Source organism: Vibrio sp. 1167 (genome assembly GCF_033340375.1).
Classification (GTDB): domain Bacteria; phylum Pseudomonadota; class Gammaproteobacteria; order Enterobacterales; family Vibrionaceae; genus Vibrio; species Vibrio alginolyticus.
This window is the reverse complement of record NZ_JAWOWK010000009.1, coordinates 1-57,671: the sequence shown is the minus strand read 5'-3', so window position 1 is coordinate 57,671 and position 57,671 is coordinate 1. Positions and strand designations below refer to the sequence as shown.

49 protein-coding genes (1 of these 49 running past the window's edge) are annotated in these 57,671 nt (G+C 43.7%); 16 read left to right on the top strand and 33 right to left on the bottom strand.

The features are described from left to right. Positions 1-1,834 carry the 3' portion of an acyltransferase family protein gene (locus R7Z78_RS18005; RefSeq protein WP_104976131.1) on the top strand. Its footprint begins 65 nt before the window's first position, so the window shows 1,834 of its 1,899 coding nt (coding positions 66-1,899); its start codon lies beyond the left edge, outside the window; the stop codon is at positions 1,832-1,834. A gap of 29 nt (positions 1,835-1,863) precedes the next feature. On the opposite strand, the gene R7Z78_RS18000 is transcribed toward R7Z78_RS18005, so the two are convergent. The 4 genes from R7Z78_RS18000 to R7Z78_RS17985 all read right to left on the bottom strand — a co-directional run bounded on the left by R7Z78_RS18000 (position 1,864) and on the right by R7Z78_RS17985 (position 6,856). Then, positions 1,864-2,334 (bottom strand): RES family NAD+ phosphorylase, encoded by a 471-nt coding sequence (locus R7Z78_RS18000; protein WP_005376497.1) that lies wholly within the window; start codon positions 2,332-2,334, stop codon positions 1,864-1,866. A 1-nt stretch (position 2,335) separates the two neighbouring features. After that, positions 2,336-2,788, bottom strand: a complete 453-nt coding sequence (locus tag R7Z78_RS17995) for an antitoxin Xre/MbcA/ParS toxin-binding domain-containing protein (protein ID WP_017820987.1) — start codon at positions 2,786-2,788, stop codon at positions 2,336-2,338. A 165-nt stretch (positions 2,789-2,953) separates the two neighbouring features. Further along, positions 2,954-5,128 carry a catalase/peroxidase HPI gene (gene katG, locus R7Z78_RS17990; RefSeq protein WP_104976132.1) on the bottom strand — a complete coding sequence of 725 codons (2,175 nt, stop codon included), beginning with the start codon at positions 5,126-5,128 and terminating at the stop codon, positions 2,954-2,956. Positions 5,129-5,314: 186 nt separating this feature from the next. Beyond that, complete coding sequence (locus R7Z78_RS17985; RefSeq protein ID WP_104976133.1) at positions 5,315-6,856, bottom strand: glutamate synthase-related protein; 1,542 nt, start codon at positions 6,854-6,856, stop codon at positions 5,315-5,317. 156 nt (positions 6,857-7,012) lie between these two features. On the opposite strand from R7Z78_RS17985, the gene R7Z78_RS17980 reads away from it, so the two are divergent. Next, the gene (locus R7Z78_RS17980; protein ID WP_005376501.1) at positions 7,013-7,492 is read left to right on the top strand and encodes an aminoacyl-tRNA deacylase; all 480 of its coding nucleotides are present in this window, start codon (positions 7,013-7,015) and stop codon (positions 7,490-7,492) included. 175 nt (positions 7,493-7,667) lie between these two features. Here the strand turns inward: R7Z78_RS17980 and R7Z78_RS17975 are convergent, their stop codons facing one another. The 3 genes from R7Z78_RS17975 to R7Z78_RS17965 form a co-directional block, all read right to left on the bottom strand. After that, positions 7,668-9,080, bottom strand: a complete 1,413-nt coding sequence (locus R7Z78_RS17975; protein ID WP_017820990.1) for a coniferyl aldehyde dehydrogenase — start codon at positions 9,078-9,080, stop codon at positions 7,668-7,670. A 125-nt stretch (positions 9,081-9,205) separates the two neighbouring features. Continuing rightward, the gene (locus R7Z78_RS17970) at positions 9,206-9,778 is read right to left on the bottom strand and encodes a GNAT family N-acetyltransferase (RefSeq protein WP_047101443.1); all 573 of its coding nucleotides are present in this window, start codon (positions 9,776-9,778) and stop codon (positions 9,206-9,208) included. Positions 9,779-9,882: 104 nt separating this feature from the next. After that, positions 9,883-10,341 carry an NUDIX hydrolase gene (locus tag R7Z78_RS17965; RefSeq protein WP_053303530.1) on the bottom strand — a complete coding sequence of 153 codons (459 nt, stop codon included), beginning with the start codon at positions 10,339-10,341 and terminating at the stop codon, positions 9,883-9,885. Between the two features lie 168 nt (positions 10,342-10,509). On the opposite strand from R7Z78_RS17965, the gene R7Z78_RS17960 reads away from it, so the two are divergent. Then, a complete protein-coding gene (locus tag R7Z78_RS17960; protein WP_169644068.1) occupies positions 10,510-11,415 on the top strand; it encodes a DMT family transporter in 906 nt (301 codons plus the stop codon). Positions 11,416-11,494: 79 nt separating this feature from the next. Here the strand turns inward: R7Z78_RS17960 and R7Z78_RS17955 are convergent, their stop codons facing one another. Next, a complete protein-coding gene (locus R7Z78_RS17955; protein ID WP_005376506.1) occupies positions 11,495-11,809 on the bottom strand; it encodes a DMT family transporter in 315 nt (104 codons plus the stop codon). Between the two features lie 394 nt (positions 11,810-12,203). On the opposite strand from R7Z78_RS17955, the gene R7Z78_RS17950 reads away from it, so the two are divergent. After that, entirely contained in the window at positions 12,204-13,568 is a 1,365-nt protein-coding gene (locus tag R7Z78_RS17950) for an endonuclease/exonuclease/phosphatase family protein (protein WP_104976134.1), read from the top strand. A gap of 284 nt (positions 13,569-13,852) precedes the next feature. On the opposite strand, the gene R7Z78_RS17945 is transcribed toward R7Z78_RS17950, so the two are convergent. The 4 genes from R7Z78_RS17945 to R7Z78_RS17930 form a co-directional block, all read right to left on the bottom strand. Further along, complete coding sequence (locus tag R7Z78_RS17945) at positions 13,853-14,386, bottom strand: DNA mismatch repair protein (protein ID WP_104976135.1); 534 nt, start codon at positions 14,384-14,386, stop codon at positions 13,853-13,855. Beyond that, positions 14,380-14,766: an MAPEG family protein gene (locus R7Z78_RS17940; RefSeq protein ID WP_033906496.1), complete on the bottom strand. Its 387-nt coding sequence runs from the start codon at positions 14,764-14,766 to the stop codon at positions 14,380-14,382. The genes R7Z78_RS17945 and R7Z78_RS17940 overlap by 7 nt, the downstream gene beginning before the upstream one ends. 208 nt (positions 14,767-14,974) lie before the next feature. Beyond that, positions 14,975-15,880 carry an EamA family transporter RarD gene (gene rarD / locus R7Z78_RS17935; RefSeq protein ID WP_104976592.1) on the bottom strand — a complete coding sequence of 302 codons (906 nt, stop codon included), beginning with the start codon at positions 15,878-15,880 and terminating at the stop codon, positions 14,975-14,977. A gap of 102 nt (positions 15,881-15,982) precedes the next feature. Further along, on the bottom strand, positions 15,983-16,705 hold the full coding sequence (locus R7Z78_RS17930; protein WP_042520743.1) for a sulfite exporter TauE/SafE family protein: 723 nt from the start codon (positions 16,703-16,705) through the stop codon (positions 15,983-15,985). A gap of 444 nt (positions 16,706-17,149) precedes the next feature. On the opposite strand from R7Z78_RS17930, the gene R7Z78_RS17925 reads away from it, so the two are divergent. After that, complete coding sequence (locus tag R7Z78_RS17925) at positions 17,150-17,680, top strand: prepilin-type N-terminal cleavage/methylation domain-containing protein (RefSeq protein WP_005376513.1); 531 nt, start codon at positions 17,150-17,152, stop codon at positions 17,678-17,680. A gap of 49 nt (positions 17,681-17,729) precedes the next feature. On the opposite strand, the gene R7Z78_RS17920 is transcribed toward R7Z78_RS17925, so the two are convergent. Further along, complete coding sequence (locus R7Z78_RS17920; RefSeq protein WP_025998672.1) at positions 17,730-18,710, bottom strand: chemotaxis protein; 981 nt, start codon at positions 18,708-18,710, stop codon at positions 17,730-17,732. Positions 18,711-19,393: 683 nt separating this feature from the next. Here R7Z78_RS17920 and R7Z78_RS17915 point away from each other — a divergent pair. Next, the gene (locus R7Z78_RS17915; RefSeq protein ID WP_169644066.1) at positions 19,394-20,002 is read left to right on the top strand and encodes a response regulator transcription factor; all 609 of its coding nucleotides are present in this window, start codon (positions 19,394-19,396) and stop codon (positions 20,000-20,002) included. Between the two features lies 1 nt (position 20,003). Here R7Z78_RS17915 and R7Z78_RS17910 read toward each other — a convergent pair whose 3' ends face one another. From R7Z78_RS17910 to R7Z78_RS17890, 5 genes are all read right to left on the bottom strand, one after another. After that, positions 20,004-20,891 (bottom strand): LysR family transcriptional regulator, encoded by an 888-nt coding sequence (locus tag R7Z78_RS17910; RefSeq protein WP_104976137.1) that lies wholly within the window; start codon positions 20,889-20,891, stop codon positions 20,004-20,006. A gap of 157 nt (positions 20,892-21,048) precedes the next feature. Then, complete coding sequence (locus R7Z78_RS17905) at positions 21,049-22,419, bottom strand: GGDEF domain-containing protein (RefSeq protein WP_169644064.1); 1,371 nt, start codon at positions 22,417-22,419, stop codon at positions 21,049-21,051. 9 nt (positions 22,420-22,428) lie between these two features. Then, a complete protein-coding gene (locus R7Z78_RS17900) occupies positions 22,429-23,025 on the bottom strand; it encodes a response regulator transcription factor (RefSeq protein WP_017635347.1) in 597 nt (198 codons plus the stop codon). After that, positions 23,018-24,184 (bottom strand): EAL domain-containing protein, encoded by a 1,167-nt coding sequence (locus R7Z78_RS17895; RefSeq protein ID WP_017821555.1) that lies wholly within the window; start codon positions 24,182-24,184, stop codon positions 23,018-23,020. Before R7Z78_RS17895 ends, R7Z78_RS17900 begins: the two co-directional genes overlap by 8 nt. Further along, positions 24,168-27,833 (bottom strand): ATP-binding protein, encoded by a 3,666-nt coding sequence (locus R7Z78_RS17890; protein ID WP_104976139.1) that lies wholly within the window; start codon positions 27,831-27,833, stop codon positions 24,168-24,170. The genes R7Z78_RS17895 and R7Z78_RS17890 overlap by 17 nt, the downstream gene beginning before the upstream one ends. Positions 27,834-28,280: 447 nt before the next feature. Between R7Z78_RS17890 and ylqF the strand changes: the two genes are divergently transcribed. Together ylqF and cqsA are read left to right on the top strand one after the other, a co-directional pair. Beyond that, positions 28,281-29,225, top strand: coding sequence for a ribosome biogenesis GTPase YlqF (ylqF, locus tag R7Z78_RS17885; protein WP_005376521.1), 945 nt, complete (start codon positions 28,281-28,283; stop codon positions 29,223-29,225). Positions 29,226-29,561: 336 nt separating this feature from the next. Continuing rightward, entirely contained in the window at positions 29,562-30,743 is a 1,182-nt protein-coding gene (cqsA, locus tag R7Z78_RS17880) for an alpha-hydroxyketone-type quorum-sensing autoinducer synthase (RefSeq protein ID WP_104976140.1), read from the top strand. A gap of 103 nt (positions 30,744-30,846) precedes the next feature. Here the strand turns inward: cqsA and R7Z78_RS17875 are convergent, their stop codons facing one another. Beyond that, positions 30,847-32,892, bottom strand: a complete 2,046-nt coding sequence (locus R7Z78_RS17875) for a response regulator (RefSeq protein WP_064369289.1) — start codon at positions 32,890-32,892, stop codon at positions 30,847-30,849. A gap of 363 nt (positions 32,893-33,255) precedes the next feature. Between R7Z78_RS17875 and R7Z78_RS17870 the strand changes: the two genes are divergently transcribed. Beyond that, positions 33,256-33,873, top strand: coding sequence for an HAD family hydrolase (locus R7Z78_RS17870; protein WP_104976141.1), 618 nt, complete (start codon positions 33,256-33,258; stop codon positions 33,871-33,873). An 89-nt stretch (positions 33,874-33,962) separates the two neighbouring features. Here R7Z78_RS17870 and R7Z78_RS17865 read toward each other — a convergent pair whose 3' ends face one another. Continuing rightward, the gene (locus R7Z78_RS17865) at positions 33,963-34,511 is read right to left on the bottom strand and encodes a GNAT family N-acetyltransferase (protein ID WP_104976142.1); all 549 of its coding nucleotides are present in this window, start codon (positions 34,509-34,511) and stop codon (positions 33,963-33,965) included. 271 nt (positions 34,512-34,782) lie between these two features. Here R7Z78_RS17865 and R7Z78_RS17860 point away from each other — a divergent pair, with 271 nt between their 5' ends. Then, positions 34,783-35,907 (top strand): acyl-CoA desaturase, encoded by a 1,125-nt coding sequence (locus tag R7Z78_RS17860; RefSeq protein WP_169644062.1) that lies wholly within the window; start codon positions 34,783-34,785, stop codon positions 35,905-35,907. Between the two features lie 359 nt (positions 35,908-36,266). Then, entirely contained in the window at positions 36,267-37,634 is a 1,368-nt protein-coding gene (gene dcuC / locus R7Z78_RS17855) for an anaerobic C4-dicarboxylate transporter DcuC (protein WP_005376528.1), read from the top strand. A 103-nt stretch (positions 37,635-37,737) separates the two neighbouring features. Here dcuC and R7Z78_RS17850 read toward each other — a convergent pair whose 3' ends face one another. Beyond that, on the bottom strand, positions 37,738-38,094 hold the full coding sequence (locus R7Z78_RS17850) for a hypothetical protein (protein WP_005376535.1): 357 nt from the start codon (positions 38,092-38,094) through the stop codon (positions 37,738-37,740). Between the two features lie 576 nt (positions 38,095-38,670). Here R7Z78_RS17850 and R7Z78_RS17845 point away from each other — a divergent pair. From R7Z78_RS17845 to R7Z78_RS17830, 4 genes are all read left to right on the top strand, one after another. Continuing rightward, a complete protein-coding gene (locus tag R7Z78_RS17845) occupies positions 38,671-39,903 on the top strand; it encodes an OFA family MFS transporter (RefSeq protein ID WP_005388232.1) in 1,233 nt (410 codons plus the stop codon). Positions 39,904-39,970: 67 nt separating this feature from the next. Beyond that, positions 39,971-41,584 (top strand): VRR-NUC domain-containing protein, encoded by a 1,614-nt coding sequence (locus tag R7Z78_RS17840; protein ID WP_104976145.1) that lies wholly within the window; start codon positions 39,971-39,973, stop codon positions 41,582-41,584. Positions 41,585-41,747: 163 nt separating this feature from the next. Next, the gene (locus R7Z78_RS17835) at positions 41,748-42,395 is read left to right on the top strand and encodes an AcfA family outer membrane beta-barrel protein (protein WP_104976146.1); all 648 of its coding nucleotides are present in this window, start codon (positions 41,748-41,750) and stop codon (positions 42,393-42,395) included. Positions 42,396-42,410: 15 nt separating this feature from the next. After that, the gene (locus R7Z78_RS17830) at positions 42,411-42,746 is read left to right on the top strand and encodes a YgiW/YdeI family stress tolerance OB fold protein (protein WP_017635355.1); all 336 of its coding nucleotides are present in this window, start codon (positions 42,411-42,413) and stop codon (positions 42,744-42,746) included. A gap of 81 nt (positions 42,747-42,827) precedes the next feature. Here the strand turns inward: R7Z78_RS17830 and yegS are convergent, their stop codons facing one another. The 11 genes from yegS to R7Z78_RS17775 all read right to left on the bottom strand — a co-directional run bounded on the left by yegS (position 42,828) and on the right by R7Z78_RS17775 (position 54,933). Next, positions 42,828-43,730 (bottom strand): lipid kinase YegS, encoded by a 903-nt coding sequence (yegS, locus tag R7Z78_RS17825; RefSeq protein ID WP_104976147.1) that lies wholly within the window; start codon positions 43,728-43,730, stop codon positions 42,828-42,830. Positions 43,731-43,738: 8 nt separating this feature from the next. Continuing rightward, complete coding sequence (locus R7Z78_RS17820) at positions 43,739-44,644, bottom strand: LysR family transcriptional regulator (RefSeq protein ID WP_005376541.1); 906 nt, start codon at positions 44,642-44,644, stop codon at positions 43,739-43,741. A 172-nt stretch (positions 44,645-44,816) separates the two neighbouring features. Further along, positions 44,817-45,242 carry a bifunctional diaminohydroxyphosphoribosylaminopyrimidine deaminase/5-amino-6-(5-phosphoribosylamino)uracil reductase RibD gene (locus R7Z78_RS17815; protein ID WP_005376542.1) on the bottom strand — a complete coding sequence of 142 codons (426 nt, stop codon included), beginning with the start codon at positions 45,240-45,242 and terminating at the stop codon, positions 44,817-44,819. 49 nt (positions 45,243-45,291) lie between these two features. Next, the gene (locus R7Z78_RS17810) at positions 45,292-46,593 is read right to left on the bottom strand and encodes a BatD family protein (RefSeq protein ID WP_104976148.1); all 1,302 of its coding nucleotides are present in this window, start codon (positions 46,591-46,593) and stop codon (positions 45,292-45,294) included. Next, positions 46,590-48,320 (bottom strand): vWA domain-containing protein, encoded by a 1,731-nt coding sequence (locus tag R7Z78_RS17805; RefSeq protein ID WP_169644060.1) that lies wholly within the window; start codon positions 48,318-48,320, stop codon positions 46,590-46,592. The genes R7Z78_RS17810 and R7Z78_RS17805 overlap by 4 nt, the downstream gene beginning before the upstream one ends. Further along, complete coding sequence (locus R7Z78_RS17800) at positions 48,313-49,383, bottom strand: vWA domain-containing protein (RefSeq protein ID WP_169644058.1); 1,071 nt, start codon at positions 49,381-49,383, stop codon at positions 48,313-48,315. The genes R7Z78_RS17805 and R7Z78_RS17800 overlap by 8 nt, the downstream gene beginning before the upstream one ends. Further along, positions 49,376-49,954 carry a DUF4381 domain-containing protein gene (locus tag R7Z78_RS17795; protein ID WP_017635361.1) on the bottom strand — a complete coding sequence of 193 codons (579 nt, stop codon included), beginning with the start codon at positions 49,952-49,954 and terminating at the stop codon, positions 49,376-49,378. Before R7Z78_RS17795 ends, R7Z78_RS17800 begins: the two co-directional genes overlap by 8 nt. Next, positions 49,955-50,917, bottom strand: coding sequence for a DUF58 domain-containing protein (locus R7Z78_RS17790; RefSeq protein WP_053349173.1), 963 nt, complete (start codon positions 50,915-50,917; stop codon positions 49,955-49,957). It abuts the gene before it with no gap. 12 nt (positions 50,918-50,929) lie between these two features. Further along, positions 50,930-51,913: an AAA family ATPase gene (locus R7Z78_RS17785; protein ID WP_005376549.1), complete on the bottom strand. Its 984-nt coding sequence runs from the start codon at positions 51,911-51,913 to the stop codon at positions 50,930-50,932. A gap of 85 nt (positions 51,914-51,998) precedes the next feature. Next, entirely contained in the window at positions 51,999-53,300 is a 1,302-nt protein-coding gene (locus tag R7Z78_RS17780) for an anaerobic sulfatase maturase (RefSeq protein WP_033906479.1), read from the bottom strand. Positions 53,301-53,406: 106 nt separating this feature from the next. Further along, on the bottom strand, positions 53,407-54,933 hold the full coding sequence (locus R7Z78_RS17775; RefSeq protein ID WP_017635363.1) for an arylsulfatase: 1,527 nt from the start codon (positions 54,931-54,933) through the stop codon (positions 53,407-53,409). Positions 54,934-55,073: 140 nt separating this feature from the next. On the opposite strand from R7Z78_RS17775, the gene R7Z78_RS17770 reads away from it, so the two are divergent. After that, the gene (locus R7Z78_RS17770) at positions 55,074-55,931 is read left to right on the top strand and encodes a LysR family transcriptional regulator (RefSeq protein WP_169644056.1); all 858 of its coding nucleotides are present in this window, start codon (positions 55,074-55,076) and stop codon (positions 55,929-55,931) included. 135 nt (positions 55,932-56,066) lie between these two features. Here the strand turns inward: R7Z78_RS17770 and R7Z78_RS17765 are convergent, their stop codons facing one another. Then, positions 56,067-57,614 (bottom strand): arylsulfatase, encoded by a 1,548-nt coding sequence (locus R7Z78_RS17765; protein ID WP_005376560.1) that lies wholly within the window; start codon positions 57,612-57,614, stop codon positions 56,067-56,069. Between the last annotated feature and the right edge of the window lie 57 nt (positions 57,615-57,671).

The following is a 57,671-nucleotide window of genomic DNA, read 5'->3' as shown; positions in this document are numbered from 1 at the left end:
TGCAGGAGTTGAGCAATTCGCTGGTGGCTTTATTGGCGTCGACGTGTTCTTTGTGATCAGCGGCTATTTGATCACTACCATCGTGATTAACGACTTAGAAAACCAGAAGTTCAGCCTTGGTGATTTTTATGAGCGACGCATTCGTCGCATACTCCCCCTCTTACTGGTGGTGATCGCCGTCAGCTATTTGATGTCTTGGTGGCTATTTTTGCCGCAAGCACACAAAGACGTTGGTCAGTTCGCAGTGTCTTCCATTCTTTCCGCATCCAACATTCTTCTGTATTTGAAAGGCCACAATTACTTCGGTTTAGAAGATCAAGCCAACCCGCTGTTCCACACATGGAGCTTGGGCGTTGAAGAACAATACTACATTGTCATTCCTTTGCTACTCATGCTACTCGCTCGTGGAAAAAACGCGTTTTACCTAACTTTTTTCATCGTGGTATTTGCGCTGAGTTTGATGACTATTGTCTACGCGAGCAACGATCCTGATTTCACTTTTTACATGATCTTCTCTCGTGCTTGGGAACTGGCAACCGGTTCATTACTCGCATTAGTGATGAGAAAAGTCCAAGTTCAATCTAACGATACGCTAGCAACCATTGGCATCGTTTTGATATTGGCTTCCGCGCTTTTGTTTGAAAAATCGCAAGATGGCGCGGGCATTACGCTGCTGGTGCCGGTCATCGGTAGCGCGTTGGTGATTTTGTTTGCCTCTAAAGACAATGTCTGCGGTAGATTACTGAGCCTAAAGTGGGTCGTGTTCGTCGGCTTAATCAGCTACAGCTTATACTTGTGGCACATTCCATTATTTGTCTTTTACCGCTACGTGTTGGACACAACACAAGACATCAATATCCCACTTTACGTTGTCACTCTTTTTGTACTTTCTTACTTCACTTGGCGCTTTATTGAAAAGCCGTTCCGTAGCCGAAAAGCCATGAGCATGCGCACTGTGTCCGCGGTTATTGTGTTGTTGACGCTGCCCTTGCTAACGCTCGGCGTTATCGGTCATCAGAACGGTGGTTTTCCAGAAAGAAGCGCATTTTTCGAGGCCATGCGCGTTAACAACGGTTATGGTTTAGATTGCAACGGCAACACCAACGTTAACGATGTGTGTTCGTCTGCGCCGCAGCCCGCCATCGCTGTGTTAGGCAATAGTCACAGCATGGTTTACGTGAAGCGTCTATCCGAAGTAACACCAACTGGCGTGGTGCAACTTACTCAAGATTCCTGTGCGGTCGGTTATGTCGACATCCTAGAAGCTGCTGGCTCAATTTCTTGCCGACAGTTCTTCAATGAGGCTGTCGATACCATTCTAAGTACCCCTTCCATTCGTCGCGTTGTTATCTCTTCTAATTTCAATAAAGAGCTTTCACAAGCCGATTATGAAGCATCATTAACCAAATTATTGAATGAACTGAAAGGAAAGGAAGTGGTCGTTTTCGGTCCAACCCCTTCTGCACCGTTTGCGGTAGGAGAATGCCTTTGGAAAGCGCGTTTGTTTGGCGAGACAGAAGAGTCTGCCTGCGACTTTTCTCCCAAACAACATCACCCTCAAAACGTGGCGAAGTTAGTGAACTACTTTGAGCAATTTGAGCACGTTGAGTTTGTCGACTTGACCGATGCCATTTGCAGAAATGGCGTATGTCGAATGAGAGTTGGAGCAAACAATGCGATGTATACGGATGACAGCCATTTATCTTACAAAGGTGCTGAGTTGGTGCTTGGGCATTACCACAACAGTACAAATGAAGCGCAACAGTTCACTTACGACCGAATAACCAAGGGAATAAACTTTTATGCTTCAGCGCTTATCTCAGGTAAGCGCTGAATGCTTTAAAGCAAGACAAAGCTAGGCGTCTATTTGAAAATGCGCGGATCAAACGCGAAATCGAGCTTTTCGGCTTTCTTGATGATCTCTTTCATTTTGGGATGATTTGGATTCACCACGTAGTTTTTATCACGAGGTGAAATCGTTGAAGGCACTTGCAGCGCGGCAAACTCTGGATGAGGATCATTGAGAAACTGATCACCAATGTACTGCGTAGACTCGCTCGCCGGTATTGCCCGCCACGTCACAGGGAGATCTTCTTCATCTAAGGTGGCGATGAGGTATTCTGGCATTTCAATACGATATAAATCGTAAAGTTTGGTGATAGCAGGATCGTTGTTTACGTGAACAAATACTTCCAACGAGCAAAGGGATTCCGATTCAGAGAAGTAGAGGGCTTCGGTTCCTTTTGAGTTCCATCGCCCTCCAAACAACTTTGCGCCAACGGGGCTGAATGGCGTGTCAGCAAATTTCTTTTGTGTGAGACGATAGAGCTTCATATTACGAGAATACCCCGTGCTCTAAACGGCCGATCAAATCTTTTACGATTTCAAAATCCACCGTGGTCGAGACCATATCAAGTGGACGTTTTCCACCTAAGCCGTACACATTCTCTCTCATCCATTTTAACGCGCGCTCTTCGTCGTCAAACAGTTCTGTCGCGAGTTTCAATAACATCGCTAATCGATAGATTGCATCACTTTCTTGCGTATTGAAGCGCTCATCGTTTTTTAGACGACGCTTGATCGTGCTAACAGGTATCAATGTGACGTTTTGAAACTCACTCTGAGAAAGCTTCACACGCTCAACAATATTGCGATACACCTTTGGCTCAAAGCCTTTGTGAACCGCATCAGTGCGACCTGTTTCAGCGTCTTCAATACCCAACATAAACCAGAAATTGGCTTTATGAGGTTGTTTCGGTTTGAAGCTTTTTAATGCTGCAGTTGCCATATCAAGCTCCTATAGTTCATATGGTCCAGTTATTATGGTTCAAATGAGCTTAACTTTCAATCAAAGTAACAATCAAAGTAAAAAGATAGGTAAAGAAAAAGGCGAGCTTTTCGCCCGCCTCTCTTACTTATTCATCAACCCATTTACCGACGGGCATCGTTTCACTTATTGCAAGTCAAAACGATCCGCGTTCATGACTTTCGTCCATGCGGCGATGAAGTCATGGATGAATTTTTCCTGATTATCATCTTGCGCATACACTTCCGCATACGAACGCAGGATCGAGTTTGAACCAAAGACAAGATCCACTCGAGTAGCCGTCCACTTCACAGCGTCGGTTTTACGATCACGGATTTCATATTGATTAGCACTCACTGGTTTCCACGTATATGCCATGTCAGTAAGGTTCACGAAGAAATCATTCGACAAAGTGCCTACTCGGTCAGTAAATACGCCCTCTTTTCCACCGCCGTAGTTACTGCCTAGAACGCGCATACCACCGATAAGTACCGTCATTTCTGGCGCCGTTAGCCCCATAAGCTGAGCACGATCTAATAAAAGCTCTTCTGGCTTAACCGCGTAGTCTTTCTTCAACCAATTTCGGAAACCGTCAGCAACAGGCTCAAGTACTTCGAACGATTCCACATCCGTCATCTCTTGGGTGGCATCACCTCGGCCTGGCGCGAATGGTACGGAAACATTATGACCTGCGGCACGCGCAGCCAGTTCAATACCTACGTTCCCAGCAAGCACGATAGCGTCTGCAACACTACAGCCCTCTTCTGCTGCTATTTTTTCTAGCACAGCAAGAACACGGCTTAGACGTTCAGGTTCGTTCCCTTGCCAATCTTTTTGCGGAGCCAAGCGAATTCTCGCGCCATTTGCACCGCCTCGGCGGTCAGAGCCACGGTAAGTACGCGCACTATCCCACGCCGTACTTACTAACTCACTAATGGATAGGCCACTTGCTTCGATTTTTGTTTTTACTAAATCAACATCGTAGTCTGTCTTACCTGCGGGCGTTGGGTCTTGCCAAATAAGATCTTCGCTTGGCACATCAGGGCCGAAATAACATGATTTTGGTCCTAGATCGCGGTGTGTCAACTTAAACCAGGCACGAGCAAAAACGTCATCAAAGTACGCAGGGTCATTTTGGAACTTTTCTGCAATCTTACGATATTCAGGGTCCATTTTGAGCGCCATATCGGCGTCGGTCATGATTGGATTGTAGCGCTTAGAACCGTCTTCAACATCGACAGGCTTGTCTTCTTCTTCAATGTCGATTGGCTCCCATTGCCATGCACCTGCTGGGCTCTTTTTCAGTTCCCAGTCATACTTAAATAGTAGGTGGAAGTATCCGTAATCCCATTGTGTAGGGTGTGTTGTCCAAGCACCTTCAATACCACTCGTTACCGTGTCACGGCCAATGCCACGTGTTTTGTGATTAATCCAGCCAAGACCTTGCTCATGAACGTCTGCTGCTTCGGGCTCTGGGCCAAGGTTTGCGGCATCACCATTACCATGACACTTACCCACCGTGTGACCACCAGCTGTGAGCGCGACGGTTTCTTCATCGTTCATAGCCATTCGCGCAAAGGTCACTCGCATGTCATGCGCTGTTTTGAGAGGATCTGGGTTACCGTCTACCCCTTCAGGGTTCACATAGATAAGACCCATCATTACCGCAGCAAGCGGGTTTTCTAAATCTCGCTCACCAGAGTAGCGGCTGTTATCAGCGTCACTTGTGGCTAACCATTCTTGCTCAGAGCCCCAGTAAGTGTCTTTTTCTGGGTGCCAGATGTCCTCTCGTCCAAACGCAAAGCCAAAGGTCTTAAAGCCCATGGATTCGTACGCCATGTTACCGGCAAGGACAATCAGGTCTGCCCAACTTAGTTTGTTGCCATATTTTTTCTTGATTGGCCATAAAAGGCGTCGAGCCTTATCCAGGTTGGCGTTATCTGGCCAAGAGTTGAGAGGAGCAAAGCGTTGGTTGCCTGTAGCAGCACCGCCACGGCCATCCGCAATACGATAACTGCCCGCTGCATGCCATGCCATTCGGATCATTAAACCACCGTAGTGTCCCCAGTCGGCAGGCCACCAGTCTTGGCTATCAGTCATTAAATCTTTTAAATCTTTTTTAAGTGCTTCGACATCTAGCTTTTTCAGTTCTTCTTTGTAATTAAAGTCCTGACCAAATGGGTTGGTTTTGGAGTCGTGTTGATGCAGGATGTCTAAGTTCAAGGCATTCGGCCACCAATCCATCACCGACTTATCTGTAGATGTTTGCCCACCATGCATAACTGGACATTTACCTACCGAACCGCCGTTTGCTTTGCTCATATAATGCTCCTTCGTGTCGTGGTTGTGGTAACCACTCTTTGTTATTCAATAAATCGAATATCCACCTCAAACAGCGTAGTTCATACACTGTTTTTTTAGTTAACGCCAAGTCAAAATTTCAAACATTTCAGCGAATAAATAATTGTTATCAAACATGTACCTATATGCAGAAAATATGGATAGAGATCAGTTTAAGTCCATACCTGAATACTTAATCCCAGACAGCCTCGCCATGTTGTGATCCCAGGTCGCTAAATCATGATGACTAAATTCATTCAGAGCGTGATGACCACACGCCCTCGCCATGACTTTCATGAGCTCGACCGAGGATTCGAAGAAATTTTTCAGTTGCTGGGATGACTTTTCAACGTCGAGACGCTGCCTCAAATCGGCATTTTGTGTCGCAATGCCTGCCGGGCAATTATTGGTGTTGCAGATGCGAGCCGCGACACAACCGATCGATTGCATCGCACTGTTTGCTATCGCTACTCCGTCTGCTCCAAGTGCCAACGCTTTGACAAAATCCGTAGGAACTCGCAACCCACCGGTGATGATTAATGTGACACGGTCACTTACGCCTTTTTCATCTAAGTACTTACGTGCACGAGCTAATGCAGGGATGGTGGGTACACTAATATGATCACGGAACATAGTTGGCGCCGCACCCGTGCCACCACCGCGACCATCTAAGATGATATAATCAGCCCCAGCATCAAGCGCAAACTGGATGTCTTGCTCAATATGGTTGGCACTGAGTTTAAATCCAATTGGAATACCGCCTGTGATGCCACGAACTCTGTCAGCAAACTTTCTGAAATCGTGAGTAGTGTGAAGATCTTTGAACGTTGGTGGTGATATCGCTGGTTGTCCCTCGGGGATGCCTCTCACCTGAGAGATCTTACCTACATTTTTATTTGCAGGCAGATGACCACCCGTGCCCGTTTTTGCTCCTTGCCCGCCTTTGAAGTGAAACGCCTGAACATTAAGAAGCTTAGATTCGTCGTAGCCAAATTGAGCACTAGCAAGCTCATAGAAATACCGTGAATTAGCGGCTTGTTCTTCCAGTAACATGCCACCCTCACCAGAGCAAATCCCAGTCCCTGCCAACTCTGCACCTTTTGCTAGTGCAATTTTCGCCTCTTCAGAAAGTGCGCCAAAACTCATGTCCGACACCAACAAAGGAATGGCGAGTCTGAGCGGCTTACGCGCGTTTGGTCCCACAATCAACTCGGTAGACACAGGAACGTCTTCCAACAACGGTTGTGTCGCCATTTGCGCCACCATGATTTGTATAGCATCCCAATGTGGTAGCAAATGCCTAGGAACCCCCATTGCAGCCATCGGACCATGATGACCGAGTTTAGAGAGTCCTTCTCTCGCTAATTGGTGGATAAACTCGAGGGTTGGTTCTTCTTGAGTAGCAGACGCCGTTGGTTTGTCTCTTTTCTCTCGCTTTTGTTCCGGTCCCTCTTTACCGACTTGCTCTGCGGTAAATCGCTTGTGTGTACCATCACAAAAAGGAGCATTGGCGGTATGCTTACATTGGCAGAGATAGGCATCTTCGTCTTTTTCCGCACTAAAGCTCATTGGCTTTAAGCCGGTTCCCGAATGAGACCCATCGCAGTAAGGTTGATTTTTAGAACGCCCACATCGGCAGAAGTAATATTCTTGCCCAGCTTTCAACTCTACTTTGATCGGCTTGTTATCAGCGATGATTGGCTTGCTCATGTTGCCCCCTATTTATTATTGTTAACCATGCTTTCTCGCTGGCTTGCAATAAGCGTAGAACAGGAGCGTAAAGAGCGTCAGTGTCGCCGAGTAAAATGCGCGATTGTCGCCCGACTAACCTATACTTTTTATGGGTCTCATACACGTGGAGGCTATATGACGATTGCAACCCGATTAGATGAATATTTGACTGAGCATAACATTCACTTTCAAACCGTGAATCACAGCCACAGTCATAGCTCGCTACAAAGTGGTGTTGCAGCAGGTGTGCCTTTAATGAATATCGCAAAAGGTGTGATTCTAGAGGATCATGAAGGGCGTCATATGATGGCGGTCTTACCTGCCAACAACAAAATCAGTTTGTCGAGATTAAACGACGAATTTAATGCCACCTTCCACTTGGTGAAAGAGCGTATGGTTTACCGACTCTTCACCGATTGTGAACACGGCGCTATTCCACCGATTGGTAGCCCTTACCACATGTCGACAGTTTGCGATGAAAGACTAGCAAACTTGGAACATGTCTACCTTGAAGCTGGCGATCATGAAACTCTGATTAAGCTGGACCGAAAGGCGTTTAAAGAACTGATGAACGACTGTAGATATCTAAGATTCAGCAGTGAAGTTCTGCATTAAACTTGCCAAGATCTCTCGACACTTCCTGAACAAGGCTCTATCAACAAGAGCCTTTCTTTGTTTTGTTGGTAGCACGCGATGGAAGTTTCTCGGACTTTGGTGCCCAGCGTTTCAGAGCATATAGAAACAAAAAACCGCCTATTAGGGCGGTTTTTTATCAATCAAATCATAATTATTATCGAACAAAGATCTTTTGGATCGCTTTTATCGCCATAGCCCTACGGCGCATTAATACGCTCGTTCTTGGCAACCATTTCGGTGTGTGAAGAATGGTTTTCGCATGACTAAAAGTTCTGAATCCTTCCTCTCCGTGATAATGCCCAATACCCGATTCACCAACGCCACCAAAAGGCGCATCTTCAGCGCCAACATGTAAAACCGTATCATTAACGCCGACGCCACCACTGTGGGTGTTGCGTACAATATGTTTGATGGTCGATTTGTCGTCCGACATAACATACAGCGCAAGTGGTCTTTGGTGCTGATTAATGTAGTCAATCGCTTCATCAACGGCATTGTAGGGCTTAACAGGTAGAAATGGCCCGAAGATCTCCTCTTGCATGATTCGCATATTCGGCGACACATCCGTGACCAAATGAGGATACAGAAGTCGTTCCTCTTGGGGCGACGCTTCAACAGTGTGAAGGTTAGCACCTTGCGCTTTTGCATCCTCAAGTAGCGCAGTTAAACGATCATATTGTCGTTGGTTGACAATATGGGTCAGCTTTTGATTCTTGTTGGATTTTAAATAGAGCTTTTCAAAACGTTTTAAGAATAGCGAAATGAACTCTTCGACACGTTCTTGCGGTACAAACGCGTAGTCAGGCGCGACACAAATCTGGCCTGCATTAATGCATTTACCAAACAAGATAGCATCAACGGCTTTCTTCATGTCTGCATCTTTTGCAATGATCACCGGGGACTTTCCACCCAACTCTAACGTCACCGGGGTAAGGTTTTCCGCTGCCGCTTTTGCCACTGCGCGGCCAACACTCGTAGAACCCGTGAACAAAAGGTGATCGAATGGCAGTTGGCTGAATGCTTGTGCGACGTCTGCTTCACCCTCAAAAACTTCGACATACTCAGACAACCCACGGCAAATATCGACGATGACTTTATTGGTTTTTGGCGTAAATTCGCTGAGCTTCATCATCACGCGGTTGCCAGCAGCCAATGCTGTCACTAAAGGCGCAAGGCTCAAAATCACAGGAAAGTTCCACGGTGAAATGATCCCGACGACACCTAACGGTTGATACTGAACGGTGACTTTAGAAGGTGCGAGCAATAAGCCGGATTCGCGCTTGCTGGGTTTGCACCATTTTTTTAGTCGTTTGAGGGTATAATTAATATGCGAGACCGTTGGCAAAACGTCGGTCATGGCGGTATCAAATTCTGAGCGATAGCCAAAATCGTCACTTAACGCTTCAACCAAAGCTTGTTTGTTCTCAAGCAGCGATTTTTTTAACAAAACGAGGCGCTGTTTACGTTCATCCAAACTAGGATAAGGCTCGGCTGCATATGCCGCTTTTAAGCGTTCGAGGCTTTGCTGTAACAAGTTATCTACTTCAACCTCTGTGATTGCGTTCATGATGCTTCTCCTAGCCTAGTTTCTGCCAATGACGCCCCAAGTTAACACGAGCGCAACAATGTTACTATTGTAGCGCTCGTGAAGTTAGAGTTCGAACTCTGATTAAAATATTTCTGGGGTGGATACTACATCAAACGTAGTTCATAAATGCCTAGTCGTTGAGAGCGGTCAAGCATATCGAACTCATGATCAACGTATTCTTTTAATGTGGCGCCTGCACGCTCAGCAATATTGATGCTAGCGATGTTATCTTCCATACAATGGAACTGAATGAATTGTGCGTGCCCTTTCTGCTTCAAAAAAGGGATCAATACTGCGAGCACTTGATCAATCACACGATGGCCTCGCCCATTGTTGGCAAGCCAGTAGCCAATTTCAGTAACACGAGTATGTGAATCCACACCTTTAATGCCAATAACACCCGTAAGCTGCTCATCAAAATAAATTGCACACCAGTGGGAATCCAGCGCGTTACTGTTCACTCGCTGGGAAATGTAGTTCACGGCTTCTCTATGATTCGTGACAGAATCCGTCCAAGGTAGATAACCCTCAAGGCTCTCTCGGTGAGTGTTCACAACCTCTAGTAAAGCGGACGCGTGTTTCGTATTGAGGGGCTCAATTGAGACCCTTTGCGAGACGGAAAAACGCTTCTGTAAGTGATTTCCTTGATACGTCTCTTGGCATGTGACTTCATCCATAGATGTTATTCCTTTTTATTGTGAACGCTCAGCGCAAATCCTAACGCTTCATTTTATGAGAACAAACCTCTCTATAAAAACTAATCAAAGCCGTTGCCGTTCATTTAGCCCTTTTGATCGATCAGCGTAAATGGCGTTAGTGATGCCACATCTACATAATGTTTCCATACATGTTCATAGAGGTGATGCTGATTGGCAAACGGAGCAAGCTGCTTAGCTTCTTCAAGCGTACACCAGCGATACTCTGTATGCTCTTCGTTAAGAACAACTGATTGGTTAGGCGGACAAAATAGTACAAAACATGGGATAACCATGATGCGGTTATTTTTTGCTTCGTAGAACTGCTCTAGAAAGTCTGCTGTATGTAACTCAACTTGGTCAATTCGTGTCTCTTCTTTTAACTCTCTTAAAATGGTTTGCCACCCGGCTTCACCCGCTTCGATACCACCTGCAACATGGCACCAATAGCCACCTTTTACGCGTTTGAGTAACAGCATTTTTTCTATACCATCAATTTTTGAAATGACAACGCCTGAAACATGCGTTGCTTTTATCGGGATCATGTAAGCTCCTTAAATATCGAGTTTTTATTGTTACGCTGAGAGAGGCAGATTAATTGCTACGTATTCTACTGTTTATTCATCTTGTCGACAGAAGTGTTTGAGTTGAGAGGATTTAATCGCTAACTAAGTATGCTAAAGTGAGATCTGTCGCAACAAATGAGCAGTAAAATGTCCAATTCATTCAACACTATGATTCCCATCGGTGTGCGCTTTATGGTGCTTTCCGCGTTCGGCTTTGCTCTGATGTCGGCTACAGTAAAGCACGTCGGCAACTACGGTATCCCCGTTTTTGAAATCGTTGCAGCAAGAGCGCTCGTTTCACTTATCATTAGTTATTTCGATGTAAAGCGAAAACGAATTTCTTTATGGGGCAATAATAAGCCATTACTATTTGCACGCGGTGCTGTGGGCACGATGGCTCTGATGTGTGTATATTATTCAGTGACCACCTTACCTTTGGCAGAAGCGACGATATTCCAATATATTCATCCGGTATTTACTGCACTACTCGCCGTATTTTTCTTGAAAGAGCGCATCCAGCCGTCAACTTTCCTTTGTATTGCGTTGTGCTTACTCGGCATCTATATCATGGTAAGCCCAGAAACTGGGCAAGGCTCAGATAGCGCTTTACCAATGTTTAGCGTCATGATTGCGATCTTAGGCGCATTTGGTAGCTCAATTGCCTACGTCATTGTCAGAAAACTGAGTCAGACAGAAGACAGCTCAGTGATCATTTTCTATTTCCCGTTGGTTGCTCTCCCCGCTTCACTCTTACTGATTGGCGACGATTTTGTAATGCCCGATCTATATCTGACTTTCATGTTGGTTCTAGTTGGTGTCTTTACCCAAATTGGGCAATTGGGGTTAACCAAAGCGATGCAAACTCAACAAGCGGGTAAAGCCTCCGCTTATTCGTATATCCAGATCGTATTTTCTGTGTTGTTAGGCATCATTTTCTTTGGCGAGGTTCCGATCATTTGGACGTACGTCGGTGGCGGTCTGATTGTTACAGGCGCATTAATTAATGCGTTTGGTCATCACTTACGGTTACCTTTTGTTAAGCGCAACGCTTGATATACCTACCTAGAACCGTAAACACGACATTTAGAAAAACAGCCAGAGTGACTCTGGCTGTTTTGTGTTTAGCCTAACGTTAAGCTGATATTTTTAACCCTGCGATACCAGCGACAATCATTAGCAAGCTTAAGGCTTTGATAAGTGTTGCTGGCTCATTGAACAGATAAATACTCACGACTGCCGTGCCTATTGCGCCAATCCCTACCCATACGCCATAAGCAATGCCTAAAGGCAAGGTTCTTAACGCAATGCCAAGCAACCAAAAGCTCAATAACATAAAGACAATAGTGAATGCCGAAGCACCGAATTTGGTAAACCCTTGTGAATATTTAAGACCGACAGCCCATGCGATTTCACACAAGCCCGCAATGAAGAGAATTCCCCAAGCCATGTCACATTTCCCAACGAGATGGGGTCGTCCCCGAGAAAAGATAGAGCGGTGAGGTCGTCCTCACTTCTGATTGACTACTTATTATATACGGAAATTTAAACATAAAAAATAAAACACGGCGATAAGCATACAACTCAAACATCTCATGCACGCTTAAATTCTACGCTTTTCTTTTTAACGGTGGCGGACTCTCTATTTCGCATCAATAACGACACCGTTTTTTAACAATTTACATATAACCTTCTGGTGTTGAAAGTGTTGCATTTATTGCACAAATCACACAAAAACTAATTGAACATGTAAATATGAAAACGTTTGTGTGACTAATATCGCTTAAAACAATGACTGATGACTTTAATATTCAGCCGAATTAATTATAAGGTATGACGTACCCATGAAAGCAATCAAAACCTCTATCGCTGTCCTTGTTGGCGCCGCTCTACTATCTGGATGTAATGACGATACTGAATACGTCAATGTTCAGCCTAAAGAAGTAAAAATAGCGACTTACAACCTCTCTTTTGACCGCGCTACCTTCGAAACTTTGGTAGATGAAATGCAAATTGAACCAACGCAGCAAGCTGCGTTGGTCACCTCTTATTTAGACGGTTCAATCGCAGCCGAAGACAAAACCACTGCGGAAAAAGTCATTCAAATTCGTAACGTTGCAGCAATCATTCAAAAGAATCGTCCTGATGTTCTTATGATGGCGGAATACAACAACGACGGAACAGGCGAAAACAAAGCAGCCATTGAAGGATTCCAGAAGAACTACTTGTCTGTCGCGCAAAGTATCGATGGCGCGGGCGGTGAAGCAAGCCTTGAGCCTATTGAATACCCTTATGCTGAATCTTATTCAACTAATACAGGGTTGTTGAGTGAGTTTGATCTCGACAACAACGGAACCGCAGGTCAAATGCCAGGTGATGCATGGGGTTTTGGCATGTACCATGGTCAATATGCATTTGCCCTTATGTCTAAGTATAAAATTGACACGGCAAACACACGTACATTCCAAGCATTTAAATGGAAAGATATGGAAGGTGCGAAAATTCCAACCATTACTATCTGTGACGGTTCGCAAAAGATTCCAGACGGCATGAAGTGTGGTGATGAATGGTACTCAGCGGAAGAATGGGATCAAGTGCGTCTATCTTCGAAAAATCACGTCGACGCGCCAATCATCATTCCAACTCGCAATGGCGAGGAAGTTGTACACTTGTTGATGTCTCATCCTACTCCACCAGTATTCGACACCGGTAAAAACAAAGCGCAAAACGCAGCAGAAGTGGAGTTTTGGCATCATTACATTCAAGGCAAAGACTATTTTTACGACGATGCGGGTAAAACAGGTGGCTTAACGAACGGCGCTAAATTCGTAATGATGGGTGATCAAAACCTTGATCCAGTGGCTGGTGACGGTATTAGCTCTGTAATGCAAGAGCTGCACAACGATCCATTGGTTAACCAAACCGTGATGAATGGTGAGCTTTACCCAACAAGCTTTGGTGCAGCTGAACACGCTGTTGACCGCAGTTCAACTCACCCATATCCGAATCGCATCACTTCAACGTTTGGCTTAGGGGTAGACTATGCCTTGCCTTCAGCAAATTTGAATGTAATAGACTCTGGTGTGTACTGGTCAGCGTCTTATGAAGAAGGCCGTAAACTATTTAACGATGCACGTATCGGTAAGTATGGTGATGGTAAAGATGTATCTTCTGACCATCGCATGATCTGGATTAAAGCACAGTTCTAGATTGCATAAAAAAAAGCCAACCACAAGGAGTCGTGATTGGCTGTATATATTTGTGAACAAGATGGTTCACTAACAACGTCAGTTGGCTAGGTGACCCTCGGCTTAGAAAGGGTCACTCATACTAAAGCATGAGGCGTGCCAACTTTTAAGCGCACAAAAACAGGTTGTTATTTAATCACTTTCATTAAAACTTAACCAATAGCTACTGTTTGCTCACCGAATAAATTGCAATTTGCAAACTACCATTGGCATTTCGCAATAAATCTGATCTTTAGCTATTGCTTTTATCGCTTCCTAGCTAAGTCGCGTGCAAGGATTAACGCAAGTCCGAATACTTGCAAGAAGAGTCCGATATTCTTGTACCAAGCGATCTTTTCATCCTGCTTTGCCATTACCTCATTGAGCTCTACATTCTCAATGTAGTAATTATCGATGCGGTCTCTATACGAAGCTTGTGCCTGATTTATCTTTGACATTAGTTGAGGAAGTTGATCAATTTTTATTTCATCCGACTCGTTGAGAACCCAAGAAGATAAATGCCCTGCTAATACCTCTTCTAGCTCTAAAGGTATCGCTACGCTCTGACTTATGTGCACATGCAGCAGTAAAGCTTCTCTTTTCCTTTCTAGGGTTTCCACACTGTTCCATGCGAGTTGGATGGAATACAAGTTTTCTGCTGTTTGCTCTGCGAGCTGCGAGTGCTGTTTACCCAACTTATCAAGGACTAAGCTAGTAACGATGATCGCGCCAATATTCAGTACTAATCCAATCAGAACGAGTACCCAAGGTGGTGGAATGTAACGTCGCAGACTTACCATAACTTATCGTATGGCAGGTAAATCATATTTAACACAACCAATGAAAGTATCACCAGAAATGTCACCTGCATCCCTCTAATGCGCTTTTTCAAGTCTTTTTTCAATATGCCTTTAGCATGAATAACTCGACCAATTACAAAAATAATACCGGTGAGATGTATCCATGTTGGGTAAGCACTATTGAATTCTAAAAGTGCCATTAAAATTAGGGTGATGGGGATATATTCTGTCGCATTGCTCTGGGCACTACGAGTAATTTGTAGAGCCTCTACCCCACCATCGGCATAAGCAATTTGATTTAAGCGACGTTGCTTAATTACTTGAACAGCCAACCAAATAATGAGTATTGCGAGAATGTTGGCATACAGAGCTGTGATCATATGTCGTCCTTCTTGATCTGGTTTTCACTTATATAAGCGTGTCACTTGGCTATAACTATAGCGGTATCATTATGATAATGCGTCAAATAATCTCAAGTTATGATTTCTACTCGGAAAAAAACGAAAGCCAATGCTTCATGACATTAAAAATGCCCTCGAATGGAGGGCATAAGAATAAAGAAGCTAATATGTGAGAATATTGAAACCACTATAAGGGGTGTTTGACCAGCTTTTTGCGCCGATGCCCTTTGATAATACTTTCAAAAATTGTGAACAACAGCCCTACCCAAATAAATGCAAAGGTCACCGCTTTCACTTCGTCAAACAACTCGCCAAAAAACATAACTGCCAACACAAACTGCAAGCTTGGCTCGATGTATTGCATTAGACCGACAGTTGATAAATTAGTTATACGTATTGCGATAGAATAAAATACAAGTGGTAAAAGTGTGATAGGTGCACTGCCAAAATACAAAAGCAATGTTGTGGTATCTGTGCCCGAAGCCAGTTCACCAGTTGCCCATTGTTTATAGAGCAAATAGGCGAGTGCAACTGGAGTCAGTAACAACGCCTCAACAAACAAGGTTGTACTCCAGTCATAATTTATCTTCTTCTTGTACAGCCCATACAAAGCAAAGAACAACCCCATCGTTAGTGCGATAACGGGTAGCTGACCATAGTGAATCACTTGATACATAACACCAATTGTTGCCAACACTATTGCAATAAGTTTGCCTTTTGAGAGCTTATCCCCAAGAATAAATACGCCCAGCGCAACAGATACTAATGGCCCAATAAAGAAGCCTAAGCTGGCATCGATGACCCGATGATGGGTCAAAGCCCAAGTGAACGCACTCCAAGAAATACACATCAAACTGCTCGCCACAAACGTGTACCACAAGGATTTTTTATCAAGCCAGATTTCTTTCCAATTCAGCCCTCGACGGGTTATCCCAAGCACAATTAGAAACCCGACAGGTACAGACCCAATGATTCGCCATGCTAGCAACTCATCCATAGAAGCATTTGGTAAATAACGATAATAAATTGGTAGCAATCCCCAGATCACAAAGGAGAATGCTGCCATAAAAGTGCCATAACGAGTGTTATTCATAAAACTATCGCCCATCTAAACGACCAATTTGGCGCAAGTAAACAAGTCCGCCATACATAAAAAGGAATGCAATCCCGCAGTGACTTTATGATGCAGATGGCATTATTGGCTCAACGCTTGTACGACGGCGGTAAAGCCACTTACAAAACACAACATAAGCGCCCCAAACCGAATCTTTTCTTTTGGTAACGACTGGGTAGTTTTCATTGCTAGCCAGTAACCAAGCGCCGCAGCAGGTAATAGAGGAATAGTAATGACCAAATGATGCAATGTGAAGAAGCCCACTGGGATTTGTACTATTAGTGAAATAATCGAACTGAAAACAAAAAAAGCCGATAAATTACCGCGTAACTGATTCGCTTCTTGATGCTGCAACAATAACGCCATCGGAGGGCCTCCAATCGCAGAACTGGTACCAAACAACCCAGAAAAGAAACCAGCACATGTCATACGCGAAGGCGTAGGCTCAACCCGAAACGGTAAAACACTCACCACGACTGCAAACAGCACCAACAAACCAATCCAAAGCGTGAGAGTTTGTGTAGATACAAAAAAGAGTAGCAAGCCACCAGCAATTGATCCCGGCACTCGCCCAATCAACGCCATCTTTAAACCGCCGATTTCAACACTACTGCGGTGCTTCATCGCATTCATCAACGAAATAAATAACGCGACTAAACAGATTGGCGCAGGAACATATTCTGGTGCCCAAAGAATCAGTAAAGGTGCGGCAACAATAGCCAAGCCAAAACCGATTGCGGTCTGGACATAAGAGCCAAGAAATATCAAACCTATTGCAAGGAAGTTTATCGAATCGAATTCCATTTAGATTATTCTTATATTTGAAAAATAAACACAAAACCAAAGCACATTCGCATGATGAATACCTCAGGCATACTGCGATATGAATTCCGCGTAGCATTCATCAAAGTGAATAAAAAGACAATCCATTTGTGCGGTTCGCCCTCATTTGCATTTTGTATTTCATTCCGCTGATGTACATGTTTGCTTACATCGAAGAGGATTCATGCTCGCCTGTTCACGCAGCATTTCTTCAGCGGAATTAATGACCTCTTAAAATCTAGCCGAATTAGACCCGTGAATTCTCCGTAGCATTTAATGGATTCAGTCAATTAGTGCGGCGTCGGTATAGCACTTTACAACTCACCTCTTTATACTATTGATCGATTTATCATTACCGTACTTATTTACACAATAAACAAGTGTACGGTCAGTGTTTTTCTACCTTTAACTTGCTGTGAAAATAATATGAAAAAACAAACGGGATTTACTCTAATAGAGTTAGTCGTAGTTATTGTCGTGCTCGGTATTCTTGCTGTCACTGCCGCGCCACGCTTTTTAAACCTTCAAAGTGATGCACGTGAAGCTCGTTTGGAAGGAATGAAAGGCGCTATTGCGTCAGCATTAGGCGTCGGTTATGGGAAAATGGCGATTGCGGGATTGGAAAGCAAGCCTTACGTTTCAAACTTCGTAGACAGTGCTTTAATGGCAGATTTACCATTTGACGGCTGTAATATTGGTGGTTCAAAGCGCTGTGTTTTTTTATATGGATATCCTGATTCTGATAGCGAATCGATGAAGTTACTCGTGCAAGGACTGAACGAAGAAGACTCGGATTGGAAAACATTTCATCACCCGGCTGGTTCAACAACTCGCGAAATGGTCATTGCTGCAGCCGACGAAAAAAGAGCTAGCCTTACACAATGTGGAATTTTATATGGGCCACCGCAGACTCCAAACGAGAGTTACACCTTAGATATTCTTCCCTGCCCTCAATAAAAATAAGGCTGCCAATCGGCAGCCTTATTTGTTTCATCTGATCGGTTTTTTACGCAAAGTTAAACACGTATTTATCCATCATATTCACCATGCGGCCAATCTCTGGCTTGGTAATCGTATCATTTGCGCCAAGAGATAGTGCTTTCGCTCGGTTATCCTCACTCATCAATGACGAGAACATAATGATCGGCATTTCATGAAACGCTTCGGTATCGCGTAGTCTCTTCACTAAGTGCATACCATCCATTCGAGGCATTTCTACGTCCGTAACCACCGCATCTAATAGCTCTTTAACTGGCAAGTTTTCTTCTTTCGCAACCTCGATCAAGCTCATCAACTTCTCATGCGCCTCACCACCGTCTTTACATGTGATCACATTGTAGCCTGAAGAAGCTAATGTATCTTGGATCAAAGAGCGAATAAATGCTGAGTCATCCACCACCATGATCGTTTTAGCATTACGCTTACCGACCATTCTCTGGTTGAGATCCACCGACTTGTCCCCTTTCACATCGTATTTTTCCATACTCAGTTCTGGGTTGATGTCTGCGATGATTTTTTCAAAGTCGAGAATCATGATCAGGTTGCCTTCTTTACGGACAACGGCTACTACACAATCTTGTTCGCCCGCTTCCAAAAACTGACTTGGTGATTCCACATCATTCCAAGAAATACGATGAATACGCGAAATGCTGTCAATTAAGAAGCCATTGGTCATTTTGTTGAAATCCGTAACGATTACAAACTTGCGCTCCAGATCTTGTCGTGTTGGCACACCTAACCAACCAGCTAAATCCACTAAAGGCGTCAGTACATCTCTGGATGAGAACACACCAATCATATGAGGTTGTGCGTTTGGATAATCGGTTGTTTCTGGCACGCGAATCACTTCTCGTACTTTCGCAACGTTAATGCCGTAATAACAAGTTTTTGTGCTGCCATCTGGCAATGTTTTTTCTAAATGAAACTCGATGATTTCAAGCTCATTGGTACCACTTTCTGTCAAAATGGTGCTGGTTACGTTACTCATAAAGCCAATTATCCAACCAAAAATACGCATCAGAAAAGTTTGATGCAAACGCCATGAGAAGCCGTTCTCTGGCTAAAAATCCAAAAGTCCTTTTTAGTCGTTACAACAAAATTTGTAAACCATCAAAAGGACGGCTAACGCACATTTCCATACCAAACCATGTAAAATTGTCTCATTTTTGAACACGACATTATGAGTGGCCAAAGTGCGAATTAACACCTCCACTTTTAGCGGCAGAGTCAATGAAAAGTTTAGAAATAATTTGAAGTGATGTTCAGCGTCAATAGCCAAACCTATCTAACAGATATCAGTACAAAGTTGGCTAGCGTGCTCATACCTGGTGTAGAACAAGCTCTCTTCAAGTGGCTTGGTATAAAACTGCGCTTGCTAACACACGGGTTTAAATCGAAGCGCTAGAAACATCACAAGAAAATCTGAAGGCATAGAACACTGAAAGAATACTTTCAGTTTGTTAGTTTTCTGTCAGCGTAAGTTTTAAGCAATTATCCTATCACTAGGTGCTTCAATACCTGAGCTCGTTATTCCCATAATCAAGACACTGATTTTCATTTTTTGAAAGAGTCATTTTCCTTCCTCTTAGCAAGGTTTTTCCTACAATCCTACTCATCCAATTGCGCTGTCGTCTGACGGCACACTAGTTGAAGTATTAGGTGAGGTTCACTTTGAGTAATGTTCTTATTATTGACGCTCAACCATTGTATAGCGAGGCACTTGCTTCTCTTGTTGAACATGCAATCAATGCTGCTGAAGTAATTCAAACTACTGACAGTGCGGAGATTATGGAGCTTGTTCGCAGTAATAAAATTGATTTGATTATTTTAGATGTAGTGCTTGGTGAACGCGATGGTATGCGTTTAGCCAGAAATATTTTAGCGACCGGTTATCTTGGACGACTGCTATTTATCTCTTCACGAGACTACTCTAGCCTTTCTAAGGCGGCTTACGAAATGGGGGCCAATGGTTTCTTAAATAAAAGTGAACCAAGGAAAAGTATTATTGATGCAATTGCTGGGATTTCTCGAGGTTACTCTATGTTTAAGTCAACTCTGACAACGTCGTCGGGCAACGTAACGCTTTCTAACCGCGAAGCCATTGTTTTCCACTATCTCGTGCAAGGTTACTCAAATAAGAAGATTTCTGAGCAACTATCACTTAGTGCAAAAACCATCAGTACCTACAAAGCACGTATTTTGAAAAAGTACCAAGCAGCATCACTAATTGAGCTACTGAACACCCTTCCTACGTCGAAAAGTTGCGAGTTCTGCAGTTAAGTTATGTACTCACGTATTTTGCAATAGCACCGATTAACAATTGGTGCATTGCATCATAGCGATGTGTTTGCTTCACCTGAACTACAACTTTTGGCCAACCATTGACATATAGACTCTCCGGCACCCTTATAAAAGTGTAACCTTCAATAGGAGCTTGAAACTCAAGCAGTACCGTTGCGGCGCTTTTTTTCTTGAGGAGCTTTAATACACTGCTTACATTGTCCAATGCCGCGATACGTTTGATGACCATTCCATGCTTTTCCATTGCACGTATAAAGAGCTGCTCTTTCTCTTTCCAACCGATAATCTCTAACATGATAAAGGGAAGTTTGGCTGCTTCTTCCAGGGTGGTAATTCCCAGCTCTTCAGGGACAACTACCACAGCAGGCGCATAGCCGATGAACTTCTGATAAACAGATTTCGGAACATCCTCGTTGAAGTAATGTAACTGCGCATCCACTTTGCCTAGGATTATCTCTTCTATCGTATACTCTGTAATCGTTGCTATCGAAATATGCGCCTTAGGAAACAGCGCCATTAAATCCATTGCAAGTAGATGCCCAAATGAGTATTGAGCGGTTTGCGGTAAACAAATGGTGATGTCTTTTTCGTAATTTTCCGGTTCAAACTCATCTCTAATTAGACAAGTTTCAAGCTTCTCGAGTGCATCGGAAATTTTAGGTAATTGACGTTTTAAATAGTCCGTCGGTTCCATGTGGTGAGGATGCCGAATAAACAATTCATCGTTTAGCTGGAGTCGCAATCGGGCAAGGTATTTGCTAATTGACGCTTCGCTCTTCCCCATCGCTTTCGCAACGGGCTTGAGCTGACGGTGCTTATCCAGTAAGACAAGTATTTTAAGTAAGTTTAAGTCGAGATCTTTGTTCACGTGCGACACCAAATGTAAGGTCGAGAATAAAAAGAGCAATCACTATTTGTTGACTGCTCTAATATAAAAGACCACTCATTCTGTTTGGTCAAATTAATCAAACAGTTATGTCATGGTTATGTTCCGTAACTTAACATTGAGTCAATACTAGCGCTGCTTAATGGGACTTTTGTCTGTGTTTTTTCATCTCATAGAGATCTTCATCTGCACGTACAATAACGTCCTGAAGCGTTTCGTGTAATTCATTCGCCGCGATACCAGTACTCACACTAACTTCGATATCCAAGGTATTTAGTCGGTTATCTTTAACGACACTACGAAGCTTCTTCGCCAATATTGAAGATTGACTGATACTGCAACCCGGCAGAATCGCAACAAACTCATCACCACCAGTTCGAACTAGATAATCACTATTTCGAAACACTTTAGACATAGCATCAGCAATAATCCCAATAACTTCGTCCCCTACATGGTGACCGTAATGGTCATTGATTCGCTTGATCCTATCGCCATCTATTGCAATGACGGAATATGGCGCGGTTTCCAAACGACGTTTGAATTCGCTATCTTGAAAGACTCTGCGGTTAAACAATCCCGTTAAATCATCTTTCGTCACGTTCGTCAGTGCTTTCGCGAGGCGAAGTTTGCTCTCTTTAGATTCATAAGCTTTGTTGTAATACGCTAAGGTTACGAAAAAGAAGATGATAAACAAGAACACGTAATCCAATACAATTTTACTGAATGGGTACATGTAAACAATGAGATTGTTGTTGTCTGCGACATATGATTGGGTGTACGCGAATGATGGAAAGGGGTAGCCAGCGAAGTAAATCACCATTTGCTTGTTCCCATTCGCTATTTGAACATCCACCGCTTTCCCATCATTATAAAGCGGCGAGAGGTACAATTGTTCCGAAAACTCTCCCACTAACTCACCTTGAAAGTAAACCGGACTCATGATGCTTATCGCCATGTCATCGGAGTATGTCGTTTTAAATGGTAGGGAAAACAATACCCGGTCCGTCAGTTGCTCTTTCCACGCAGCTAACACACAAGAATAATTACTTTTACACCAATCAACATCAAATGTGGCTTTCACTCCCTCTAACGCTTCAATCGGTCTCTCTAAGATGAGTTTGTTTCCAGTATAAGAACGAAAATACATAACGGCATTTTGTCGATTGAACGCATTTGATAAATACGCTTCAGCCTGATGAAGCGATTTCCGTGCAACAGATTCAACGTAATTGAGTTTTTCATAAGGTGACAGGGAGTAAATCGCATCTTGAAAGCTCAGCTCTGTTTGCGCTTCTACTTCACTCACGCTCATGCCTTTGTATTGCTCGAGTTGCGCTTCCGTCAATAGCCCCATGAGAATTACTTTTTGTTTTATTTTGGCTAAATTATTCGCGTAAGTGTTGAACTGCTTTACTTCATAAGAAATTAACACCGCACCAATCATTGTGACAGAAGTGACGAATAGTAATGTTGCGATGAAAAGAGACAACGCGATACTTTTAAGTGTCATGATGCGGTCTTACGCCCCCGCCACTCTTGTTAGCTCAACAATGTTCTTTACGTTAAATTTATCCAATAGACGGCGTTTGTATGTGCTGACTGTTTTATCACTTATTGATAGCACTGAAGCGATTTCTCTATTGGACTTTCCTTGTAATAAATACTTCATTACTGCACTTTCTCTGCTTGAAAGTTGTGGCATTTCTCGAACGCTGTTAACAACTTGCTTAAATTTGAAGAAGGTATACCCCTTCTCTACCGCTTCTATCGCGTCTTTAAGAATGTCGTGATTTTCCGATTTACACACATAGCCATCAGCGCCAGAACGAAAAGCCATTTGGCTGTACATTTGGCTAGTTTCAGCGGAGAAGAAAATGACTTTGCCTTCATAACCATGGGATTTGATACGTTTGTAGAAATCAAACCCATCGCAATCTGCCAAGTTCACATCTAAGATCAACAGTTGAATTTCTTCCTTTTTCAATATTTGTAATGCCATCTTCGCTGATGTTGCAGTAAATACCCCATTTGTTTTCCCTAACTCTTCCAACAATGACTTGATTGCAACACAAACGAGAGGATGATCGTCAAAGATCAAGTAATTCAATTTATTCATATCTTTCATTTAGTATGGTTATGGCTTCTAGTGGCATGGGTTTATCAATGTAGAAGCCTTGGCAAAGATCAATCCCATACTCACGTATCGCTTGCAGTGTGACTTCGTCTTCAATACCTTCCGCGACCAGTCGTATATTCAAACTTTTCGCTAACGCGCAAATAGCAACAACGATGTTGCGTTTTTTGATGTCGCATTCGACACCTTGTACAAACGAACGATCGATTTTTAACTCGTTGAATGGCAGTTGAGCCAGTTTTTCAAACGTCGATGACCCCGTGCCAAAATCATCTATTGAGACAGTGACACCGTTCATCCTCAACTTGAGTAAATTCTTGTACAGGGACGCGCTAGTCTGAAATGTATCTCGCTCTGTAATTTCAATGGTGATTTGTGATGGGTCAATCTCGCTCTCTAAACATTGCTGTAAAAAGTAATGAGAGAACGCCGTATCTTCTAAGTTTTCATGGTCTACATTGATGGATACGTTTTGCGTCAATCCGCGGTGTTTCATGTCATAGATAACATTACTCAATACAGCTTGAAACAACTCTCCAGAAAGGCGGCAACGCTCTACAATTGGCAAAAAATAATGAGGGGGTAACACACCATAAATAGGATGATTCCAACGCGCGAGCGCTTCATACCCAAGCACTTCCCCACTTTGCACATCGACTAAAGGCTGGTAATAATTTTTCACTCGCCCTTCAGCCAGAGCAAACAGGAATTCTTGATCTTCCACTTCAATAGGTTGAGCAAAGCTGACTTGTTTCGCTTTTTCATCTTTTATTTTACCCAACAAATCAACGACTTCATTTTCATCGTATGGCTTAGGCAGCTTCCCTAATACTTCAAAGCTAAATCCCTCGCACATGGCTCTTACCGCAGAAATAATGGTCAATTCCATTGCACTGACCAGTACAACTTGCCCCTGGTACTGGACTTTATCGAGCATTTCCATCATATCGATGCCGTCTTTTCCGGGCATTTGGATATCACAAAAAATTACGTCAAAATGTTGTTCCTGCACACTCTGAATAGCGGCATCCACACAGTTAAAAGGGATGACTTGCGCGCAATAGCGATCCAATATTTGCGTAAGTATTGTGGTTTGTAGCGGATGGTCATCAATCACCATCACATTAAATTGTGTATTCATTTGTCTCTACCCAATAGTTTATGTTTTCGATCTCCTGCTCGGTTCGTAAAATTAGCTCCGCTGTTCGCCTGTCAAACTCCGCAGCAGTAACTCGTTCTGCCTCAATGCAAAGCTCAGTCAGCATGCTTACCCCTATCGCCCCAACCGCTCCTTTGATGCCATGAATGACCCGTTTTTTGTCTCGCTCAGTCGATGCGGCGTTTAAGTTTTTTATATCTGTAGACATTGATTGACTAAACACGCGCGCAATCTCTTTTGCGTCCTGTGCTTTGAACCGTTTAATCCAGCCGGGCAGCCTACCCCTCTCTTTTTCGCCAATAAATGGAATCAAAACGGTTTTTAATTGATTAAGGTCATAGGGCTTGTAGAGCACATCATCAATGCCGATATCCTGTGTACGTTCAATGGCAAGACGAGCATCTTCTGCTGTCACACCGATGATTGGAATTGCTTTAAATTCGGAGTTTTTCACGTGCCTAACAAGCTCATAGCCATCCATTTCTGGCATATGAAAATCGGTCAGCAGCAACACAACGTTTTCATCTTGGTTGATGTATTCCCATGCTTCGCGGCCGTTATTCACAATGACAGGTTCGATTCCAAGTTCATGAAGCTGCATTGCTATCACACTTTGGTTAATGGGATTATCTTCTGCGACCAGTACCGTGCCGAGAACCCAAGAAACCACTTCTTGATTTACGTCACTAAGCTTGGTTTCTTGCTGCGTTTGGCTGAGCAAATTGAACAATGTATCTGGATATTGAATCTCTCTTAGCGTAAGACTGCCAAGTACCCTTTGTTCGTCACGCAGCATTAGGCCATTAAAACTGGCATCGCTGTCGTGTATAGGGTGAAGGTTCGCCACCATTGTTTTTAACGTCGCTGGACGCATTTTCCACGCGTCACACCACTGGCGAATATTAAGTGGTAAGCTCTCGCTATACGTCCAGTTCAAACAAACGTCTGGCTCAGAGTCGCAATGCTCAATTGGCAGTCTGACAGTAATCGTCGTGCCCAAGCCAAATTGTGAATCGATGTAGAGCACGCCGCCCATGCAGTCGATCAATCGGTCAACAATGCTTAGCCCCAATCCAGTACCGCCATATTTACGCGTAATAGTGTCATCCGCTTGAACAAAAGGATTGAGAATGCCTTCGAGTTGGTCATCCGTCATGCCGATACCTGAATCCGCCACTTTCAAAATAAGCTGCTTTTCATGAAGAATGACACTGATTCCAACCTCTCCTTCGGCAGTGAATTTCACCGCATTGGAGAGTAGATTGGTGGTAATTTGCACCAATCGCAGCGCGTCGATTTCAATGAAAGCATTCGAAAATGGTTTGATTGTCACTTTGTAATCCAAACCTTTCGCAAGCGCTCGTGGTTCAAAGCTTCGAAACACATCGCACAAGGTTTTAAGCAAGTCGGTCTTAACTGGGGCGACGGTTAAGTGCCCTGCCTCTAACTTTGAATAATCCAGTACTTCGTCTACTAGCGTATTCAAATGATTGAGCGAGCGTATGGCTTGGGCAATTAACTCGCGATTTGAATCTGCCGTCACTTGGCGATTTAGCAAATCGAGGATGCCGTGTGCTGCCGACAATGGCGTTCTTAATTCGTGACTCATGGTTGCCAAAAAGTTTTCGCGCGCACGTACCGCGGTTTGCGCTTCTTTTTGCGCATCGATTAACGCCTGCTCACGTTCTTTTTGCTGGGTAATATCTTGAATAACAGTCAGTACAAACTTGTTCTTACCGCTAGGAGAAGCGATGACTTTGCGTTCTCGATATACATGTTTAATATCAAGTTCACAGCCCGACGAGGCAACCTCTTCTGAAATACGCTTTCCAGCGATAACAGTGGTTAGTTCATCAAAATTATTCACCAGAGGAGCGTGCGCAGAATCACTTTTCAACTTACATTGTTGGCACTGTTTACTGTTGTAGTTGGCACAATTGCTCATCTCCATATGGTTATTTTCACTATGGATAAAAACCAAGCTATTGATCTCTTTGATGATGTCCATCAGCCATTGCTTTTCCGCTTCCTCATTGTCAGCATTAAATTCGGCTAACCTCACTTTAAGTCGCATGTGAGATAAGATGAAATACGCCGCAATTAACATGAGACAGAATATGAATGAACCAGCAACAACAAATGTAGCGATCTGCTCCGCGTCATAGCCATAAGTCAGTTTGAAGCTTCGGTGAGAACGCAGCAGTTTTTCGATCTCGTTAGAATCAATGGTTTCGATGATGCTGTTCAACATGTGTTGAAGTTGTGTATTGTGGTTTGCAACCGCAAATGCATTAGAGAACGTCAAAACGTCCTCCGCATTGATCACCAAGCCATCGACTTGATCTTGTGCAATCATGTTGTGAACGATGTCGTCAGGAATGTAAGCCACATCCAAAACGCCCGATTTCAAATCGGTAAGCAGCTTTTTCAAATCATCATAATGATCAACTTGGCCTTGCTGCCAAGTGCCCAAATGAACTAACCCTTGCTTTTTCAAAGTGAGCAGAATACCCGCTTCTTTCAGTGCAGATTTATCGCGCTTGCTCTGCTCCGCTTGGATAGCCACGTAATTACTGTGCATGAATGGTTTAGTGAACAACCAATCTGACTTAGGTAGCTCACCCACATAAGAGATGGGGACTATATCGGCATCAAATGCCGTTAATCCATTTGAAAGGCTCGACGTCGGCTTCACATACTTAAAGCTCAAGCCAGTACGAGACTGCAATAAGTCGACAAAATCTGGAAAGAAGCCATCTAACTCGCCCGTTTGCGAATCTCGGTAGAGAAACGGATAAGCTTCGTCACTGCTGCTGTAAGTTATCACTAGTTTGTTTTGATGATTACGTCGGTAATCTACCAATAACTTATCACTGATATGGTAAGGATTTTTCGAGGCGACGGAGCGAATGTTTTTTCCATTTTGCTCCCACTGAAGGATTTTGTTGATGTCATCGATCAGACTCTGTTTGTCCAACGAAGCGATAAAACTCACCTCTTCGTTTTTCAACCAACTGGGAATATCGACAACCCCTTTTACAATGTCATTCAAATCCAAATATTGGGTAATACCAACATAAGTGTAAATCAGCGCGTTCGCTTTACCTCGCTTAACTTCATTAAACGCCTCTAAACGTGTTTTAACATAATGTATCTTATCGATACCACGTTCAGTGAGGTTGTCACAATACACACTGCCCTCAACACACACCCATTTAAGATCACGCGCATCACTATCTCGGTAAGTGGCATTCCGATACCAAACAGCGATAGTGCTCGAAAAGAAAGGCATCGAAAACAAGAAACGCTTTTCTCTTGCTGCTGTTTTACTAAATCCAACCGCACCATCAATCTTCTTGCTTTCGACATCCGCAAGTAAAGACGGAATATGCTTGTAAGTCCGAAGTTCTAACTCATAATCCAAAGCTTTAGTAATGTTAGACAAATACTCAAGACTAATTCCGTACGAAGGACCAACGCTACCGTCAAACGAGTCTTTAGCTTCGTCTTGCGCAATAACACCAACGATGACCTTCGGTTTAGGACTCTGTTTGGCAGTTGAGCAAAAAGAACTCGCTAAAAAAATTAAGGCGACGGACGATACCGTAATACTTCTAAGAATACTGAGCATGACTGCTTCCTCTGAATGGAAGCTCAGACTAGTTTTTGTCAGATAAAAGTCAAACTTAGCTCAATAGTGAAATAAAAATAACACTCTGATATAAAAGTAAAAAACCAAAATTCGTCAGAACAATCTGACAACACAATCCACCTTTGACTACACAGCGTTTGCGTTCGGTCTCTCACCCAGACGGATATTCACTGCGAGTCGGTATACATAAGGGATGTGTGCTTTTAGGTTTGCACGCCATAGCTTTTTACTTTCATCTTGAATGATTCATCATCATTCCATGATAAACTGGCGTATTAACATGAAAGAAAGCTCAACTCCGCGGTTTCGAGCAGCTTGAAGTAAACACAGTTTTAGAAAATGCGTTCTAGTATTGTATTACTCAAGACTCACATTGCTACTTTTACAACCGCTGGAGCATTAGAAAAATTAAGGTATTAAATTCAAATGGTTAATAACTCAATCCAGTGGTTTCCTGGCCACATGCACAAAGCACGTAAAGAGATCGAAGAAGCAATCCCTCAAGTGGATGTGATCATCGAAGTACTGGATGCTCGTATTCCTTTCAGTAGTGAAAACCCTTTGATTTCTCAAATCCGTGGTGACAAACCTGTCGTTAAAGTTTTGAACAAACGTGATTTGGCCGATCCAGAATTAACTCAACTGTGGATTGAGCACTTGGAGCAAGAGCAACATGTAAAAGCAATGGCGATCACGACTTCTGAACCACAAGAAGTGCATCGAATCATGGAGCTTTGCCGCAAACTTGCCCCACACCGAGAAGAAATTGGTAAAAACATTCGCACCATGATCATGGGCATCCCAAACGTTGGAAAGTCGACGATCATTAACACCCTCGCAGGTCGAACAATCGCTGTAACAGGTAACCAACCCGCGGTTACACGTCGTCAACAACGTATCAACCTGCAAAATGGCATCGTATTATCTGATACTCCAGGAATTTTATGGCCAAAAGTGGAAAATCCACACAGTGGCTTCCGCCTTGCGGCTACCGGCGCGGTAAAAGATACAGCGATGGAATATGACGAAGTCGCATTCTATACCATTGAATACCTAGCAGCTCATTATGCAGACAAGCTTAAAGAGCGTTATCAAATTGAAGAGCTTCCAGAATCAGATATCGAGATCATGGAAGAAATTGGTCGTCGCCGCGGTGCACTACGTGCAGGTGGACGTGTTGACTTGCACAAAGTATCAGAGATCTTATTGCACGAACTTCGTCAAGGCACTTTGGGCCAAATTACATTAGAACGCCCAGAAATGATCACTCAAGAGCTGATTGAAGTCGAGATTGAAACCGCCCGTAAAGAAGAAGAGAAAGCGAAGCGGAAAGAAGAGCGTCGTAAGCGCTATTTACGTAATAAGCGATAATTTTGTCTCTTATCTACTCATGTTTCAAGGCGCGATTTTCGCGCCTTTTTTGTTATCTAATGCGCCCATTTTTTTCACTTTTCAAACTTTATATTCCTCATCCAAAATCCAGATATGAAGCACGAAAAAACACCGCAAAATCGCCGTATAAACTTTAAGCACAAACTAGTTTAGACCCCGGGCCCCTATAGAGTTACAGCCACCATCCAACCCTCAAATGTCGAGTTTGCAAGGGTCTGCAAACTTATGCAACCTGGTTAGTGACACTCTCCCCAAAATCCGCAATATGAATAAGTGTCAGCGCTGGCGTTTTTCCATATGAAGAAGAGATTTATTATGAGTGAAACTATACAAAGCAAACCACTTCCCTCCTTTATCGAGGAACGCCTAGATTTTTATATTCAAGATCTAATCGAACCGAATGAGAACAAAAAACACCTTGTTCTTGGTAAACGCCCACCGTGTAATGCCGTTGTCCTGCAAAGCAATGATTACCTTGCACTGTCTCATAACAAGGAGATTCAAAGTGCGCATCGTGATGCGATTTCCCAGCACGATGACAACGTCGTGATGTCCGCGATTTTCTTACAAGACGATGAATCGAAACCTGTATTTGAAACGCAACTAGCCAGTTTCGTTGGTATGCCTAGTTGTCTACTTTCTCAATCTGGTTGGGCTGCGAATGTCGGTTTATTGCAGACTATTTGTGCACCGAACATACCTGTGTACATTGATTTCTTTGCACATATGTCTTTGTGGGAAGGCGCACGTATTGCCGGAGCACAAATTCATCCGTTCATGCATAACAACACCAGCCACCTAAGAAAACAGATTTCACGTCACGGTTCAGGGATCATTGTCGTGGATTCGGTTTACAGCACTATCGGGACCATCGCTCCTCTACGTGATATCTACGAAATAGCACAGGAGTTTGACTGCGGCCTGGTTGTAGATGAATCACACTCTTTAGGTACACACGGTCCACAAGGTGCGGGGATACTGCAGGGTCTTGGCTTAACTCATAAGGTAGATTTTATTACCGTTAGTCTTGCCAAGACATTTGCTTATCGTGCTGGCGCGATTTTAGGCCCAGAAAAACTGGCGAAGACGCTTCCATTTGTGGCGTACCCTGCAATATTTAGTTCTACCGTATTACCGCAAGAGATCATTCGGCTAGAGAAAACACTGGACGTTATAAGAAAATCAGATGATAAGCGAGACATTCTGTTTGAAAGAGCCAAGTCTTTAGCCGTTGGTTTAAAACGCATTGGATTTACTATTCGCAGTGAATCACAAATTATCGCATTAGAATGCGGCAACGAGAGAAACACTGAGCGAGTCCGCGATTTTCTCGAAGAGCGAAATGTTTACGGCGCAGTGTTTTGCCGCCCTGCAACTGGAAGGAACAAAAACATCATCCGTTTTTCAGTCAATGCCGACATGACAGCTGCTGAAGTTGATCATGTACTCACTGTCTGCCAACAAGCATTCGCACACCCTGACTTAGAGTTTGTGTAAGTTAGTGTGTAGATAAAACTAAAGAGCTCAACAGTTTTGCTGAGCTCTTTATTCGTGTTATTCGTTGTGAGCAACTCGCCTCAAGAAAACAAGTCGCGAATGATTAGATCCAGTTTGCGATTTTATCGAACAAGCGATTTTTATCCGCCGGTTTTACGATGAAGTCAGACATACCCGAAGACCCAATTTTGTCCAACGTGACAGGTGAACTATCCCCTGTATGTGCAATAATAGGTACCGACGCATAGTTTTTATCCGAGCTTCGAATTCGCCTAGACGCTTCTACACCATCCATAATTGGCATTTCGATATCCATCAGAATGAGATCAACATCTTCTTGCTCTAGTGTATCCAGAGCCTGCTGCCCGTCTTCTTTCTGAATCACTTCAAAGCCTTGCTTTTCAAGTAACATTGCCGTGAATTTACGCAAAGATTCATTATCATCCACGACCATAATTGTACGCTTATTTGAATTATCTAACGTCACCGAGGCCGTTGGTGTCGATACATAGCTTGAATCATATAAGAGACGCTCAATAGTTGGTTTAGTATTCAATAACCAGGCTTGCGTTTCGATCCAAATAGGTTCATATGCAGCCTTACGTGCTCTCTGAGTCGGATGATGCTCAAAAAGATAAACGATGCGTGCTTCAGTGAAAGACAAGAGAGATTCTAATCTATCCAATTGGTTTGCTCTTGGATCTAAGCTCTCAAGATCGATAAAAATCAGATCGAATTCGAACTCGTACTCTTTCTTTTTGAGTACTTGGTTGGCATCTAAAATCGTCGAGTCAAAGCCCATAAAACGGCTAATATCTGTTACTTTAGACACCAAGATATCTTGGCTAGTCACCGTTAGAATGGTTTTGAGTTTAGTCAGATCGTTTTTGATTTCATTAACGGTATCAGATGTCGTTAGTGGGAAAGTTAATGTAAATTGAGACCACTCCCCTAACTGAGATTGACACTCAATGTTCCCCCCAAATGAACGCATGACTTTTTTACAAAACGGTAGACCCAAACCATAACTTCCTGATTTGCCAGTGGTGTAAAAGTCTTGAAAGATATTGCGTAGAACATCAGGAGCAATGCCAGCACCATTATCGGTTACAACAATTTGATTAAAGCGTTCTGAACTTATCATGGATACATGTATGTGAAAATCTTCAGATTTACGGTGATGGAAGGCATTCTTGAAGAGGTTATACATAACGTATTTAAGTAACGTATCACTACCTAGAAATTCAAACTCACTTCTCGCATCCAGCGATATGGCAAATCGATCAGTGGCACGTTTATAACTGAAGCTTTCAATTGCCTGTTCAACGACCGAGTGAACTGAATATTTTTTGAAGCTAGAACGAGAAACTCGATTTTCATCAATCGAAGTTAGCAATAAATCGATGGTTTCATTACCCGATTGGATAATGTTCATTGCATCCTGACTCACTTCACGTAATAAGGTGACATCCTCTACACTCATGACGTACTGCTCTTTTCCTGCCTCTTTCATGTTGGGCAAGATCGACTGGATAACATCTATTGAAGTGCAAAGCCCACTCAACGGGTTACGCATTTCATGTGCAATCCCTGCCCCGAATGATTTTGCCAGCGAGACTTTCGCTTCATGTTCAACTTGGTTACGAAAATAGAACAAATTACCGAAGACATAAATAAACAGAAAGATTGGCACATGAGTCCAATCCATGGTCAAGTCAAGATGGAACCCTTTTGCAACCCAAGCGAAGAATGTTGCTAAACCTATCCCAGCAAAGGTTTGAGCAAACATGACCCTAGTAACATGAACCAGTAAAATGTGTAAGAAAATTGCAGACATAAACGACATAACCCATACATTGGACCAGTCATTCATCAGTAACATATAAAAAAAGAAAAACGGTAAGCACAGCGTTATCGTCACTTGGTAGTAAATAGGAACATAATCTCTCCAAGTCGATGATAAGCGGTTTCTAAAAATGATGCCGAAAAACAATAACGAGCAAAACAATCTAAGAGGTAAATTTTCATAAGCCTGTGGAAAGGCAAACTCCCAGACAAAGTAGTACAGCGGAAAGCCAAGAAACCCCATCCAGCCAACGAGAGTTAGGTTTGGTTCTGCATATTGATAAACCTTACGTATCGAGTCCATATAATCTGTTTTGCTTACTCCGCCTGACGCACAATAATGTGATTTTGATTCACTTTTATCATTTTATTATTAACTAATTATATATTAATCATCATTTATAAGCAGCGCGAAATGACGTAAACAGCTCGCAATACTTATCTTTAGTTTCAATCTTTTAAGACAGCTGCACTTGATTTACAACCAAATAAACAAAGTTGCATATAGTTTAGTGTAATTTTGCGATAATCGCTCTGTATCCAATTGGATGTTAATCTCATTTTGTTCTAGAAACTTAAGTCGCGCCTTTGGCACGGCTTTCCAACGATTCAAAAACAGCACTCACCGCATATACCGCGGTGGCAAACAATTGGCTTGGGGTGTGTCATGAATTCTTTCCAGATAAAAAATGTCATTTTTGATGTAGGTAATGTATTGGTACGCTGGTCTCCAGTAGAAATCGTTCGCTTAACATTTGGTGGTTCCGTAGAGTCAGAGAAAATGGCTCAGATGCTATTTTCATCACAAATCTGGAAAGATTTAAATAAAGGGACGATCTCCGAAAGGGAAGCAAAACAGCGTTATCAACGTGAACACCAAGTAACGACGGAAGAAATGGACCGCTTCTTTTATTATGTAAAACACACTCAAATACTACTTTACGGCAGTATAGAGCTGTTAAAACGAGTAAAAAGTGCCGGATATGGCGTATATGCGCTCACAGACAACATCAACGAAATTGTGGAACATCTTCGTACTACCTATGAGTTTTGGCCACTGTTTGATGGAGCAATCATCTCTTCTGAAGTTCAATTACTAAAACCACAAGCGGAGATCTACCAAACTCTACTTTCAAAGTATCAGCTTAACCCCGAAGAGACAGTATTTATTGATGACATGCCTTACAATGTTGAAGGTGCCCGAGCAGTTGGCATGGCTGCTATTCAGTTTGAAAATGCTCAGCAATGTGAGCTCGAACTAAAAGCTATGGGGGTTAACTTCTAGAAAGCTTTTAATAAAACATAACGTTAGGGTGCATAAACAAAAAAGAGCAGTGTTGAGACTGCTCTTATCTAATGTTTTAGAACGCTAGGTTAGGAGTAAATCACGTTTTCCTCAATCCCACTAACTAATGACTGGGCGTTCTTCCAACGGAATACTTTTTCTAACACCTCTTTGCCATCAGGTGCGCGCCAAGTTCGCTCTTGATCCTCTTGTCCACCAATGTGGCGATAGAATTCAATCGCAGAAATGTTTTGCGACACAACTTCTAAATAAAGACCTGTGTCTTTAAAGTACTGCTGTTGCCATTCTGCGACAGCAAGTAATAGCTGCTTACCAATCCCACGACCACGGTAACTGTCATCAACATGCAATGCGTCAATAAAGGTTCCACGCTCGAAATCATGGTTGCCGAACACACAAACAAAGCCAAGTAGCAAACCTCCCTCCTCCGCCAAGACAATGTGCTGATTGAATGGTGGGTTAGTCAAACGGGTTTGCCAAATCAGTAGTTTGTCGTCAATCGCTTCTTTCTCAAGATAGTTATCACTAAGAATGCCACGGTAATGACGCTTCCAGCTATCCGCATGAAGATGCGCAATGCGCTCGTAGTCCTTATATTCCGCTATTCGTAAATCCATTACGTATTCCTATTTTCTTACATTTTTGCTTCTTTATAGAGTCTCGGTATATTCCACCTTTATAACACTTGTTTCTTGGCAGATTTTATACACCTTAAGCCAGAGCTCATTTTTTAATACTACTCATTATTCAATTAAAAGCAAAATATCCCATTAAGTTCCTTAATCTACACCCAAAGGAATAGTCACATTTGTCTAACTTTAATTTGACTTACATGTGTACGCTGATATTCTGGCGAACAGTTGTTAGCTCAAAGTTAGGGATACACCTGTGACTCAAAACAAACCACCTGTTATCTGGTTGAATACATTAATATTTTCTGCCAGTTTTGTTCTGACTTTTATTGTAATGCCTTGGTATGCATATCATTTTGGACTGGGTTGGGAACATCTAATTTGGGGAGTGATTGCATTTAGTTTTACTAACCTTTCTATTACAGCAGGCTATCATCGTCTCTGGAGCCACAAAACGTACGAAGCTCATCCTATTTTGCGCGCCATTTTTGCGATTGGAGGAGCATTTTCTTTGCAAAATAGTGCATTACATTGGTCTTCTGATCATCGTGTGCATCACAAACATGTCGATAATAACGATAAAGATCCGTACTCAGCCAAGCGGGGTTTTTGGTATTCTCACATTGGGTGGATGTTACGTGATTACAATAAATCAAAGGAAAACGAATATACAAACTGCCGTGACCTAAAGCGCGATAAAATCGTCATGTGGCAGCATAAGTATTATGTTCCACTTGCCCTACTAACTAATATTGGTTTCCCAGTCATACTAGGACTGATCTACGGTGATATCTGGGGGATGTTATTGGTCGTTGGTGCAGCTCGACTCTTTATGAGTCACCATACAACTTTTTTCATTAACTCCCTCGCACATATTTGGGATAAGCAAACTTTCACAGACAAAAACACTGCTCGCGATAATGGTGTACTCGCCTTTTTCACATTTGGAGAGGGTTACCATAATTTCCATCATATTTTCGAGAATGACTATCGCAATGGCGTGTATTGGTGGCATTACGACCCAACGAAGTGGTTGATAAAGTCATGTTCTTGGCTAGGACTCACATCTAAGTTGCGCACAACGCCTACATTTAGAATTGAAAAAGCCCGTGCGAGTCAACTTTTGAAGAAAGCAAGAGAAAAGCTAGAATCGAAACCGAACACGCAAACGATCCTCGATCAGCTACAGCAAGAGTTTGATACTTTAGTTCATCACATGCAGGAATACTACGAGATGCGCAAAGAAGTACTCGGTGCCAAAACTGCCAGTGTGGTAAAAAAATACGAATGTTCTGTAACAAAAATGAAGTATCAGCAAATTAAAGCAGAGTTCGAACGGCAGCAGCGTAGTTGGAACCTTATGGTTCGTCGATACGCATAGTTTATCCTCATTCATACGATTACTTAGCTTCGCTTCGGCGAAGCTTTTTTGTTGTGAAGAGTGTTTTCCAATAATTGCTTATTGAGTAAAGTCTTTTTCCTATTGTGAATCAATTCACTCATTATTCATTCACTTTCCTAGTCATATTTTCCTTCCTATAAATAGCTTCAAACCAGCACATAACACTTAGAAAACCAAATTCCAACAATACAATCTAACGAAATTATTTATTAAATTATTATTTGTCTCAGATCATGCAAGCCCCATATTTGTCTCGTGCCACAGCTAAGAATTCTGTAAATTCCTTGTCATAAACTGAAACAGTTTCTTTCTTTTTTACATAACATTCGGAGATCCCTATGTTAGAGCTCTTAATTGGCTTAGTGGTTACCATTGCGGTGGGTTACTTTATTGTCAAAGGCTATAAAGCTGCAGGCGTGTTACTGACAGCTGGTATTGCTTTACTTCTTATGACTGGCGTTTTGGGGCACGACGTGCTGCCGTCAAAAATCACCTCAACTGGTAACATGGTGACAGATGCGCTTGAATACGTGAAATACATGCTTCAATACCGCGGTGGCGGTCTTGGTATGCAAATCATGCTGCTTTGTGGTTTTGCGTCATACATGACTCATATCGGCGCGAACAACGTGGTAGTGAAACAGTTCTCTAAACCGCTTTCTGTCATCAAGTCTCCTTACGTCCTTTTGGTAGCGGCTTACATTGTGGCGTGTTTAATGTCTCTTGCGGTAAGTTCTGCAACAGGCCTTGGCGTACTATTAATGGCGACATTATTCCCAATGATGGTCGCGATGGGCATTTCTCGTCCAGCAGCCGTTGCAGTGTGTGCCTCTCCAGCGGCAATCATCCTTTCTCCTACTTCTGGTGATGTTGTTATCGCAGCAGAAAAGTCTGGTTTAGAGCTTGATGTGTTTGCGGTACAAACTGTGTTGCCTGTTTCTATTTGCGCAATCATCGTCATGGCAGCGGCAGCGTTCTTCTGGAACAAATACTTAGATAAGAAAGAAAATACACCAATGGAAAAAATTGATGTATCAGAGATCAAAGCTGACGCACCAGCGTTTTATGCAGCTCTTCCTTTTCTACCTATCATCGGCGTTTTCCTATTCAACGGTCGTACCATTCCAGGACTTAGTCTAGACATCTACACTATTGTGGTTGGTTCGATTTTCCTTGGAGCTCTGATCCATTATGTTGTAAATAAGTTCGATGGTAAGAAATCACTAGAAGATTTAGATTCTTGTTACGCAGGCATGGCTGACGCGTTCAAAGGCGTTGTGATGCTTTTGGTTGCCGCAGGGGTTTTTGCGCAAGGTCTGATGTCTATCGGAGCTATCGATAACCTACTTCATCTAGCAGACAATGCTGGTGCAGGCGGCGTTGCTTTAATGCTTATTCTAACCGCATTGACAGTTGCAGCAGCAATTGCAACGGGTTCGGGCAACGCGCCTTTCTATGCGTTCGTGGAGTTAGCACCATCTTTAGCTGCGAAAATGGGATTAAACCCTGCGTTCCTAATTATCCCGATGCTTCAAGCATCAAACCTAGGCCGTACTATCTCACCAGTATCTGGCGTAATCGTTGCGACATCAGGTATGGCAAACATCAGCCCGTTTGAGGTTGTAAAACGCACATCCGTTCCAGTTCTAGCAGGCCTTATCACGGTGATTATTGGTACTATGGTGCTTGTTCCAATGAGTGCCTAACGGTATTGCCACGATCAAACTAAAAGCAATATCCGAACAAAATTACGTTTAATTAAAAACGCCAGCAAATGTGCTGGCGTTTTTTTTATTCTAATGTGTTGATTTACGCTGACTTAAATCGGTCAGGAATCTTAGTGATACTCTCTCTGTAGCTAAACCATAAGTAGGTAACGGCAAGCGAAAAGAATAAATATGAAAGTGCGAATACGATTGGAGACGTGATTAATTCCGCGGACATTCCCCACATCACACCGACTACGGTTATCGTCAACTTAGAAAGCATGCCGCAAATAAGTAGGAATAAAGCAAGCTGTGGAAAGCGCGAGCTGCGAAATGCGAAGAAATAACAGCTACCTACCGCTAAAGAAGCAATAGATAAGCCCAACATAAATGAATGGATGTGGTCTGCTGATGCGATACCAGCGGATACCGAAGCCATGAGTAATAGGAACAGTTTCATAAGTCACCTCACAACAAATCTAAAAAGCATCCCTTCATAAATGAAAACTCAATTTTCACTATATTCTGCGCCTAAAATCAGCAATTACAAGTTACTTTTTTGCTCACTTAATGTACATAAAAGCTAATCAGCTTCAATTATTACAAAAGGTTAACAATTAAGAATTAAGAAACCCTTTGCATCTGATACTTACGACAGTCAGATGATAAATTCGCCATTTTTGTTACAGATGGTTAACATAGAAACATTTAGAAATTTTTTATTTGAAATGTGAACTGTGCACTCAACAGCGTAAAACCTCTCTCTTGACTCATCATTCGTTATTAGTGAACAAAAAAAATGTCACTTTTTTACAACGTTCTTACTACATACAAAACCATGAATTCACATCCACTTTTAATGTTGCAAATTATTTTATCAGTAACCGTAAAAAGAGATTCCAATCACATATTTATTGGTTATAATCCGCGCTCATTGCGTTAAACGTTGAAAAACGCAAACTAATTTTGAGAAAAAACATCTTTAAACCAACCTTCTTTGCGGCATTGCCAATAAGAGGAAAAACTGAGAATAAAAATGAGCAAGATTGATAAAGCTATGCGCATCCTGTTAGCAGGGTTCTGTATCAACCTTTGTCTTGGCATCCTGTATGCTTGGAGTGTATTCAACAAGGCACTGGTAACTGAATCAGGCTGGAGTGCTGCAGAAGCTTCTGCACCTTACGCAACTGCAACCATCACTTTCTCTATCTGTCTTCTTATTGCAGGTATTCTTCAAGACCGCATGGGCCCTCGAATGATCCTTATCCTAGGTACTGTTCTTACAGGTCTGGGCATGATCGCTTCTGGCTTTGTGAACTCTCCACTCATGCTGAACATTACATTCGGCGTGATCACAGGTGCAGGTATCGGTTTTGGTTACGCATGCCTATCACCTTCTGCGATGAAGTGGTTCCACGCTTCGAAGAAAGGTATGGTTAACGGCATTATTGCGGCAGGTTTTGGTCTAGCGGCTATTTACCTTGCGCCAGTAACTTCTGCGCTAATAGACAGCATGGGCATTCAAACTAGCTTTATGGTTCTTGGTGTTGGTATCCTAGCGATTGCGGTTCCTCTTGCAGCAACCATCAACAACCCACCAGCAGACTACACACCTGCGGAGCCTAAAGTAAAAGAAGGCCAAGCACCTAAAGCGGTGAAAAAGTCAGATGACTTAACTTGGAAAGCAATGTTGAAAACGCCACAGTTCTACTCTCTATGGATCATGTACGCGTTTGCAGCTTCTGTTGGTCTAATGATCATTGGTAACATCACGACAATCGCAAGCGTTCAAGCAAACTTGCCAAACGCGGTTTACCTAGCGTCTATTCTTGCTGTATTTAACTCTGGCGGTCGTGTTGCCGCGGGTATGCTTGCAGATAAAATCGGCGGTGTTCGTACGCTTCTACTTGCGTTCGTTCTACAAGGCGTAAACATGGTGCTGTTCGCGACGTTCGACTCTGAGTTTACACTGATCATCGGTACAGCAATCGCAGCGGTAGGTTACGGCACACTTCTAGCGGTATTCCCTACTCTAACGGCTGAGTTCTACGGTCTGAAAAACTACGGCACTAACTACGGCGTGCTTTACACAGCATGGGGTATCGGTGGTGCAATCGGCGCAGCGGTTGTTGGTTTCTCGATGACAAATGGCGACGGCTACACCTTGGCTTACACAATTTCTTCAGCAATGATGGCAGTATGTATCGTACTAGCGTTCATCACTAAGCCATTGTCTGAAGCGAAAGTAGCACAGCTAAAAAACGCATAATTGCGAATTGATTTGATAGCGAAAAGGCTTAACCTATGGGTTAAGCCTTTTTTGTTATCGGTCGTTTATGGAAAGCCCTATCGAACTTGCACCAGACTACTATCTAGAGAACTTCTTCAAGCTGACTCATCACGCAATAACTTGGTACAGCGATTTACTGACCAAGGAAGAACACGCATGGCTTTGCTCGTTTGATTCTTTGAGCAAACACGCCCAGTACCTTTTGGTGCGTTTATACAGCCGAAAGGGATGTTGGTTTCGAAGTGATAAGCTGAGTTATCAAGAAATACCTTCTATCAATGAAGCACTGGCAGAATTGAGTCAGCATGAGTTTGTAGCCCTTTCCCCACCCCTTTCTCATCAAGAGTTAGCGGCTAATTTACTGACCAAACCAGAAATCTCCGCGCTTTATCCCGAACTGCCGAAATCACTCAAGAAAGACGCCCTTGTCGAACATTTGAGTAATACGGAATTTGATCGTATAGAGCGGCTTGAGTTTACGATCGTCAAACTCAATTCTGCTCATATGATCGACGTGTTACTCACTCTGTTTTTTGCCAACACCCATCAAGACTTAAGTCAGTTTGTGCTTGATGACTTAGGTTTGCATCAGTTCGAGCAATATCAATTGAGTAAAGTGCGCCGTTTCTTTGATTCACGTGAGCAAATAGACCGCTTAATTGAACTGAGCCAGTTGGCCAACCTGTACTGGCAATTTGACCGAAAAGACAAAGCCAATCTCGACTTATTAATTGAGGCAATGCCTCAGCCCGTTAAACACCGTTACGTAGATCGTAAACGCGAGCACATGTTGAATGACATAGCACGTGATTACGAACGGCTTAATGATCTAGAGACCGCCCTATCTCTATTTGGCCAAACTCAACTCACACCGAGCCGAGAACGACGCGCACGTATCTATGACAAATTAAACCATGATGATTTATTTGGTGACATTGTCACAGATATGCTTAACTCACCGATCGATGTGTCTGAGCTCGAAGTTGCACAAAAACTTGAGCAACGGTTAAAACGAAAACAAGGCGAGAAAGTGCCAAGAGTGACGAAGCCAACCTGTACGGAATACCGCCTTGAACTGGATTTATCTCAACAGAGAGTCGAACTCGCCAGCAAAGCGTATTTTGAGTCTTTAGGCTGGACCGTATTCTACGCCGAAAATGCACTGCTTAATGCATTACTTGGTCTCACTTTTTGGGATGCGATTTTTGCTCCTATTGAAGGGGCATTCATTAACGCTTATCAACACCGTCCTTTAGATTTATATCACTCGGATTTTGTTACCAAGCGCCAAGCTTTGATAGACACCGCTTTTGCCGAACTAGAAGCGGGCAACACCCAGATGTTATTGACAAAATACGATGAGAAGTTTGGCATCAGTAATCCATTTGTACATTGGAACTTAATAAGTAAAGAGCTACTCGAAACAGCACTCAACACTATCCCAACCAATATGCTGATGGCGCTGTTCAAAATACAATTGAGCGACCTTAAGCTTTACCGTAATGGGATGCCGGATCTGATTGCTTTTAAAGAAAACGAGTTCGAGTGGATTGAAGTGAAAGGCCCTGGCGATAAACTCCAGGATAACCAATGGCGTTGGATCAAAGAGTTTACTCGCCTTAATGTGCCATTTGCGGTGTGTTACGTCGCCGCAAGTTAACGATCTTTATACAAAGAGCTTGGCGCATGTTCATTAAAACAATTTCTTTTTTACCGCACCTTGCTCTTTTTCTGGAATATTTTCGTTTCTTCACGATCACTTCACGCTTCATCACACACAATGCGCTTCTACTCATTAAGTTGATTTGAAGAGGCAAAATAAAATGAACAAAACCATTCTTGCGTTACTCGTTACCTGCTCAGTTTCGGTATCTGCGGCTCCTTATGTAGGTCTGGAATATGGACTAGGCACCACTGACCATGACTTGGAACCTCACTTTTCATCTGAAAATGTAACGCTTAATCCAGAACTTGAGGATGGTATCTTCTCAGGTTTTATCGGTTACTCGTTTAATGACAATTGGGCAATTGAGCTAGGTTACAGCCAGTTTGACCTTGATGACGGCCGTTCTAAGAACCTTGGTATCAAGACAATTGATGGCAAAGATTACCATCATGAAATGGATTGGGATGCCTCTATCACAGCCAAACAAGTCTCGCTAGCACCAGTGTTTAGCTATGCATTAAGTGATAAATGGACAACAAAATTCAAAGCGGGTTTAACTTACACACAATACGACGCCAAGGTTGCTCAACATCAAGAATATGAGCTTGTCGCGAATGACGATGTGGAAATAAGCAACACGCTTTTCCATAGCTCGGAGAAAAGCAACGAGTTAGGCGCAATGTTCTCTGTGGGCGCGGAATACCAAGTGTTGCCAAAGCTCACCATTGGCGCAAACGCTAAATACCAACTAGACAGCTACGCAAACACTGCATCCTTTAACGTAGGCACAACTTATTACTTCTAATATAAGGAGATGATAATGAAAAGAGTATTGTTAACATCCATGCTTGCCCTACTTTCAAGCTCGGCTTTCGCCGCGTTTAATGGTCCAGAAGTCAGTGCAATCAATACGGTGAAAGAGGCGCGCAACGCAACCGACGACAGCGCTGTAGTGCTAACCGGGCATATTGTTCAATCATTTGGTAACGAGACTTACTTGTTCAAAGACAACACTGGTGAGATCGAAGTAGAGATCGACAACGAAGATTGGATGGGTCAAGAAGTGACACCAAAAGATACCGTAATGATTCGAGGAGAGGTTGACTCAGATTGGACAACTACGCAGATAGACGTTGAGACCATTCAAAAACGTTAAGAGGTTGACTGATACCTCAACACAAGCAACACAGCCACATTTTAGTGGCTGTGTTAAGCAATAATCATGGAAAACGCTCGTTTAGCTAGTCAAGCAAGGGCAATCTTGCGGTACGACTAATCGTATACTCTTAGGCTGAACATCAAATCTAATGGTTCTCGAATGATAAGGTTCTCCATCTAAATTAAGAGGCAATGGATTCGGAAAATCTATCTCCAACCAGCTTGCTTTAGTGTACTTCACAAACTCTCCTTTCTCACTCGGGTTATTGATCTCGTCGATTACTTTAGGCAGCTCATGAGGTAAAAATGGGCGCACCAATGTTAGATCCATCAGCCCATCATTAATCATCGCTTTTGGAGCTAACTCTTGCCCACCTCCAGCAAGGCGCCCATTACAAAACGCACCGAGCAACATTTCTCCCTGATACGCACCACCTTCAATCGTTATTGTTCCGTCATATGGTTTAAAGCCAAGTGCTTTTACAACACCAGTTAGCGTGTAAGCTCCGCCGCCAAGAAAGTTTTTGAGTTCAACAGGCGTTTCTGCTGTAACTTCTGCGCCAAACCCTGCTGTTGCCACGTTAATAAAGCAGCGATCGTTCGCTTTGACGCAATCGACCAAAGCGGACTGCCCCTCAACAGCAAGAGATAAAGACGCCTTAATGGAATTAGGTACTTGAATAGCGGTAGCAAAGTCATTGGCGGTACCAAGTGGAATAATTGCTAACTCAGGACGTTTTTCTTTGTCAATTTGAATAATCGCAGAAGCCGCCTCATTGACGGTCCCATCGCCACCAGCGACAACAATACGTTCAATGCCTTCATCAACCGCTTCTTTTACTAGCCGCGGCATGTCTTGAGATTCCCACGTCACACGCACCTGTACGTCGATGCCTTTGTCTCTCATTTTCATGATTGCATCTCTTAACTCTGGATTCCCAGCTTTTTTTCCGTTAAGGATGGCACGTATTGTCTTTTTCATTGCACTTCCTATTGGTTGATGACTTTTCCTGCTTGCTTAATCTGTGAACGCAACCACTGATGGGCGCTGTCGTTTGTGCGACTAGGATGCCAGATTGTGCAAAGCTCATACATTTGTTCATCAAATGGCATTGATAAAGATTTAACATGATAGGTGTTATTGAACAAGTTGATCATCGACTCTGGCATTAAACCAATGTATTCACTACCACAAATAATTGGGAGCATTTCTAGTACGCCTGAGGCTCGATACTTAATCTTTCTCTTATCCAAGTCGACAATGTCATCGGCGTTTAACAAGCTCTTACGACTCTGCCACTGCGAAACCACTACGTGTTCTTCTTCAAAAAATTGTTCAGCCGTAATCTCGTCATTCAGGCGTGGATGCGCTTCGCTACATACCACCACCAAACGCTCCGTAAGTACAGTTTCCAGTTTTAGCACCGTTCTTGCTCTTGGTGTGATATCAATGATCAAATCGTATCGTTGTAACCTCAGATCACTTTCAAAATCTTCCGTAAAAAGCGGATGTACTTCTAATGCAACATTTGGCGCCGACACACGGATTTGTTTCATGACTTGAGGTAGCAACTCAAAGCTTGCAACGGACACACAGGCAATAGAAAACACTCTATTCGACACTTTAGGGTCAAACTCACTAGAGGCCGATAATGTCGAAGTGAAATTTTGTACTGAAGCTAGAAGAGCAGGATAAATATCCATCGCAAACGAGGTAGGCTCGACACCTTTAACGCAACGATGAAACAATGGGTCATCGTAGATATCACGTAGCCTTGCTAGCGCTTTACTCACCGCAGGCTGGGTGATGTTTAAACGCGCCGCCGCCCGAGACAAGTTACGCTCTTCATAGATGGCAGTGAAAATGGGAATAAGATTAAGGTCGGTCGGTTTCATGCTATTAAATTTTTCAAAAGTCACTTTCTCTATTTTAATCTAACAGCATGATCCTTCACGTAGCCAAGTGCAATAAATGGGCGGTATCGCTTGTTTTAATGAGTTTTAACTCAATTTTGACGCACTTCATTCACCACATAAACTGGCACCGTAGTGCAACGTAAAGCTTGGATTAGGCTTTGCCTAAGTAAGGGGTAAGAAACTCGCTGACTTCCTCGCCGCACAAACCCGTTTCTACCTCTATACCTGCTTGTTTTAGAATCTCGATACCTCGACCACTGTTGCGCGGGTCGGGGTCCAGTATGGCTACGACGACTTTGCTTATGCCGGATTTGACTAATGTCACCGCGCAAGCTGGCGTGCGACCAACAAACGAACACGGTTCCAGCGTAACGTATGCCGTCACCGATTCTAACGAGCCTTGATACGCATTCAGCGCTTCCACTTCCGCGTGATTGCCACCAATCGCTTGAGTATGACCTTCAGAAACGATTTGATTGTCTTTCACTAACACGCAGCCAACCGGCGGGTTGGGTTGACATTCAGGAAGCGCATTTTTGGACACTTCCAATGCGCGGCGCATAAACTCTTGGCTCATTTGAACTCTATTCTCTAATAAAAACGAGGCGCTATATTAGCGCCCCGTTTTATTCATTGCCATCTCTTCCAATGACTTTGTCCAATTCTGGTAACGCTCGCGGAATACGGAATTTAAAGCGTTTTTGTTTGGTTTGGATTTTGCGCCACATCGACTTCAGTAAATGAGCGCTATTTTCACCATTTTGCATTCGCGACGCACTTTTTTGCCACGATTCACTCGTATCGGCTTTGTTCATTTCCAGCTCTGCCGTATTTAAACGCAATTGTTTGTACAATATGGTCCTTGCTTCAGACCAACGTTTAGCCTTTAACAAACGGTGGAACGTCAACCATGCTGGTGTCGGTCTGTTGCGGTAGTAACGTTTAATGGCTACCAATGAAATAATCACAAAACCCAGCAACACAAGCGTGGAAACAATCCATGCAAAGTACGTTCTGATGAAGGACTTCAGCGTGTGCTTCGCGGCAAAAGTTTTGCCCTCTAACATCACCGTTTCCACTTGCTGAGTCTTACTGTTCCACCAACGGAACTCATAATCTGGCAGGGTTAACTCTCCACCTTGTTGAATCACGTACACGCTCTCTTCTGTGCGTGTTGACTGGTAATCACCACGTGTTTGCGTATCTGTCAGGCGGTGAGGTTGAGGATACGCTTGGTAAAGGGTTGTTGATTCTCCTTTCAACAAGTCTGGTAGCAACACAGATAGTGAATCTTGAGCCGAAATGGTGATTTTACGCGTGATTGCATCCCCAACTTTGAGTGACTCAGTGGAGGTATCCCACTCTTGCTTTACCTCTACATCTGTTGCAGCAAACCAAGGTGTCTCACCACTCAGCAGGCCCGATGGCAAGACGGTTTTGAACTTAATCGGCTGCGTGTAAAGTGTGCCTGATACCTTCTCGCCGTCCGGCGCAGACACCTGAACGCCCACTGCGACAGGTGGAACCACAAAATCACCAGAAGCTTGAGGATACAAAGTCACTTCCCAGCGTTGACGCGACCAAGTTTGCCCCTCTTTTTGCTCAGTAAAGTTGGTTGCTAGTTGATTACGCTGTTTGGCGATAACATTGGGTATTTCAATATTGCCAATTCTCGTACCACCCGTAAACCAACGCGGCGTTGCCACTTCGATGGTTAAAATAACTTGCTCATTGACGCTAAAACTTGGTGTTTTACGCTTCTCTCCAGCCGTTGGTTGTTTACCAACCCACGCTTGTAACTCAACTCCATGCTTTCGTTGAACGTCACGAATATCTTGAGCCAACACACTACTGCTCAGGAGGAAACCGAAACAGATAACTAACCACAAGGGTAAAGCAAAGTGCGTAAAACGGTGGCTTTTCATCATTGCACCGCCTCCTCTGTATTTTCGTTCGCAGTAGAGGTTGATTCTCCGGTTTCTATTGAACGCAATTGAATCTGAAACTTCGCATTTAAGAAGTATTTAGGATCCGCTTCGACTCGCTTTAACCATTTGTCGGCTAATTCTTGGCTACCTAAGATGTCGTCTGCACTTAACGTCTCTTTAATCATCAACTCCGCTGACGTTTTTTCATCCGCCCCTTCTGCGGTTTGAGGGTTATCGCCTAGCTCGGTTGATGCTTCTTGCTCCGTTCCTGCCTGACTCTCACTCATCCGGTTGATGTCCTCTACAATACCACCAATCACTTTCAAGTTATGCTCAACATCCGGTCTTAGCCTCTCGCTCAACGTTGGCTTGTTGGCTAGGGATTTTAACAAGTCACGTGCAGCCAAATATTCACGCTGACGCGCCAATGCACTCGCCGCATTATAAAGACCGTAATCTCGAACCTCTTCGGACGGGTCGTTTTGCATCTCCAAAAACGCGCTGTGCGCGAGCTCAAACTCGCTAGCGTAGTAGTACGCCGTGCCTTTGCGTAATGGATCGACAAAGTGTTTTGCAGCTTCTAAATACGCTTGTTGGTTGAACAAACGCTGTCCTTGTTGGTCTGGCGTCAGCCACAAATCCCACCACCATTGCGCCACCTTGTCGAAGGTCGTCACTTTTTGCACAACTTGTGGCTGCTCGGCTTTAACAGAAATGTTCTCCGCCATTGCAATGGTTGGCATCAATAACGTGCCGCTCACCATTACAATCACGCACCACTGCACTAACCACCCTTTTCTAAACCACAGCATCATGATCAGCGCGATTGGGAACAGAAGTTGATATCCCATGTCTTTCCAAGGCATTGAAGATTCGCCATTAAGCTGCATATTGCGCTCAACGTATCGGTTCAGTTGCTCGATATCACTGTTATCGACGGTCACTTCCACCAATCGACCGTTGGTCTGGCTGGCCAGTTTTTGTAGAGAATCCAAATCCATTGGGTTGTTACTCACAATGTCAGCGTTCCCTGCCGCAAGAATTAACAGTTGATAAGGTTTGCCCGAGAAATACGCTTGGTATTGCTCAATCGTGGCCGGGTTCACGCCGTCGCTCACCAACAGAACGGTGGAGCCGGGTTGACCTTGCAATTGTTGGTCAATTAACGGCAAGGCTTTTTCGGCAAGCTTACCTTGCACGGGCATAATTTCTGGCGTAATGGCCGCCAAAAACGGGTCAAATACTTTGCTGTCTTGAGTTATAGGCATCGCGACATGAGCACTGCCCGCAAACACGACTAACCCCGTTTTTCCGCCTTTTCGCACGGCTAGCAAATCGCGTATTTTCTGTTTGGAACGCTCAAGGCGGCTTGGTGGGAGATCTTTTTGCAGCATCGATTCGCTGTTATCAAGCACCACCAGCAGAGAGGCTTTATCTTCGCCAAAGGGGGAAGATTCACGTTGCCACGTTGGGCCTGCACAAATCACAATGGCGATGAACACAATCAGCATCAAGAGCTTAAGCGGCAGTTGCTTACGCCAACCTCGATCACCTATCGTCAAAGCATTGCGTAAATGTTCGGGCAGAATATCCTTCCAGCTTGGCTTGCTTTCTTCTCGCCAGCGTAACCACACCAAGAAAAACATGGGGACCAAAGCCAGTAACCACAGTGGTCGAATAAAATGAAACTGCGTAAAGAATTGCGTCCAACTAAGAGAATCAAACATCGCTCTCTCCTAATGATGATCGTGTAACAGCCCTTCTTTTAAGTGTTGCGACGCTGAACGCGAGCAAATGCATGATGACCACTAACGCCATCAAGTAATGATGAAGGCTTTGTTTTGGGCGGTATGTGGTGCTTTCGTAAAGTTGAGGTTCCAGTTTGCCAATTTCGTCGTAGGCAGCCGATAGTTCATCACGGTTGAGTGCTTCAAACGCTTCACCGCCGGATTCTTTCGCAATGCGATGAATCGTGTCCATATCCAACGCGGTTTCACCTATCGTTTCCGGATCGCCCATCGCAATGACGTATACTCTCACGCCTTTGGCTTTCGCAACTTTCGCCGCATCAATCGGTTCAACAAAACTGCCCGTGTCGTTACCATCGGTTAATACAATCGCGACTTTTTCACGGTTTTGGTCTTGTTCTAAAGCACCACGCGACTTATCGCTTTGCTCAAAAACTTTAATCGATAGGCCAATCGCATCACCAAGATGGGTACTCTGCCCTGCCATCGCCACATCGGTTTGGTTAAGCAGTTCGAGCCACACTTTTTGGTCTGCGGTAAATGGCGTTTGCACAAAAGCGGCATCACCAAAAAGTACCAAGCCTAATCGGTCACCTTTACGAGACTGAACAAACTCCGACAGCACTTCTTTTGCCGCATCAAGACGAGAAATTTTTTCGCCTGTACGAGAGGTGAAATCTGGCTCGGCCATGGAGCCCGAAAGATCCACCACCACCATCACATCGCGCCCTAAACTCTCGCGAACTTGAGGCTCGCCTAATACGGTGGGTTTTGCCATCGCACACACCACCAAAAGCCATGAGAGAATTAACGTTGCTCGTTGCCACCAACTCGGGATCAACTGGCTTGCACCTTCTGATGGCGTCTCGCCAATCGCTTCCACCAGCTGACTAAAAAACGGCACTTTGATCGCCATTTGCTTAGTGCGATATGCAGGCACCAAGTAGTACACCACCAACGGCAAGGGCAAAACCAGAAACCACATTGGGTGAGCAAATTCAAAACCAGACAAACCAGTTATCGATGCAAGAAGATCATTCATGTTGACCTCCCTGATGTGCTTTGCGTTTCAATCGTGGTGATTTATTTGCCGCGCTTTTTTGAGCATCACAACGGTGCTCACTCACCCAGTTTTTCGCACGAGCAATAAGCGTTACTCGCTCTTCGTTGGTTAGCGTAACGCTTGGGTCAACAATACTTTGTAGCCAGCACTTTGAAAGCTCATCGTTAAAAACCATTTGCGAGTTTGCTTGAGAGTCTCTGGTTTGCGGATACAGCGCATCGAGCTTGCGCAGAAAGGCGGTATCAAACAATTTCGCGTTGCGGCTATCAATATGAATCAGCACTATTTTAAGCACAGAGAACAATACTTTTGGCATGTCTTTGTCGCTCGGGTTGATTTGCGAAATCGCCAGTAGAGCTTCTTTTCGGTAACGATTATGCCACCATTGCCGAGCCAAGCGATATGCGAAATATACCAATGCAATGAACGCAACCGCCGCTAAAATTTTCCAGCCAATAGTTTGCGGGTACCAACTCACGCTAGATGGTACGGCCACATCATGCAGCTCTCTGAGTATGTAGGTACTTGGAGGTGTAGGAAGATCACTCATTTAACGCCCTCCTACCAGTTTTTGGAATTGTTTAATGTGCTCACCTGTCGTATCGAGTTCGATGTGCGGAAGGTGTTTCATCGCCATAAGTTGAGAGAGTGATTGACGCTGTAAGCTAGTTCGAGCCTCAAGCTTTGCGCTCGCAGCTTCTACCTTTGCTTTGCTGTCTAAATTGAGTTGATACTGCCCGTCACCAACCACCCATTTCGATTTTGCCAAATCGTCTGGTAGCGCTTGTTCTAATGGGTCACTGACCATCACTGCAAGAACATCGTTGTGCTGTTGTAGCTGTTTAAGGTGATCAAGGTGGTGCTCCTCGCAGTCGCTCCAGTCGCTGATAAAAATCAAAGTGGATTGCTTGAGCTTCATGCGTTTAATAAGCTCAATCCATTTACTGAACGTTACTTTTTCGGAATTGCAGGAGTCCACATTGAGCGATTGATTGGCTTTAGCGAGACGTTTAAGTTGCGCCAGAAGATCGTTTTGCGAACGCTGTGCCTTGCTGTGAAACAACGCCTGCGGGGATGCGATGACAAAACCGACTCGGTCGCCATCTTTTAATACTCGCCACCCACACATCGCTGCGATCTCTGCCGCGACAACTGATTTCATTACTTGCGTCGAAGCAAAAAACATTGTGCTTCTCTGGTCGACACACACGATTACGTTGCGATCTTTTTCTTCTGTATAGCTGCGCACGTGCGGCTTACCTGTACGCATCGTAACTTTCCAATCAAGGTTACGAATATCGTCACCCAATTGGTAATGGCGCAGCTCTTCGAAGTTCAATCCACGACCGCGAAACAACGAATTGTGTCGGCCAGAGAGTACGCTACCCGCTTTTAGATGAGGAAGTAAACTGAATGATTCTGCTTGTGCTTGCAGACGTACTAAACGAGCATAATCGCAGTACAAACGGGGATCCATCCCCTGTGATTTTGGCGCAAGAGTTGGCTTAGCCATAATGCCTCCCACTTACCCAATTTCTACACAATCTAGCAGCTCTTGTACGACTCGTTGATGATCGACCCCATCTGCCAGTGCATCGTAGGTCAAAGAAAAACGGTGGCCCAATACAGACGGAACCATGGCACGCACATCGTCAGGAGTAACGTGGTCACGTCCTTGCATCCACGCATACGCACGAGCGCATTTGTCGAGTGCGATAGAAGCACGAGGACTAGAGCCAATCTCAATCCATTTTGCTAAGTTTGAATCGGCATAACGCTCTGGCTTACGAGTCGCCATCACTAACGCAACGATGTAGTTTTCCACTAGGTCTGATACCACGATGTTTGGTAACTGACGACGCGCTTCTAGCACCACGTCTGGCTCGATGTGTTTTGGCGTAATAATTTCGCTGCTGGTTTCCGCACCCAATTCTTCACTGCGCACCAAACGAATGATGTCACGTTCTGCGTCATCTTCTGGATAATCGACGGTAACCTTCATGATAAAGCGGTCCATTTGCGCTTCTGGCAGTGGGTACGTGCCCTCTTGCTCTACTGGGTTTTGCGTTGCAAGCACCATAAATAAGTCTGGCAATACGTGAGTTTTATCGCCTACTGTGATTGTGCCTTCGGCCATGGCTTCAAGCAGTGCCGCTTGTACTTTGGCAGGTGCACGGTTGACCTCATCAGCAAGTACAATGCTGTTAAAAATGGGACCAGGTTGAAAGTGGAGTTGCGGCTTACCATCCAGCTCTTGATAAACCTCAGTACCCGTCACGTCAGATGGTAAAAGATCCGGCGTAAACTGGATTCGACCAAAACTGGTGTTTAACAAGTTCGCCAACGATTTTACGGAACGTGTTTTTGCCGTTCCCGGTAAACCTTCTAGCAGAATATGCCCATTTGTTAATAACCCGATGACTAAAGCTCGAACCACGTGGCTTTGTCCAATGACGCTTTTTTCTGTTTGTTCGATGAGTTCTTTTATCGCTTGTTGTGCGTGGTTCATAGGATACCTTTTCAATGGTTTAAGCCGTCTTTTCGATAGTTAAGTATAAGAACAAATGAAATAACTTAAGGTTATATTCACTATGTTATCTTTGCGGTTCTTGAGATTGGAGAAGTTGTGCAAGACCAACCAACATCGGTAACGCATAATCAAAGAACATTTTGATTCCCGAACACAAATAGTTTAGACCACTCTCACCATTCGGCGTTTTGATCAAACGGTTTTTTGGGCACTCACCCCAACAATAAGGCAAGTAAGGGCATTGCTTACAATACGTCGGCAATGAATCGCGTTTTGCCATGCCAAAAGTATATTGTCTTGTAGAGAAGGCCATTTCATTCAGTGAGTGTTCATGAATGTTGGCGAGTTTGTATTCTGGATACACATAGTGGTCGCAACTGAACACGTCGCCATTGTGCTCAATCGCCAACCCTTTGCCACAAAACTCCGCCGTCACGCAAAGCTGAGACGGTTTCCCCATTACTTGCGCCACCGCGGTTTCAAACAGATTAACCAGCACACGGCCAAGATCGTTATTCACCCACTCTTCAAAGGTCGCCATTAAAAAGCGTCCCCAGTCTTCAGGATCGACTGACCAATCCGTTACAATCGACATTGGATGCCCCGGTTTAGCCAGATCACTGCCTTTGGTTGGGATCATCTGTTCGTTCCAAAACTGCGGCGCGGTTGTTTGGAAGTTGTTGGCTTCTACCACCGGCGCAAACTGAATATAAGTCACACCCAATTCTTGGGTTAAAAATCGATATACTTCGAGCGGGTATTTCGCATTGTGACGATTCACCGTGACCAACGCGTTGAATTTCACGCCATGCGCTTTGAGCTTATCTACCGCTTTCATCACGAGATCAAACGTTGGCTTACCGCTGCGGGTTTTGCGATATTTGTCGTGCAGCTCTCGTGGTCCATCAATCGACAAGCCAACTAGGAAGTTGTGCTCTTTTAAAAACGCACACCACTCATCGTTTAGCAAAATGCCGTTGGTCTGAAGGTCGTTTTCAATGCGAACGCCTTTCGGCTGATATTTCTTTTGCAAAGCTACGACATTGCGGAAATAGTCCAACCCAAGCAGCGTCGGCTCCCCGCCCTGCCATGAGAATACAATTTCTTCGCCATCCTGACTTTCGATATAGCTTTTCACGAACGCTTCCAGTGTTGCGTCGTCCATTTTTGGCTGCTTTTCTTGGTGCAGTAGATTTTCTTTATGCAGATAAAAGCAGTACTGACAATCGATGTTGCACTTTGCTCCGCCTGGCTTTGCCATCACATGGAATCGACGGTCATACGCGCCCAGAACAGGCGCTTTAGACGCCGTTTTAAGAGGAACAATAGGCATAGTAGTAGAATGGCGAGGGGAAATCTTACTCATACGTTTCTCACTATTACATATACCCAAATAACCTCGTGAGCGCTGTACAGCAAAAGTGAAGCTATTTGGGTATATAGCGCTCCAAAAAGCGCTATATAATCTTAATTTACTTAGAAGACTTAGGTACGAACGAACCTGCTTCCATACGAGGCGGGAATTCTTTGAATGTACCCATCACCTCTTTCACTGTATCCATTGCTGGCATCATTAAGAATGAACGCTCGTACATCCAACGAGAATAACCCATGCCTTGATCGCCTCGTTCAAATGGATCAATGCTCAAGTCAAAGATCAGTGGCACACGAAGTTTAGTGAACGGCTTACGCCATACATCCATACCCGTTTCATTCTCTTGAATCATAAAGTGGAACTTGTACTTTCCTTGGCGCAATGCCACAAGATCGCCGTCGTCGCTCCAGTAAACGAACTCATTTCGTGCGGATTTGTCTGACTTACCCGTTAAATATGGCAGTTGGTTGTAACCGTCTAGGTGAACTTTGTAGTCCATATCGCCAACTTTTTTGCCTTTTAGCAGTTCGTCTTTAACTTTGGTATCACCTGCCGCAGCAACTAGTGTCGGGAAAAAGTCCTCTAATGACATCATGCCGTTGAATGTTTTACCTGCCTCAATTTTTCCAGGCCATTTAATCAACATTGGCACACGGAAACTCCCTTCCCAGCCAGTGTTTTTCTCTGAGCGGAACGGTGTCATCCCTGCATCCGGCCACAAATCAACCATAGGGCCGTTGTCAGTGGTGTAAACAATGATTGTATTGTCATCCACACCTAACTCTTTGATCTTGTTAAGTAGCTGACCGATTTGGTCATCGTGCTGCTTAACACCATCCGCGTAGAAACCGGCACCTGTTTTACCTTGGTATTCTTCAGGAACATGTGTGAAGTTGTGCATGCGAGTGGTGTTAAACCAAGTAAAGAACGGCTTGTCCGCTTTTACTTGCTTTTCTATGAAGCTCTCTGCGGCATCAAGAAACTCACCATCAACATTTTCCATACGCTTACGCGTTAGTGGACCGGTATCTTCGATTTTGCCGTCAGCGTAAGAATGGATAACGCCACGAGGGCCAAATTTCTTCTTGAACTCCGGGTCTTTAGGGTAATCCACGTTCTCTGGCTCTTCTTCTGCGTTCAAGTGGTATAGGTTGCCGAAGAATTCATCAAAACCGTGGTTGGTAGGAAGATGCTCGTCTCGGTCACCTAAATGGTTCTTACCAAATTGTCCGGTTGCGTAACCCATTTGTTTAAGCACGGTTGCAATCGTCGGATCTTTTTCCGAGATACCTTCCGGAGCGCCTGGTAAGCCCACTTTTGATAGACCTGTACGTTTTGGCATTTGACCAGTGATGAATGCAGAACGGCCTGCTGTCGAGCTTTGCTGTGCGTAGAAGTTAGTGAACTTCGCACCTTCTTTAGCAATGCTATCGATGTTTGGCGTGTTGTACGCCATCATGCCTTGGTTATAGGTACTAAGGTTCCAGTAACCAACATCATCACCAAAGATGACAAGAATGTTGGGTTTGTCCGCTGCATGTGCAACTGCAGATGCAGCGCCCAAAGCTAACGTACATGCGTTAAGTACGAGTTTTTTACTGCTCGTTTTGGTCGCATTTTTCATATTATCTCCAAGAGTTCGCTAGTGCGTAAAAATGGTATTCGCTTTTCAATACCATTGTTGATATAAGATAAAGCACTAATTTCAGGCGATAAATGCAGTCAAAATTAGTTAACCTATAAATTAAATTTATGAGTGACGTTATGGACTTGAATTTGATCCAAACTTTTCTTGTTGTTGCGGAGTTTCAATCTTATACAAAAGCCGCGGAACAATTAGGGCTTACACAACCTGCTGTGAGCGCTGCAATAAAGCGTTTAGAGCAAGTCGTCGATAAGCAATTATTCGTTAAAAAAGGGCGAGGTATCACACTAACCTCCACCGCTTATCAATTACTGCCGCAATTCCAGCAAGCGGTTAATATTATTGACAATGCGATATCTGATAAAAATCATTTTGAAGTGTGTTGTTCGGAAATTTTGTTGCACATTATGGACCCGATAAAGAACACTATTTTTTATGAATCACCACCCGAAAAATTCCTATTATTTGAGCTGTTAAGACAACAAAAAGTCGATCTAGTAATCGATACGGTGATCACGAAAGATGCAGCGTTTATTATTGAAGATGCCTATGAGGAAGAAGCCGTGGTTATCTGTCGTGAGAACCATCCCCGTGTACACGGCACGCTCACAAAAGAGCAATTTTATGAGGAAACTCACTGTTTATTTTCAGGAAAATGGAACAACATGTCGGGGTTCGAGCAACTAGCAAAGGAAACAATTCAAGAAAGAAAAGTCGACTTGATCACATCTTCGCTAGCGGGCATGGCGCTGTATGTCGCCCAAAGAGACAGTTTAGGGATCGTGTCTCAATCTTTTGCAAACAAGTGGAGCAAAGCGCTCAAACTTCAAATTTTGCCCTGCCCCATTTCGATACGCTCTATCCCTTACAAGTTCGTCTACCATAAGCGAGAGGTAAACAACCCAGCCCACATCGCTCTACGTGAAAAAATCAAAGCCAACTTAACGGCAGCCCACTACGAACCAATTTGTTTATAAATCTTGTCAATTGAAGCGTTAGGCGTTTTCGTCATCAAGCTTTCTACAAACCTTAATAGATAGAATTTTACAGATAAAAAAAGAGGCTCACTTTAATGAGCCTCTTTCTAGATGTGGAACTTCACTTAGCTTTTCTTACTTATTTGGGTTCTCTTTTAGTTTCTCCATCACTTGATCGAGCGAGAAGCTTGCTGCTTTTTGCCTTGGTGGGAACTCTTTAAACGTTTCAAGGAATCTGCCTACGTAAGCTTGCGCAGGAACAAGCATGTAAGCACGGTCTAGCATCCAATCGTAGTAAGTGTTAGAAGTGATATCAGCCACTTCGTAAGGATCCATACGCAAGTTGAAGATCTTAGGAACACGAAGTGTGGTGAATGGTTCAGCCCAAATACGCAACGTACCTTTTGCTCGTTGCTCCATAAAGACCAGCTTCCATTTGTTATAACGAAGTGCAGTTAAGTCTCCATCATCTGAGAAGTAAAAAATTTCTTCACGTGGGGCCTTATCCTCTTTACCAGTCAAATATGGTAGGAAGTTATAGCCGTCTAGGTGAACTTTGAATTTCTTACCATTCGCACTATAACCTTTGAGCAATTTCTCTTTGATATTGTCATCACCCGCGGCAGCAACGAACGTTGGCATCCAGTCCATGTGATGCATGATATCATTCGAAACAGAGCCAGCTTTAATTTTACCCGGCCAACGTACCATCGCAGGAACTCGGTACGCACCTTCCCAGTTGGTATTTTTCTCTCCACGGAATGGCGTTGTGCCTGCATCTGGCCACGAGTTCATGTGTGGGCCATTATCGGTGGAGTAAAAGACGATTGTGTTGTCTTTAATACCCAAATCATCCACTTTTTTCAGCAGCTGACCTACATGATTATCATGCTCGACCATACCATCTGCATACTCGCTGATGCCTGTTTTTCCAGAGTTCTCTTCTTTCACATGAGTACGGAAGTGCATACGAGTTGCGTTCCACCAGACAAAGAAAGGTTTTTCAGCCTTGACTGCACGATCCATAAAGTCGAGTGCCGCATCTAACGTCTCTTCATCCACGGTTTCCATGCGCTTGCGAGTTAGAGGTCCTGTATCCTCAATTTTGCCATCAGCGTACGAACGGATAACGCCGCGCGGACCGAACTTTTTACGAAACTCAGGATCTTTAGGATAATCGACGTTTTCTGGCTCCTCCTCGGCGTTCAAGTGATAAAGGTTGCCAAAAAATTCATCGAAGCCGTGATTAGTAGGAAGGTGCTCATCTTTATCACCTAAGTGGTTTTTACCAAATTGCCCTGTCATATAGCCCATCGGCTTCAGCATTTCGGCAATGGTTGCGTCCTCTTCCTTCAAGCCAAGATCAGCACCTGGAAGCCCCACTTTACTCAAACCTGTTCTAAGAACGGTTTGGCCCGTAATGAAAGTAGAACGGCCCGCTGTACAAGATTGCTCACCGTAATAGTCAGTGAACATCATGCCTTCTTTGGCGATACTGTCTATATTTGGTGTTTTGTACCCCATCAAGCCAAACGTGTAAGCACTGAGATTGGACTGGCCAATATCATCACCCCAAATGACGAGAATATTTGGTTTCTCTGCTGCGATACTGCTACTTGTCGCACCGATTAAAGCGGCGGCAAGAATCGCTAATCGGCGTTTAACGCCATATTTCGCTGTCATATAAACCTCTGTGTGTATTAGAAAAGTGCTTCCTGCAACAGAATGTATAGTTCACAA

Coding starts and splice junctions, on each gene's coding strand:
- R7Z78_RS18000 (WP_005376497.1), bottom strand. CDS start 2,334: ATGAAGCTCTATCGTCTCACACAAAAGAAATTTGCTGACACGCCATTC.
- R7Z78_RS17995 (WP_017820987.1), bottom strand. CDS start 2,788: ATGGCAACTGCAGCATTAAAAAGCTTCAAACCGAAACAACCTCATAAA.
- katG (WP_104976132.1), bottom strand. CDS start 5,128: ATGAGCAAAGCAAACGGCGGTTCGGTAGGTAAATGTCCAGTTATGCAT.
- R7Z78_RS17985 (WP_104976133.1), bottom strand. CDS start 6,856: ATGAGCAAGCCAATCATCGCTGATAACAAGCCGATCAAAGTAGAGTTG.
- R7Z78_RS17980 (WP_005376501.1), top strand. CDS start 7,013: ATGACGATTGCAACCCGATTAGATGAATATTTGACTGAGCATAACATT.
- R7Z78_RS17975 (WP_017820990.1), bottom strand. CDS start 9,080: ATGAACGCAATCACAGAGGTTGAAGTAGATAACTTGTTACAGCAAAGC.
- R7Z78_RS17970 (WP_047101443.1), bottom strand. CDS start 9,778: ATGGATGAAGTCACATGCCAAGAGACGTATCAAGGAAATCACTTACAG.
- R7Z78_RS17965 (WP_053303530.1), bottom strand. CDS start 10,341: ATGATCCCGATAAAAGCAACGCATGTTTCAGGCGTTGTCATTTCAAAA.
- R7Z78_RS17960 (WP_169644068.1), top strand. CDS start 10,510: ATGTCCAATTCATTCAACACTATGATTCCCATCGGTGTGCGCTTTATG.
- R7Z78_RS17955 (WP_005376506.1), bottom strand. CDS start 11,809: ATGGCTTGGGGAATTCTCTTCATTGCGGGCTTGTGTGAAATCGCATGG.
- R7Z78_RS17950 (WP_104976134.1), top strand. CDS start 12,204: ATGAAAGCAATCAAAACCTCTATCGCTGTCCTTGTTGGCGCCGCTCTA.
- R7Z78_RS17945 (WP_104976135.1), bottom strand. CDS start 14,386: ATGGTAAGTCTGCGACGTTACATTCCACCACCTTGGGTACTCGTTCTG.
- R7Z78_RS17940 (WP_033906496.1), bottom strand. CDS start 14,766: ATGATCACAGCTCTGTATGCCAACATTCTCGCAATACTCATTATTTGG.
- rarD (WP_104976592.1), bottom strand. CDS start 15,880: ATGAATAACACTCGTTATGGCACTTTTATGGCAGCATTCTCCTTTGTG.
- R7Z78_RS17930 (WP_042520743.1), bottom strand. CDS start 16,705: ATGGAATTCGATTCGATAAACTTCCTTGCAATAGGTTTGATATTTCTT.
- R7Z78_RS17925 (WP_005376513.1), top strand. CDS start 17,150: ATGAAAAAACAAACGGGATTTACTCTAATAGAGTTAGTCGTAGTTATT.
- R7Z78_RS17920 (WP_025998672.1), bottom strand. CDS start 18,710: ATGAGTAACGTAACCAGCACCATTTTGACAGAAAGTGGTACCAATGAG.
- R7Z78_RS17905 (WP_169644064.1), bottom strand. CDS start 22,419: ATGACACTTAAAAGTATCGCGTTGTCTCTTTTCATCGCAACATTACTA.
- R7Z78_RS17900 (WP_017635347.1), bottom strand. CDS start 23,025: ATGAATAAATTGAATTACTTGATCTTTGACGATCATCCTCTCGTTTGT.
- R7Z78_RS17895 (WP_017821555.1), bottom strand. CDS start 24,184: ATGAATACACAATTTAATGTGATGGTGATTGATGACCATCCGCTACAA.
- R7Z78_RS17890 (WP_104976139.1), bottom strand. CDS start 27,833: ATGCTCAGTATTCTTAGAAGTATTACGGTATCGTCCGTCGCCTTAATT.
- ylqF (WP_005376521.1), top strand. CDS start 28,281: ATGGTTAATAACTCAATCCAGTGGTTTCCTGGCCACATGCACAAAGCA.
- cqsA (WP_104976140.1), top strand. CDS start 29,562: ATGAGTGAAACTATACAAAGCAAACCACTTCCCTCCTTTATCGAGGAA.
- R7Z78_RS17875 (WP_064369289.1), bottom strand. CDS start 32,892: ATGGACTCGATACGTAAGGTTTATCAATATGCAGAACCAAACCTAACT.
- R7Z78_RS17870 (WP_104976141.1), top strand. CDS start 33,256: ATGAATTCTTTCCAGATAAAAAATGTCATTTTTGATGTAGGTAATGTA.
- R7Z78_RS17865 (WP_104976142.1), bottom strand. CDS start 34,511: ATGGATTTACGAATAGCGGAATATAAGGACTACGAGCGCATTGCGCAT.
- dcuC (WP_005376528.1), top strand. CDS start 36,267: ATGTTAGAGCTCTTAATTGGCTTAGTGGTTACCATTGCGGTGGGTTAC.
- R7Z78_RS17850 (WP_005376535.1), bottom strand. CDS start 38,094: ATGAAACTGTTCCTATTACTCATGGCTTCGGTATCCGCTGGTATCGCA.
- R7Z78_RS17845 (WP_005388232.1), top strand. CDS start 38,671: ATGAGCAAGATTGATAAAGCTATGCGCATCCTGTTAGCAGGGTTCTGT.
- R7Z78_RS17840 (WP_104976145.1), top strand. CDS start 39,971: ATGGAAAGCCCTATCGAACTTGCACCAGACTACTATCTAGAGAACTTC.
- R7Z78_RS17835 (WP_104976146.1), top strand. CDS start 41,748: ATGAACAAAACCATTCTTGCGTTACTCGTTACCTGCTCAGTTTCGGTA.
- R7Z78_RS17830 (WP_017635355.1), top strand. CDS start 42,411: ATGAAAAGAGTATTGTTAACATCCATGCTTGCCCTACTTTCAAGCTCG.
- yegS (WP_104976147.1), bottom strand. CDS start 43,730: ATGAAAAAGACAATACGTGCCATCCTTAACGGAAAAAAAGCTGGGAAT.
- R7Z78_RS17820 (WP_005376541.1), bottom strand. CDS start 44,644: ATGAAACCGACCGACCTTAATCTTATTCCCATTTTCACTGCCATCTAT.
- R7Z78_RS17815 (WP_005376542.1), bottom strand. CDS start 45,242: ATGAGCCAAGAGTTTATGCGCCGCGCATTGGAAGTGTCCAAAAATGCG.
- R7Z78_RS17810 (WP_104976148.1), bottom strand. CDS start 46,593: ATGATGAAAAGCCACCGTTTTACGCACTTTGCTTTACCCTTGTGGTTA.
- R7Z78_RS17805 (WP_169644060.1), bottom strand. CDS start 48,320: ATGTTTGATTCTCTTAGTTGGACGCAATTCTTTACGCAGTTTCATTTT.
- R7Z78_RS17800 (WP_169644058.1), bottom strand. CDS start 49,383: ATGAATGATCTTCTTGCATCGATAACTGGTTTGTCTGGTTTTGAATTT.
- R7Z78_RS17795 (WP_017635361.1), bottom strand. CDS start 49,954: ATGAGTGATCTTCCTACACCTCCAAGTACCTACATACTCAGAGAGCTG.
- R7Z78_RS17790 (WP_053349173.1), bottom strand. CDS start 50,917: ATGGCTAAGCCAACTCTTGCGCCAAAATCACAGGGGATGGATCCCCGT.
- R7Z78_RS17785 (WP_005376549.1), bottom strand. CDS start 51,913: ATGAACCACGCACAACAAGCGATAAAAGAACTCATCGAACAAACAGAA.
- R7Z78_RS17780 (WP_033906479.1), bottom strand. CDS start 53,300: ATGAGTAAGATTTCCCCTCGCCATTCTACTACTATGCCTATTGTTCCT.
- R7Z78_RS17775 (WP_017635363.1), bottom strand. CDS start 54,933: ATGAAAAATGCGACCAAAACGAGCAGTAAAAAACTCGTACTTAACGCA.
- R7Z78_RS17770 (WP_169644056.1), top strand. CDS start 55,074: ATGGACTTGAATTTGATCCAAACTTTTCTTGTTGTTGCGGAGTTTCAA.
- R7Z78_RS17765 (WP_005376560.1), bottom strand. CDS start 57,614: ATGACAGCGAAATATGGCGTTAAACGCCGATTAGCGATTCTTGCCGCC.